This is a genomic window from Paracoccus sp. NIOT.M2S5SZ12 (assembly GCF_057748165.1).
In genome coordinates this window covers 1-56,483 of sequence record NZ_JBYLFR010000018.1, presented here as the reverse complement: position 1 = coordinate 56,483, position 56,483 = coordinate 1, and the positions used below count along the sequence as shown (strand labels likewise).

Sequence of the window (56,483 nt, the reverse complement as noted above, 5' to 3'; positions counted from 1 at the left end):
CTGCAGGATGGTGTCGCGACCCAGACCCGTGGCCTGTGCACCGGTCTTGGCCAGATCGACGCGCACAGCCCCGCCCCCTGCACGACCAGCCAGTTGATGCCCGCGCCACCGGCAATCCGGTCCGCCCCGGCATCCATCAGCAGCCGGTCCGCGCCCGCGCAGCCGAACAGGCGGTCGCTCCCCGCGCCTCCGCCCAGGGTATCGGCGCCCGCGTTGCCGAACAACGTTTCGTCGCCCGCCATCCCGGAGGCGCGATCCGCATCATCGCTGAGGGTCATCCGGTCATTCCCGGACAGAACGCGGGCGATCAATGCCCCGTCATCGCCACGCGCCAGCGTCTCGGACGCGCGCTGGATCTCGGCCAGCGACACCGCGACCTGCCCCAGCATCCAGGTCACGGTCTCGGCGCTGCTGACCTCGCCGATCAGGTTGACCGTTCCGCCGACGGCACGGCCGCCATCGAACCGGAAGTCGGGCCCGGCAAAGAGCGTCCCGACCATCCCAAATCGGCTTTGGTAGGCGATCACATATGAATCCGGGAGGACAGCATACCCATAGTCGATGAAGCTGTTCTCCCGGAACTGCGAAGCGAGGCGGCTGTAATACAATGCACTCAGATCGAAGCGGCCCTGATCGAACCCCTCGTATGCGTAGAGAAATGCCATTCCTGAAATGCCGCCAACGTCGCCCCCGCCATCTGGGGCCGAAGACACCGTTGCCGCGCGATGCTAGCCGAACGGCGGCGGCAGGAGAACGGGGATTTCGTCAGGTGCCGCAGGGTCGCGGGGCCGTCACAGCCCCGCATCCTCCGGCAGGCCCAGCATGATGTTCAGGTTCTGCACCGCCGCGCCGGACGCGCCCTTGCCCAGGTTGTCCAGCACCGCGACGACCGTGGCGCAGCCCGCATCGTCGCTGCCATGCACGCTGATGCGCAGCAGGTTGGTCCCGTTCAGCGCGGTCGGGTCGATCCGCGCGCCGACCTGGTCGGCCGGCACGACCTGCACGAAGCGCGCCGTCGCATAGTGGTCGGCCAGCGCCTGATGCAGGGCCGCGACGCTGCGGTCGTCGTCCAGATGCAGCGGCAGCTGCACCGCCATGCCCTGCGCGAAATGGCCGACCGACGGCGCGAAGACCGGCTGCAGCAGCAGCCCGCCATGGGTCATGATCTCGGGGATGTGCTTGTGGCGCTGATCCAGCCCATAGACGAAGTGGGCGGGCGCGGTGCCCGCGTCATATTCCGCGATCAGCGCCTTGCCGCCGCCGGTATAGCCGCTGACGGCGTTGATCGACAGGGCCTCGGTCTCGTCGATCAGGCCGGCCGCGACCAGGGGCGCGATCATCGCGATGGCGCCCGTGGAATAGCAGCCCGGATTGCTGACATGGCGCGCGGCGGCGATCAGTTCGCGCATCTCCGGGGCCAGTTCGGGAAAGCCGAAGGCCCAGTCCGGATCGGTCCGATAGGCGGTCGAGGCGTCGATCAACCGCACATCCATGCCCTGCGTCAGCGCCACCGCCTCGCGCGATGCGGCGTCGGGCAGGCACAGGATGGCCACGTCGGCCTGGGCAAAGCATTCGGCCCGCGCCTCCGGCTCCTTGCGGCGGGCGGGGTCCAGCTGCACCAGGCGGATGTCGTCACGACCCAGCAGGCGGTCGCGGATCTGCAATCCGGTCGTTCCGGCTTCGCCATCGATGAAGACGCTGTGGGTCATGGGGCCACCTTTTCTGTGCGGGTCGCGGCCGTGTCTAGCGGATCGCATCCCCCCCGACAACGCGCGATCACAGGCTGCACAGCTCCGATCGGGTCAGGAAGCGCTTCTCGCGGCCGTTGTCCAGGCTGAACATGCCGCCCCGGCCCGGGACCACGTCGATGATCAGGTCGGTATGCTTCCACGCCTCGTACTGGCTGGCCGAGATGTAGAAGGGCGCGCCGCCGATCTCACCCAGCCTGACGTCGCGCTCGCCCACGCGGAAATCGCCCTGCGGATAGCACATGGGGGACGATCCGTCGCAGCAGCCCCCCGACTGGTGGAACAGGACCGGGCCGTGATCGGCCACGATCTCGTCGATCAGCTTCAGCGCCTCGGGGGTCGCGGTCACGGTGCTCATGCCTTCAGCCTCCTCCTCAGGAATCGCAGGACCTGACGCTCCTCCGCGCTGAGGCCCTGCCGTTTCAGATCGTCGTCGATGCGCGCCCGCAGGTCCAGCGTCAGGCTGCCCGACAGATGCGCCTCGATCACCTGCGGATGCACATAGCACTGCCGGCAGATCGTGGGCGTATTGCCAAGCCGCGCGGCGACCTCCTCGATGACCTCGCGGAGCTGGCGTTTCGCGGCCGCCTCGCTGTCGGCCTTCTCGCATTCGGCCAGGGCCAGCGCGGCCAGCACCGTGCCGGTCCAGGTGCGGAAATCCTTGGCCGTCACCTCGCGCCCCGAGACGCGGCGCAGATAGTCGTTGACCTCGCCCGAGGTCACCCGCTGCCGCGTGCCGTCCTCGTCCAGATACTGGAACAGGTGCTGGCCGGGAATGTCCTGCAGCGCGCGCACCACCCGCGCGATGCGCCGGTCGGTCAGGCGCAGGTCCCATTCCTTGTTCGACTTGCCCTTGAACCGGAACCGCAGCTGGCTGCCCGACAGGTCCACATGGCGCGCGCGCAGCGTGGTCAGGCCGTGCGACTTGTTCTCCTTGGCATAGCGGTCGTTGCCGACGCGGATCATGCTGTGCTCCAGCAGATAGACGATGCTGGCCGCGACCTTGTCCAGGGGCAGGCCCCGCCTGCGCATGTCGCGGTCCACCCGGTTGCGGATGCGCGGCAGCGCGCGGGCGAACTCCAGCATGTGCTCGTATTTCGCGCTGTCCCGCAAGGCGCGGAACTCGGGGTGATAGCGGTACTGCTTGCGCCCCTTGGCATCGCGCCCGGTCGCCTGGATATGGCCGCGCGGGTCCGGGCAGATCCACACGTCGTCATAGGCGGGCGGCACCGCCAGCGCGGCCAGGCGCCGGCGTTCGGCGACATCGGTGATGGTGCGCCCCTCCGCGTCGCGATAGCTGAACCCCTTGCCCGCGCGCCGCCGTGTGATGCCCGGCATGTCGTCGGTCACATAGGTCAGGCCCGCGCTGAGCGCGGCGTCCTGGGGGTCGATGACGGTGCTGTCCTTGGCCATGATCGCGGAACGCGCCCCGGGGCCTTGCGGTTGCGGGCGACCCCGTGGGGCCGCCCGCAATCCCTGTCAGAAGAAGCCCAGCTTCTTGGGGCTGTAGCTGACCAGCATGTTCTTGGTCTGCTGATAGTGGTCCAGCATCATGCGGTGGTTCTCGCGCCCGATGCCCGACTGCTTGTAGCCGCCGAAGGCCGCATGGGCCGGATAGGCATGATAGCAGTTGGTCCAGACCCGGCCCGCCTGGATGGCGCGGCCGAAGCGGTAGCAGGTGTTGGCGTCGCGCGACCACAGCCCCGCGCCCAGACCATAGAGCGTGTCATTGGCGATCGACAGCGCCTCGTCATGGTCCTTGAAGGTGGTCACGGACACGACCGGCCCGAAGATCTCCTCCTGAAACACGCGCATCTTGTTGGTGCCCTTGAAAACCGTGGGCTTGATGTAGAAGCCGCCCGACAGCTCTCCGCCGTGATCCGCGGCCTCGCCGCCGATCAGCACCTCGGCCCCTTCCTTGCGGCCGATGTCGAAGTAGCTAAGGATCTTCTCCTTCTGCTCACTGCTGGCCTGCGCCCCGATCATCGTCGCGCTGTCGCGCGGGTCGCCCTGCACGATGGCCTCGACGCGCTTCAGCGCCTTCTCCATGAACCGGTCGTAGATCTTCTCATGGATCAGCGCGCGCGACGGGCAGGTGCAGACCTCGCCCTGGTTCAGCGCGAACATCACGAAACCCTCGATCGCCTTGTCGAAGAAGTCGTCATCCTCGCGGCAGACATCCTCCATGAAGATGTTGGGCGACTTGCCGCCCAGCTCCAGCGTGACCGGGATCAGGTTCTCGGACGCGTATTGCATGATCAGGCGGCCGGTGGTCGTCTCGCCGGTGAAGGCGATCTTGGCGATGCGCGGATTGCTGGCCAGCGGCTTGCCCGCCTCCAGGCCGAAGCCGTTGACGATGTTCAGCACGCCCGGCGGCAGCAGGTCCGCGATCAGACCGGCAAAGACCATGATCGTGGCCGGGGTCTGTTCCGCGGGCTTCAGCACCACGCAGTTGCCGGCCGCCAGCGCCGGCGCCAGCTTCCAGCAGGCCATCAGCAGCGGAAAGTTCCACGGGATGATCTGGCCCACGACGCCCAGGGGCTCGTGGAAGTGATAAGCGATCGTGTCGTTGTCGATCTCGGAGATGCCGCCCTCCTGCGCGCGCAGCACGCCCGCGAAATAGCGGAAATGGTCGATGGCCAGCGGCAGGTCGGCGGCCATGGTCTCGCGGATGGGCTTGCCGTTGTCCCAGGTCTCAGCCGTGGCCAGCAGCTCCAGGTTCTGCTCCATCCGGTCGGCGATCTTCAGCAGGATGTTCGAGCGCTCCGTGGTCGAGGTCCGGCCCCAGGCCCCCTTGGCCTTGTGGGCGGCATCCAGCGCGGCCTCGATGTCGTCGGCGTTCGACCGGGCGATCTCGCCGATCTCGGCGCCGGTGATGGGCGTGGTGTTGGTGAAGTACTTGCCCGACTTGGGCGCCGCCCATTCGCCGCCGATGAAGTTGTCATAGCGGCGGGCAAAGGGCATCACGCCCACGCCCTTGAATTCGTGCGTCTGGTCGTTCGGCATCGGTTCCTCCTCCTCAGGATGACAGCCCCCGGATCTCCCGGTCCGGGTATGAGGCCAGCGTCGGACGCAAGGTGATTCGGAGCAACCGCCGATCCACGCCGCAGCGCAGAAGCTGTCTCACGATCGAGACAGTCCCCCGTGATTTTCGCCCAGACCCAACCGCGCCATGCGCCGATAGAGCGTCGCGCGACCGACCCCCAGGGCGCGTGCGGCGGCCGAGACGTTGCCCTCGGCCCGCGCCAAAGCCCGCATCACCGCGGCCCGTTCGGCCCGGTCGAAGCCGGTCAGCTCGTCCTGGCGGCCCAGCAGGTCAACGGCCGGGCGCGGCCGGATCGCACCCTCGCGCTCCAGCCCCAGGGCGCGGCGGGCGGCGCGGGTCGCGCCGATGACCAGGTCGTCCTTGTCCACCGCCAGCAGCACCGCCTGGTCGCTCTGGTCGTCCGAGGCCATGACGATGCGCGCATCCGGAAAGCTCTGCCGGAAGAAGGTCGCCTCGATGGCGCGCGCGGTCTGCGCCACCTGCGCCGAGATCAGCCTGTTGTAGCGCTCGGTCTGGTCGGCCCGCGCGCTGCTGACGTCCAGCGCCGCCAGCAGCCGCCCGTCCGGCCCCCAGATCGGCGCGTCCATGCAGGACATGGCGGTGTTGCGGGTGTGGAAATGCTCGTCGCGATGGATGGTCAGGGCGCGCCCCTCGACCAGGCAGGTGCCGATGCCGTTGGTGCCCTGCGCGGCCTCGGACCAGTCGGCGCCCTGCCACAAGCCCCAGTCCCGGAACTGCGCCGCATCCGCATCCGACACGCGCTGGTCCAGCACGATCCCCTGCGCATCGGTCAGAAGCACGTTGCAGCCCGACAGGCCGACGAGGTTGTAAAGCTGATCCAGCTGCGGCCCCGCGACCGTCAGGAAGCCCCGCATTGCCTCCAGCCGGTCGGCCAGCTCGGCATCGGACAGGCGGTCGGGGCGGCGGCGGTCGGCCGGGTCCAGCCCGTGCTTCAGCATCGACCGCCGCCAGGATGCCGCCAGCGCCGAGGTCGCGCTGCGCGACTGCGACTGCGCGGCCACAAGCTCCGCATGGTTGCGTTCGGTCATGATCTCCCCCTCAGGATGGGGGGACTATAGCACGGTTTGCGGGCCGCGGCCTGCGACTTTGGTCGCAGCCCGCGGGTCTCAGCGGACCGGGCCCTCGGGGATCACGACCCCGTCGACCGCGCGGTCGCGCCCCTGGTCCGGATGCGCGGGCGTGCCGCCCATGCTGCCCGAAGGCGCGGCGATGCGCGGCTGATAGGGCGGCAGGCGGTCGGCGCCGTCGCGATAGAGCAGCGACTGCCCCTTGTGGAACAGGTGCAGCGCATGGGGATCGGCGGTCAGGCGGACGCGCCGGCCCTTCAGGTCCGGGTGGATGCCCGGCAGCTTGGCGGTAATCGGCGCGGTCTCGGCCCCGGTGCCGAAATAGAGCAGCGTCACCTCGCCCAAGGCCTCGGTCAGATCGACCGTCCCCTCGAAGACCGGGGTACCCTCGGTCTCGCGCATGTCCTCGGGGCGCACGCCCAGGTTGACGGCCATGCCCTCGTCGCCGGCACGGGTCGGGATGGCGACCTGCGCCTCCAGCCCGCCGTCCAGCGCGACCGTGGTCATCGCGCCTACGGTCTTGACCCGGCCGGGCAGCAGGTTCATCGCCGGGCTGCCGATGAACTGGGCCACGAACTCGGTCATCGGCCGCTCGTACAGCTCCAGCGGCGCACCGACCTGGGCGATGCCGCCGCCGGCCAGCACCACGATGCGGTCGGCCAGGGTCATCGCCTCGGTCTGGTCGTGGGTCACATAGATCATCGTGCGGTCCGGCATCGAGGCCTTCAGCTGCGCGATCTCGATGCGCGTCGCGACCCGCAGGGCGGCGTCCAGGTTCGACAGGGGTTCGTCGAACAGATAGACCTGCGGGTCGCGCACGATGGCGCGGCCGATGGCCACGCGCTGACGCTGGCCGCCCGACAGCGCCTTGGGCAGGCGGTCCAGATAGGGCGTCAGCTGCAGCATCCGCCCCGCCCGGTCGGTCGCGGCCTGGATCTGGTCCTTCGACTGCCCCGCGATCTTCAGGGCAAAGGCCATGTTGTCGCGCACCGTCATGTGCGGATAGAGGGCATAGGACTGGAACACCATCGCGATGCCGCGCTGGCTGGGCGGGATGTCGTTCATCACCCGCCCGCCGATCTCCAGCGTGCCGCCGCTGATCTGCTCCAGCCCCGCGATCATCCGCAGAAGCGTCGACTTTCCGCAGCCCGACGGGCCCACGAACACGATGAATTCGCCCGACCTGATGTCCAGGTTGATGTCGCGCAGCACCTGCACGTCGCCATAGGACTTGGCGACATCGGTCAGTTTCAGATCGGCCATTGCGGTTCCCCCTACCCTTCGATGATCTGGACCTGCCAGGGCGTCAGCCCCTCCGCGTCCTGGTCGGACAGGTTCGCGCGGATCTGCAGGGTCTGCTGGGCGTCGGCGCGGCGGAAGGACAGCACCGGTCCCTGCGCGCGGATGTCGGTCATCGTGCCGCCGCGCAGCGCGCTGTGCTTGCGCCGCAGCCCGATCGCCCACCGGTAATGGTGCAGCATGGACTGGGCATCGGCCTCCTGGCCCACGACGGTGCGCTGCAGATGGGCATGCGGCACCGGCAGCCAGGGCTGGCTGGTCGAGAAGCCGCCGTTCACGCCCATGTCCCAGACCATCGGCGTCCGGCAGCCGTCGCGGCCCTTGAACTCGGGCCAGAACTCGATGCCGTAGGGGTCGCGCAGGTCCTCGAAGCGCAGCTCGGCCTCGGGCAGGCCCAGCTCCTCGCCCTGATAGAGGCAGACCGACCCGCGCAGGCAGACCAACACCGTCGCATAGGCCTTGGCGGCCTGCTCGCTCAGGTTCCAGCGGCTGATATGGCGGACCACGTCATGGTTCGACATGGCCCAGCACGGCCAGGCATTGGGCGCGATGGCCTGCAGACGTTCGAACACCTCGACCACGCGCGCGGCGGGCAGGTCGTCCCCCGACAGGAAGTCGAAGACATAGGACATCTGCACCCGGCCCGGCACGCCGGTATAGTCCTCCAGCAGCTCCAGCCCGCGCTCGCTGTCGCCGATCTCGCCCACGACCGACGCACCATAGGGCGTCAGCGCCTGGTTGAACTTCTCCAGGAAGGCCAGGTTCTCGGGCTGGGACTTGCTGTAGCGGTGGCTCTGGTGGTTGTAGGGGTTCACGGCGGGGGCGGTGTCGGCCTTGCGCAGCTCCGGCGGCAGGGCCGGGTTGTCGCGCAGCTGCGCGTCGTGGAAATAGAAGTTGATCGTGTCCAGCCGGAAGCCGTCCACGCCCTTGTCCAGCCAGAACCGCGCCATCTCGATCAGGGCATCCTGGACGGCGGGATTGTGGAAGTTCAGGTCCGGCTGCGAGGTCAGGAAGTTGTGCAGGTAGTACTGCTCGCGCCTCGCATCCCACTGCCAGGCGCTGCCGCCGAAGATCGACAGCCAGTTGTTGGGCGGGGTCCCGTCCGGCTTGGGGTCCGACCAGACATACCAGTCGGCGCGCGGGTTGTCGCGGCTGGCGCGGCTCTCCTTGAACCAGGGGTGCTGGTCCGAGGTGTGCGACATCACCAGGTCGATCATCACCTTCAAGCCCAGCTCATGGGCGCGTTCGACCAGCCAGTCGAAATCCTCCATCCGGCCGAAGATCGGGTCGATGCCGCAATAGTCGCTGACATCATAGCCGAAATCCTTCATCGGCGAGGTGAAGAAGGGCGAGATCCAGACCGCATCCACGCCAAGCGAGGCGACATAGGGCAGGCGCTGCGCGATGCCGGCCAGATCGCCGACCCCGTCGCCCGTCGTGTCCTGAAAGCTGCGCGGGTAGATCTGATAGATGATCCCGCCCTTCCACCAATCCGTCGTCTGTTCAGTCAAGTTCATCCACCTTTCACGGAACCGGCCAGCAATCCGCGGACCAGGTATTTCTGCATGGCGAAGAACACCAGCAGGGGTACCGCTATCGAGATGAAGGCGGAGGTTGCAAGGATCTCCCATTCACCTCCGCGCGATCCCATCAACTCGCGCAGGAGGCCGGTCATGACCAGCTGCTCACGCGTGTTGCCCAGAAACACCGTCGCGACCAGCAGGTCGTTCCAGACCCACAGGAACTGGAAGATCGCGAAGCTGGCCAGGGCCGGGAAGGACAGCGGCAGGATGATCCGGCGGAAGATCTGGAACTCGGTCGCGCCGTCCACGCGCGCGCTCTCGATCACCTCGCGCGGCAGGCCGACCATGTAGTTGCGCAACAGATAGACCGCCAGCGGAAGGCCGAAGCCGGTATGGGCCAGCCAGATGCCCAGATAGCCCTTGCCGATGCCCAGATCGTTGTGCAGCCGCAGAAGCGGGATCAGCGCCACCTGCAGCGGCACGACCAGCAGCCCCACGACCGCCGCCGTCAGCAGCGCGCGGCCCGGAAACTCCATCCAGGCCAGCGCATAGGCCGCGAAGGCCGCGATTAGGATCGGGATGACGGTCGCGGGGATGGTCACCGTCATGGTGTTCATGAAGGCCCGCCCCAGCCCGCCCGCGGTCAGCACGCGGTTGTAGTTCTCGGTCGTGAAGGAGGGCGGAGAGACGGTGGTGGTGAAAATCCGCTCGCCCCGGCGCATCTCGAAGGGCTGGGCCGAGGTCATGCGATAGCTGCCGTCCTCGGTCACGGTCAGCTCGATCCCGTCTTCCAGCGGCACGGTGGCGCCGGGCTCGAACTCGGCGGGGCGGCGGGCATTGGTGCCCCAGGCCGTCAGCTCCTGCGTGCCCTCCAGCGCGCTGCCCTCGATGACGTAGAGGTCGCCCTCCTGCACCTGGTCGTCGCCCGTCCCGGAGCGCACGAAGCCGGTCTGCACCGAGCCCGAGAAGGACTGCCACCACCCGGAGGTGGAGATCTGGTCGCGGTCGCGGAACGACGACACGAACAGGCCCAGGGTCGGGATCGTCCACAGCAGCACCAGCAGGAAGGCCGCGATGTTGACCGCCCATGCCAGCGACGATTTCTGTCCGGCCATCCCTTCCATCAGCGGACCTCCTTGCGGGCGTTGTAGATGTTCCAGACCATGATGGGCGTCACCAGGATCATCAGCACGATGGCGATGGCCGATCCGCGCCCGTAATCGGGCGTGCCGCGGAACATCCAGTCATACATCAGGTTGGCCAGCACCTGCGTGCCCCATTGCCCGTTGGTCATGACGAAGACGATGTCGAAGACCTTCAGCACCACGATGGTGATGGTGGTCCAGACCACCGCGATGGTGCCCATGATCTGCGGCACCTTGATCTTGAAGAACACCTGCAGGGGGGACGCGCCGTCCAGGATGGCGGCCTCGATCGTCTCCTCGGGGATGCCGCGCAGGGCGGCCGACAGAATGACCATCGCGAAGCCTGTCTGGATCCAGACCAGCACGACCATCAGCAGCAGGTTGTTCCACACCGGCAGCGTCAGCCAGATCTGCGGCTCTCCGCCCAAGCGGGTCACGATCCAGTTCAGGAGGCCGATCTGCGTCTCGCCCGAGGCGCGGTATTCATAGATGAACTTCCAGATGACGCCCGCGCCGACGAAGCTGATGGCCATGGGCATGAAGATCAGCGACTTGCCGATGTTGCCCCATTTCAGCCGGTCGGTCAGCTGCGCCGCGATCAGGCCGAACACCGTGGACAGGGCCGGCACGACCAGCAGCCACATCATGTTGTTGACCATCGATTCGCGGAACTTGGCGTCGTTCACCAGCCAGACATAGTTGTCGGCGCCGACGAACCGCGTGCCGTTCGCGTTGAACAGCGACCGCCAGAAGCTGTCCAGCACCGGATAGATCAGATAGGTCGTCAGGAACAGGATGGCCGGTCCCAGAAACAGCCAGGGGCGGATCTGGTTCGCCCGGCGGATGTTGTCGCCCGCCTGCGGCCCGCGCGGCGGAAAGATGCGGTCCAGAAGCCAGTTCGACCCCCAGAACCAGGCCACGCAGCCAAAGACGCCGATCGCGATCGTGCTGACCGCCAACCACAGCAGTTCCATTGCCATCTCCCGCCTGAAGAAAGGGCGCGGCGATCTTGCGCCGCCGCGCCGGTCGGTGGTCGGTCGTCAGTTCAGCGACGCCCAGGTCTCCTGGATGCGGTCAGCCACGTCCTGCGCCGAAGCGCCGCCGACAAAGTCGATCATCCCGGTCCAGAAGGCGCCCGCGCCGATCGCGCCGGGCATCAGGTCCGACCCGTCGAAACGGAACACCGTCGCGTCCAGCAGGATCTGTCCCATGCGGCGCACGGTCGGGTCGTCATAGGCCTCGATATTGGCGCCGGTATAGGGCGTGACGAAGCCCTGCTGCGCCATCCAGATCTCATGCGCGACGGGGGTCTTCAGGAACTCGACGAAGGCCATGGCGGCGGGGTTGTCCGACAGGACCGCGAACATGGTGCCGCCGCCCAGGACGGGCTGGCCCAGATCACCCGATGCGGGGGCGGGCATGTAGAAGAAATCGGCATCCTCGCCCACGACCGTGCCCTCAGGGAAGAAGGTCGTGATGAAGCTGGCCTGGCGGTGCAGATAGCAGGCCGGGGGGCTGGCGAACAGGCCCGCGGGGCTCTCGCGGAAATCGGTCGCGCTGACCGACCCCACGCCGCCCGCGACGAAGTCGGGGTTCTTGGCGAACCAGCCGAATTCCTCGATCGCGGCCACGACCTTGGGGTCGTTGAAGGGCATCGCGTTGGTCGTCCAGGCGTCGTAATCCTCGGGCGTGGCGGTGCGGAGCATCAGATCCTCGACCCAGTCGGTCGCGGGCCAGCCGGTGGCGCCGCCCGATCCGAGGCCGATGCACCAGGGCGTCTCACCATCGGCGGCGATCTGTTCGGTCAGCGCCTTCAGGTCCTCATAGGTTTCGGGGACGGAATAGCCAGCATCCTCCAGGTTCTCGGGGACATACCAGACCAGCGACTTGACGTCGGCCTTGTAGGGGAAGGCGAACAGCTGCTCGGTCCCGTCCTGGCCCGCATAGGTGCCAAGCGCGGCCCAGCTTGCCCCGGCGGCGTAATTCTCCACCAGCCAGTCGGAGGTCTCCTGGCCCAGGGGCCGCAGGAAGCCGCGCGCCGCCAGGTCCGAGGCCAAGCCCGGCTGCGGGAAGACCGCCATGTCGGGGGGCGATCCGGCCTCGCTGTCGATCACGATCTGCTGCTCGAAGCTGTCGGAGCCGGAATAGTTCGCCTGCGCGCCGGTCGCCTCGTTGAAATAGGCGATGACCGATTGGAACAGCTCTTGGTCGCCGCCCAGCCACGGGCCCAGGATGTTGAAGCTCTGGCCCTCCAGATCGGGATGGGCGGCCTTGAACTCCTCCAGGCTGGCCCAGTTGATGCGGTCGTCGCTGCCCGGCTCGATCACCAGTTGCGCCTGCGCCATCCCGGCGCCCAGGGCGATGATCGCCGCGGTCGTGTAGAAGGTCTTTTTCACGTCTTCCTCCCAGAAGCCTGCCCGGTCGCTGATCGCCGGGCTGTTAACGCCAACATCTGCCAGATTTCACGAATCTGTCAAACGCTTCTCATTCCCATTCCAGTTCCTTGTAGGCGGCGGTCGCATCGCGCGCGACCGTGACGTCATAGTCATTCCACGGATCACGCAATCCTTGCAAGGCCTTGACGATGTCGGGAACGGCCTCGGACAGCGGCAGGCCGCGGTCGATCGCGGCGCGGGTGCGGTCGGCAAGCGCTTTCAAAAACGCGGTCTGCGGACCCGCGACCTCGACCCATGATTCGCCGACCGGTCCGTGGCCGGGCACGATCCAGCGTGCCCCGGCGGCCGGGTCGCTGTCCAGCCATTCCAGCCAGCCCCGCAGCGACCCGTCCACTACCGGGGTCAGGTCGCGGAACAGCAGGTCGCCCGCGAACAGCGTCGCGCTGCGGCGATCCGTCACCGTCAGGTCGTTGTCTGTATGGGCGGCAGGCCAGGCGCGCAAGTCCAGCTCCCTGTCGCCCAGATCCAGCGTGGCGCGATCCTCGACCAGCCGGTCGGGCATGGCGACGGCGGTGCCGATCCAGTCCCGCGCGGGATAGAGGTCCCGGACCAGCCGCAGATAGCCGTCGGCCCGCGCCTGCAGCGCGGCGGGCATGGCGTGATGGGCCACGACCTGCGCCCCGGCCTCGGCCAGCACCGCCGCGCCCAGCACATGGTCGGGATGCATATGGGTCAGCACGACATGCCGGATCGGCAGATCGGTCCGCCGCCGGATCGCGACGTAGAGCGCCTGCCCCTGCGCCCGCGTGGTGCCCGCGTCGATCACCGCGACCGCGTCGCGCCCGATGACCACGCCGAGATTGGCGATATGCCCGTCGGCGCTGTCCTCCATCGCGACGGGCCGGCCGGGATGGACCAGGACGCCGGGCGACAGCGCCTCCAGCGGCAGGGCGGGCAGGTCGGCATTGGCGATGCAGGCGGGCGTCCCCGCCACCAGGTCCTCCCGCCCCGCCATCCAGTCCGACACGACGGGACCCGCCGCCGCCAGACAGGTCGCGGGGTCGGACGAATCGCCGCGGGGCAGAAGGATGTCGGCACATTGATCGGTGGCCAGGGCCAGGCAGACCGGCAGAATCAGGTGAAACATCGGTGATCGAACCCTCCCTGCCGCCCCGAAAGGCACCGCCATCACGAAATGGTCACGCGGTTACGACCTTTGTCGTGTTGATTCATCCTGCCTCTGGACTAAATTTAAATCCAGTCGCCTTCCGAGCGGCACATGGCATGTAGGAGGAGCACAACATGGCTTGGACCAAACCCACCCTGACCGAGATCGCCTGCGGCATGGAGATCAACATGTACGCCCCGGCCGAGGACGAACCCGTCCTGTTCTGAGCCTGACCGGACAGGCAGGATTGCGGCCCCGTCCGAGTTGCTCGGGCGGGGCCCTGTCATGAGGCGGAACCGATGCGGATCATCATCCTCGGCGCGGCGGCGGGCGGCGGCCTGCCGCAATGGAACTGCGGCTGCGGGCATTGCGATGCCGCGCGCGCGGGACGCATCCCGTCGATGACACAAAGCTCGGTCGCGGTCAGCGCGGACGGGCGGGACTGGGCGATTCTGAACGCCTCGCCCGACATCCGCGCGCAGCTGGCCGCGACGCCGGCGCTGCACCCGACCGGGCCGCGGACCGTGCCGCTGCGATCCGTGCTGGTAACGAACGGCGACATCGACCATGTGGCGGGGCTGCTGACCCTGCGCGAGAGCCAGCCCTTCGATCTGTTCGCGACGCAGGCCATCCATGACGCGCTGGCGGCGAACCCGATGATGGCGGCGGTGAACCCCGATCACGTCCCGCGCCGCACCGTCGCGCTGGACCGGACCATCCCGCTGGCCCCCGGCCTGTCCGCGACCCTGTTCGCCGTGCCGGGCAAGGTGCCGCTCTATCAGGAGGGCGCGGTGGTCGAGACCGGCCTGATCGGAGAGACCACGGTGGGGGTTGAACTGCGCGCGGGCGACCGGCGCGCGCTGTACATCCCCGGCTGTGCCGCGATGCCCGACTGGCTGCGCGACCGCATCGCGGGGGCGGATGCGCTGTTCTTCGATGGCACGCTGTGGGGTGATGACGAGATGATCCGAATGGGCTTGGGCCACAAGACCGGCCGTCGCATGGGTCACATGCCGGTGACCGAGACCATCGCCGCGCTGGACGGCACGCCCCTGGGCCGGCGCATCCTGGTCCACATGAACAATTCGAACCCGCTCTGCGACCCGTCCAGCCCGCAATCGGCCGAGGCCGAGGCCCGGGGCTGGCGGATCGCCCGCGACGGCATGGAGATCGCGCTGTGAAGGACGTCCAGACCACCCCCCAGTCCCGCGAGGATTTCGAGGCCCGGCTGCGCGCCATCGGCGCCGCGCGCTATCACGACCGCCATCCGTTCCACGCCCGGCTGCATGGCGGCCATTGCACCCCGGACGAGGTGCGGGCCTGGGTCATCAACCGCTGGATGTACCAGTCGCGCATCCCGATGAAGGACGCCGCCTTCATGAGCCGGGTCGAGGACCCCGACCTGCGCCGCGCCTGGCGCAAGCGGATCGAGGATCACGACGGCGGCGCGACCGAGGGCGGCGGCATCCGCCGCTGGCTGGCCTTGGCACAGGCGGTGGGGCTGGACCCCGACTATGTCGCGTCGGGCGTGGGCATCATGCCGGCGACCCGCTTCGCGGTCGAGGCCTATGTCCGCTTCGTGCGCGACATGCCCCTGCTGGACGCGGTGGCGGCCAGCCTGACCGAACTCTTCGCGCCGCGCATCCATGCGCAGCGGATCGAGGGACTGCTCGCGCATTACGATTTCGCCGATGACAGCAGCCTGTCCTATTTCCGGAAACGCCTGACCGAGGCGCCCGAGGACGTGGCCTTCGGCCTCGACTATGTGCTGACCCATGCCGACACGGCGGAGAAGCAGGACGCCGCCGCCGCCGCCCTGACCTTCAAGACCGACGTCCTCTGGGCGCAGCTGGACGCGCTGTGGCACGGCTATGTCGAGGGCCACATCCCCCCCGGCGCCTGGCGCCCCGGAGAGGGGATGCGCGCATGACCCCGCTGATCGAGGCGCAGGACGTCCCCTACCTGCCGCGCGGCGTGCGGCTGCAGGGGGACCGCGTGCGCGGCATCCGCGTACTGCAGGCCCCCGAACGCGCCCTGCAGCTGGACCAGATCGGAGAGGCGATCCTGTCGGAACTGGACGGCACCCGCAGCTTGGAGCAGATCGTGGCGGGGCTGGCCGCGCGCTACAACGCGCCCGCCGATCAGATTGCGGGCGATGTGCGCGATTTCCTGACCGGGCTGGTCGAACGGCGCATGGTCTTCCTGAAGGACGCGTCATGAAGGACCAGCAGGACCAGCCGCGCGATCTGGACGGCAACCCCGTCACCCCCGGCCTGCCCATGGCTATGCTGGCCGAGGTCACACATCGCTGCCCGCTGGCCTGCCCCTATTGCTCGAACCCCGTCGATCTTGTCCGCGCCGCCAAGGAGATCGGCGCCGATGACTGGGGCCGGGTGTTCCGGCAGGCCGCCGATCTGGGGGTGCTGCAGGTCCATATCTCGGGCGGAGAGCCCGGCGCGCGCCGCGATCTGGCGCAGATCGTGGGGCATGCGCGCGATGCGGGCCTTTACGTGAACCTTATCACCTCGGGCATCGGAATCACCCGCGACCGGCTGATCGAGCTGGACCGCGCGGGCGTCGATCATGTCCAGCTGTCCCTGCAGGGCATCCGCCCCGACATGGCCGACCGCATCAGTGGCCATCCAGGGTCTTGGGACAAGAAGATGGCGTTCAGCGATTGGGTCACCGAGATCGGCTTTCCGCTGACCATCAACGCGGTCGTCCACCGCCAGAACATAGAGCGCCTGCCCGACATGATCGACCTGGCCGAACGCCTCGGCGCGCGGCGGATCGAGGTGGCGACGGTGCAGTTCCACGGATGGGCCGACCGCAACCGCGGCGCGCTGATGCCCACCCGCGAACAGGCCGAATTCGCGCGCCAAGTGGTGAACGCGGCCCGCATCCGGCTGCGCGGGCGGATGGTCATAGACTATGTCCCGGCTGACCACCACGCGATCTATCCCAAGGCCTGCATGGGGGGCTGGGGCTCGACCGGCCTGAATGTCGGCCCGGACGGCACCGTCCTGCCCTGCCACGCCGCCCAGACCATCGGCTGGATGCGCTTCGAGACCGTGCAGGAGCGGTCGCTGTCCGACATCTGGCACCTGTCCGACAGCTTCAACGCGTTCCGCGGCACCGCCTGGATGCCCCAGCCCTGCCGCGGCTGCGAGCGCAGGACCGTGGATTTCGGCGGCTGCCGCTGTCAGGCCATGGCGCTGGCGGGCGATGCGCGCGCGACCGATCCGGTCTGTTCGAAATCTCCGCTGCATGCCGGGGTCGTGGCGCGCGCCGAAGGGGACGCCGCCGCCACGACCACCGACTTCGTCTATCGGAGGATGTCCAAGGGAGGATAGGACAATGGGACGATGGCTGATCCTGGCGGCGGCGCTGATGGCGACGCCCGCCACCGCGCAGGAGAACGCGCTGCAACCCTCGCCGACATGGGAAGATCTGCGCGGCGCGGTGCTGGACATGGATGCCGACCCGCCCATCGACGCGGGCGTGCTGGACCTGGAGGCCCCTGCCCGCGCCCATGACGCGGCCATCGTGCCGGTCCGCCTGACCCAGCCCGCAGGCGCCCCCGCCATCGAATCGCTGACCCTTGTCATCGACGAGAATCCCGCCCCCGTCGCTGCGGAATACGGCTTCGGCGCGGCGCTGATGCCCCTGGATTTCGAGGTCCGCGTCCGCGTGGACAGCTATTCCGACGTGCGCGCCATCGCCACGGGCGCGGACGGGGCGCCGGTGATGGCGGGGCGCTTCGTCAAGGCGGCGGGCGGCTGTTCGGCACCCGCCGGCAAGGACATGGCCGCGGTCGAGGCGACGATGGGCCAGATGCGCTGGCGCAGCGAGCCGCAGCAGGACGCCGCCATCGGCACGCTGATGATCCGGCATCCGAACTTTTCCGGGCTGCAGCGCGACCAGGTCAGCCTGCTGACCATCCCCGCCCATTTCATCGACCGGCTGGAGGTGCGTCAGGGCGCGGATCTGCTGTTCACCATGTCGGCCGGAATCTCGGTCAGCGAGGACCCGGTCTTCCGCTTCCGCTATGTCCCGAACGGCCAGGACATCCATGTGGAGGTGGAGGATACCGAGGGCGGGCGCTGGAGCGAAACCTTCCCCGCCGGGGACAGAGAAGGCATCAAAAGCTAATCGCGCATCCGACTTTCGTCGCAGCACGACGCTTGCTTTATGTGCATCCTACCCTAGACTGAGCAGGCGTCGGCGCCTTCCGGGGAGGAGGGGCGCCGCCACAATTCAGGGAGGAAGGCCATGACAGCAGCCGCCGCACGCGTGCGGGCCGCGCCGTCACCGCGACCCACCGCAGACCAGGTCCGCGAGATCCTGATCGTGGACGATCATCCGCTGATGTGCGACGCGCTGGCGCTGACGCTGAAGATCAGCTTCGGCCTCAAGAACGTCCGCACCGCCCGCAGCCTGGCCACCGCGGTCGAGCAGATCCGGCAGCAGGGCGCGCCCGATGCCGTGATCCTGGACCTGAACCTGCCCGACGCGCGCGGCGCCGAGGGCATCGTGACGCTGCGCCGGCAGCTGCCGGGCGTGCCGATCACCATGATCTCGGCCGATCTGGAGGGGGCGATGATCACCACGGCCATGGCCGCCGGGGCGCAGGGCTATATCAGCAAATCGCTGTCGCGAGAGGCTCTGGTCGACAGCCTGCGCCGCATGTGGGACGGGGAGCGGGTGACCCCGGACGGCTATGAGCCCGCGCAGGACGGCGACGACGACGAGGCCAGGGCCGACCTGGCGCGGCGCTTCGCCTCGCTGACACCGCAGCAGATGAAGATCCTGCGGCTGATCTGCCAGGGCAAGGCCAACAAGGAGATCAGCTACGAGCTCTCCATCGCCGAGGCCACGGTCAAGACCCACATCACCGCCATCATGTCCAAGATCAACGCCCGCCGCCGCACGCAGGCGGTGCTTCTGGCCAATTCCATCCGGCTGTTCGAGGCCGGGTGATGGACACCGGCCCGGCTGCGAAGGAGGGCGCAACCGGGCCGGTCGCTGTGCAGGCCGACCACGGCGCGACCGACAGGGCCGCGACCTTGCTGGACGGCCTGCGCGGCACCCATCCGTCTCTGGTTCTGATCTTCGGCGCGCAGGGCGACGATCTGGCCGGGCTGCAGGCGCAGCTTGCACCCGGCCTGCCCGACGACTGCGTCTTTGCGGGCTGTTCCTCGGCCGGAGAGATCGGGCCGTCGGGCTATGCCAGCGACAGCGTCGTGGCGATCGGCTTTCCGCGCCGGCATTTCCGCACGGCCTGCCTGCTGCTGGCGGACCTGCCCTCGCTGCCGGTCTCGGACTGGCTGCGGCGACTGCGGCGGATGGCGCATGACTTCGCCCCCGCCCCCGACCGGCGGCTGTTCGGCCTGCTGCTGAGCGACGGGCTGACCGGGCAGGAGGACGTGGTCGTCGCCACGCTGGACGCCGCGCTGCCGGGGGTGCCGGTGCTGGGCGGATCGGCGGGCGACGGGCTGCGCTTCCGGCGGACCCATCTGCTGTCGCACGGGCAGGTCCTGTCCGACGTGGCGGTCTTCCTGCTGATCGAGACGGACCTGGCGATCCACGAGGTCACCTTCGCGCATTTCAGCCCCACGCCGGTGCGCGCCGTCGTCACCGCCGCGCAGCCCGAACGCCGCCGCATCCTGGAGCTGAACGCCGAGCCCGCCGCGCTGGAATATGCCCGCCTGACGGGACTTGATCCCGCCGACCTGACGCCCACCGAGTTCGCGCGCCATCCGCTGCTGCTGCGCATGGGCGGGCGCCACCATGTGCGCGCGATCAGCGCCATCACCGAGGATGACGGCCTGTCGCTGATGGCCTCGGTCGATACCGGCACGGTGCTGACGCTCGGCCGGGCCGAGGACCTGATCCAGGGCTTCTCGGACATGCTGGACGCCCTGCCCGGCCCGCCGCTGATGGTGCTGGCCTTCGACTGCATCCTGCGTCGTTTGGCATTGGAGCGGGCGGGGCTGACGCAGCGCATGTCGCAGCTCTATCGCCACCACCGCGTGGCCGGGTTCAACACCTATGGCGAGCAGCACAGCGGCATGCATGTGAACCAGACCTTCGTGGGCCTGGCCTTCCTGGAGCCGCCGGATGCTGCGTGAGGACGACCCGCCCGCGCGCCAGATCGAGAAACTGAAGCGCATCAACGCCGTGCTGATCGACCGGATCGAGCGGCTGGAGGAATCGCGCGGTTCGGCTTGGTCGATGTTCCAGGCCGCCGTCGCGCTGGAGCAGGAGGTTAGGGCCCGCACCCGCGACTTGGAGCAGGCCCTGACCGACCTGTCGCAACGCAACCGCGAGCTGGCCGTCGCCCGCGCCCTGGCCGAGGAGGCGAACCGGTCCAAGACGCGATTCCTGCGCGCGGCCAGCCATGACCTGCTGCAGCCGCTGTCGGCGGCGCGGCTGTTCCTGTCGGCCTTTGCCGACACCCCCCTGGATGCGACGCAGACCCAGCTGACCGAGCGTCTCGGCAGCGCCTTCGAATCCGTCGAACAGCTGATGCACGCCGTCCTGGACATCTCGCGGCTGGACAGCCAGCGGATCGAGTTCAACCGCCAGCCGGTGCCGCTGGACGACCTGTTCCGGCGCCTAGCGGCGGAATACGCGCCGCTGGCGCAGGCCAAGGGGCTGCGGCTGCGCTTCGTGCCGACGACGGCGGTGGTGGACAGCGATCCGATCTTTCTGCGCCGCATCGCGCAGAACCTGGTCTCGAACGCGATCAAGTACACCCAGCAGGGCGGGGTCGTCGTGGGCGTGCGCCGCAAGGGGGCGCTGTGCTGGCTGGCGGTGCATGACACCGGCATCGGCATCCCGGCCGTGGACCGCAACCGCATCTTCGACGAGTTTCAGCGCCTGGCCCATGACGGGGCGACGCCGGGCATGGGGCTGGGCCTGTCCATCGTGCGCCGCGCCTGCGCCAAGCTGGGCCATCCGCTGAGCCTGACATCGGAGGCGATGCGCGGCACGACCTTCCGGGTCGGGCTGCCGCTGGTGGGGGGCATCGCGGACAGCGCGCCGCTGCCCGACGTCGCGCCGCGCGCGCTGCGCGGCCGGGTGGCCCTGGTGATTGAGAACGACCCGGCGATGCGCCACGGCTATCAGGTGATCCTGGGCGACAGGCTGGGCATGGTGCCGCGCATCGCGGGCGGCACGGCCGAGGCCCTGGCCACCATGGGCGACGAGCCGCCGGACGTGATCCTGGCCGATTACCATCTGGAGAACGGCGACACGGGCTTTGCCGCCATCGAGGCGTTGCGTGCCGCGTCGGACCGCCCCGTGGCCGCCGTGATGGTCACCGCGCATCGCGACCCGTCCATCGCGCGGGGCTGCGCGGCGATGGGGGTGCATCTTTTGGAGAAGCCCGTCCGCCCGCCCGAGCTGGCAGAGATCCTGGGCCGCCTGCTGGCCTAAGACCAAGGGAGGATGCCGCCCGCGCCGGGGCTTGCGCAGGCGCGCGCCCCGCGCCCATCATGACCGCGGATTGTTTGGGAGGACAGACCATGACCCGTGCCATCGCCCTGGCCCTGATGCTGGGGCTGACCGCCCTTGCCCCGCGCGCGGCCGACGCGGCCGAGGCGGGCGATGCCGTCTTTGCCGAACGCGGCCCCTGGGATCTGGGCGACCGGGTGCTGGAATGGGCGCTGACGGTCGAGGGTCCCGCCGCCGAGGGTTTTCGCCCCGTCCCGGAGGGGCGCATCGCCCTGTCGCAGGGGATCGATCCGTCCGACCGGCAGCCGGTGCTGGAGCTGACCCAGGAGGCCGGGCCGGTGGACCGCAGGATCGGCCCCTTCCCGATCTCGTCCGGGGACCCGGTCCTGACCTTCTTTCTGGAGCAGACCACCCGCGACATGGCGGCGCTGACCGGGGGCAGCCCCTTCTACATCCGCAACCGCATGAAGGAGGCGCTGTTCCGCGGCGGCGACCTGGCCCGGACCGAGGACGGCGTCACGGCCAGCTTCCGCCCCTTCGCGGAAGACCCGAATGCCGCGCGCATGAACGGGTTCCAGACCCTGACACTGACCTTCGTGATGGCCGACCCCGAGGCCCCGATCCGCGAATTGCGCGCCGAGACCGCCGAGGGCGCGACCTATCGCAACCGGATGGTGCTGCAATGAGGGGGGCGGCAGCGGTGGCGGTGATCCTGTCGGCCCTGCCCGCGGGCGCGCAGGGTGTGAACGACTATCCGACCAATGCGCGGGTGGAATATGCCTTTGCCTGCATGGCGACCAACGGACAGACGCGCGAGATGCTGGACCGCTGCTCCTGCGCGATCGACCGCATCGCGGAGATCCTGCCCTACAAGGACTATGTCGGCGCCGAGACGGTCCTGCGCATGCGCCAGACCAGCGGCGAACGCTCGGGGATGTTCCGCGGCATGGCGGCCCTGACCGAGACCGTGGCCACCCTGCGCCGCGCCGAGGCCGAGGCCGAGATCATCTGCTTCTGACCGCCGCGCGTCACAGCGACAGGCCGATCCCCGCGCCTGCCGCCAGCGCCAGCAGCGCGACCAGCCACAGCGGCACCGGCGGGCGGGCCTGGATCAGCGTCAGCCGCGTCTCCTCGGGATGGGCGCGTTCCCACAGGGCGCGCTCGATCATGCGCGGCAGCAGCGGGCCATAGCGGCCCACGGTCTGCGCGATCTGGGTCAGGTCGCTGATCGCGGCCTTGGGACCGACGCTGGCCTTGATGTAATCCGACACGACCGGCTTGGCCGCATCCCAGATATTCAGGTTCGGGTCCAGCGACCGGGCCACGCCCTCGACCACGACCATGGTGCGCTGCAGCAGGATCAGCTCTGTCCGGGTCGGCATGCCGAAGCGTTCGGTCACCTCGAACAGATAGGACAGCAGGTTGCCCATGCTGATGCGGCTGGCATCGGCACCGAAGATCGGCTCGCCCACGGCGCGCAGCGCGCGGGCGAAGGCGGCCTCGTCGCGGTCACGGGGGACGTATCCGGCCTCGAAATGCACGCGGGCGACCAAGCGGTAATCGCGCTGGATGAACCCGTACAGGATCTGGGCATAGACCCGGCGGGTGTATTCGTCGATCTCTCCCATGATGCCGAAGTCATAGGCGATGATGTCGCCGTTCGCCGCGACCTTGAGGTTGCCGTGATGCATGTCGGCATGGAAGAACCCGTCGCGCAGCGCATGCGACAGGAACAGCTGGATCACCCGGCGCGCCAGGTCGGTCGTGTCGTGACCGGCGGCGATCAGCGCCTCGCGGTCGCCCATCGGCAGCCCCTCGGCCCAGTCCGCGGTCAGCACGCGGCGCGAGGACAGCGCCCAATGCGGCCGCGGGATCTGAAAGCCCGCATCGCCGGCCGTGTTCTCGGCGAATTCCGATGCGGCGGCGGCCTCCAGCCGCAGGTCCTGTTCGCCGGAGACGGTCTTCTCGAAATGGCTGACCACGTCGCGGGGGCGCAGGCGGCGCGTGCCGGGCGAGACCAGCTCGATCAGGCGCGCGCCGAAATGGAACGCGTCGATGTCGCGCTTGAAGGCCGCGCCGATGCCGGGACGCACGACCTTGACGGCGACCTCGCGCCCCGTCTCGCGCACGCGGGCGCGGTGGACCTGCGCGATGGAGGCCGCGGCGACGGGTTCGGAGAATTCGCTGAACAGCTGATCGATGGGGGCGCGCAGCTCCGCCTCGATGGCAGTCTTGGCGACCTCGGTCGGAAAGGGCGGCAGGCGGTCCTGCAGCATGCGCAGCTGTCCGGCCATCTCGGGGCCCACGACATCGGCGCGCGTCGACAGGATCTGGCCGAACTTGATATAGGCCGGTCCCAGGGCGGTGATCGCGCGGGTGATGGGCGGCAGGGTCGGATCGCCCTTGTATCCCAGCCAGCGGAAGGGCCAGCCCAGGACCCGCGCGGCCAGCCGCAGGCGCATAGGCGCATCGACCGCGTCCAGCACCGCGGCCATGGCGCCAGTGCGTTCGAACGTGGCGCCTGTGCGGATCAGGCGCAGGATGTTGTGGGGTCCGCGCATCGCCCTACAATTTCCAGCCGGAATGCAGGGCGGCGATGCCCATCGACAGGTTGCGCCACTGCACCCGGCCGAAGCCCGCATCGCGGATCATCGCGGCAAAGCTGTCCTGATCGGGGAACTTGCGGATCGATTCGACCAGATACTGATAGCTGTCGCGATCGCCCGTCACCGCCTGCCCCATGGCCGGGATCACGTTGAAGCTGTAGCGGTCATAGGCCCATTGCATCGCGGGCACCGGGATCTGGCTGAACTCCAGCACCACCAGGCGGCCGCCGGGCTTCAGGACGCGGTACGCCTCGCGCAGCGCGTCGGGGATGCGCGTCACGTTGCGGATGCCGAAGCTGATCGTGTAGCGGTCGAAGCTGTTGTCGGCGAAGGGCAGCGCCATCGCGTCGCCCGTGACCCAGGCCAGCCGGTCGGCACGGTCCACGGCCTCGGCGCGCTTGCGCCCCTCGACCAGCATGGATTCGGTCATGTCGCAGACCGTGACCCGCGCCCCCGGCGCCCGGTCCAGGAAGCGGAAGGCCACGTCGCCCGTGCCGCCCGCCACGTCCAGCAGGTGCTGCCCGTCGCGCGGCGCCAGCCAGTCCATCAGCGCGGTCTTCCAGATGCGGTGGATGCCGACGCTCATCAGGTCGTTCATCACGTCGTATTTCGAGGCGACCGAGGAAAAGACCTGATGGACCATGCCGGCCTTCTGATCCTCGTCCACGGTCCGAAAGCCGAAATGGGTCGTCTTGCTGTCCGTCATGCGCTTGCCGTTTGCCTGTTCCATTGCCAGATAGGTCCGGCGTGCCGCGCGCACAATGCGACGAAAGGAACCCGATTGCCAGAACTGCCGGAAGTCGAGACCGTCCGCCGCGGCCTGCTGCCCCATCTGGAGGGCGCGCGCATCGCCCGCGCCCAGATCAACCGCCCCGACCTGCGCTGGCCGCTGCCAGTGGACCTGATGCAAGTGCTGACCGGGGCGCGCGTCACCGCGCTGCGGCGGCGGTCGAAATACCTGCTGGCCGACCTGGAGGGGCGCGGCACGGTCCTGTGGCATCTGGGCATGTCGGGCCGCATGCTGGTCCAGGGCGCGGGCCTGGGCGAGTTCCACCGCGATCCGGGCGTCCATGCGCGCCACGACCATGTCGTGCTGACCACCGATGCGGGAACGACCGTGACCTTCAACGACGCGCGCCGCTTCGGCATGGTGGACCTGATCCGCGAAGGTGCGTCCCATCCGCTGCTGGACCATCTGGGGCCCGAGCCCTTCGATGCGGTCTTCGACGCGGATTACCTGCGCGCGGCCTTCGCGGGGCGGCGCGTGCCGGTGAAACAGGCGCTGCTGGACCAGCGGATCGTGGCGGGGCTGGGCAACATCTATGTCAGCGAATCGCTGTGGCGCGCCGGCATCGATCCGCGCCGGGCGGCGGGGCGGATCGGCGCGCCGCGCATCGCGGCCCTGGTCGGCCATATCCGCGACGTGCTGACCGATGCGATCGCGGCGGGCGGATCGTCCCTGCGCGACCATCGCCAGGCCAGCGGAGAGCTGGGCTATTTCCAGCACAGCTTCCGCGTCTATGACCGCGCGGGCCAGCCTTGCCTGCGCGACGGATGCCCTGGCACCATCGCGCGGATCGTGCAGTCGGGGCGGTCGTCCTTCTGGTGCCCGACCTGCCAGCGGTGAACCGTTGGACGGCTGCGCGGGCCTCTGCTAGGACGGAGGCCACGCAATCTGCCAACGAGGTCCAAGCCCCATGGCCTACGAAACCATCATCGTGGAGATCGAGGACGAGGTCGCCCTGATCCGGCTGAACCGTCCCGAGGCGCTGAACGCGCTGAACGGCGCCCTGCTGGACGAGCTGTCGACCGCGCTGTCGGAGGCCGACCGCAACGACAAGGTCCGCTGCATCGTCCTGACCGGCAGCGAGAAGGCCTTCGCCGCCGGCGCCGACATCAAGGAGATGTCCACGAAGACCTATGTCGAGGTCTATGAGGAGGACCTGTTCGGCGCCCAGATCGAGGCGATCACCCGCGTGCGCAAGCCGATCATTGCCGCCGTCAGCGGATACGCCCTGGGCGGCGGCTGCGAGCTGGCCATGGTCTGCGACTTCATCATCTGCGCCGAGAACGCCAAGTTCGGCCAGCCCGAGATCAACCTGGGCGTCGTCGCGGGCATCGGCGGCACGCAGCGCCTGACCCGATTCGTGGGCAAGTCCAAGGCGATGGACATGAACCTGACCGGCCGCTTCATGGACGCGGCCGAGGCCGAGCGCTCGGGGCTGGTCAGCCGCGTCGTGCCCACCGCCAAGCTGATTCCCGAGGCGATGGCCGCCGCGCGCAAGATCGCCGAGAAGTCCCAGATCGCCACCAAGACCGTCAAGGAGGCCGTCAACCGCGCCTATGAGACGACCCTGCGCGAGGGGCTGCTGTTCGAGCGGCGGTCCTTCCACGCGCTGTTCGGCACCGAGGACCAGAAAGAGGGCATGGCCGCCTTTCTGGAAAAGCGCGAGGCGCAGTTCCGCGACCGGTAGGGGGTTTCCTTTTCCCCGGCCTTGGCCTATAGGCCCGGGCTTACATGCGTGTGGGCCCGCTTTGGCAAGAATCATGTCCGTCCCGGATCAGGGACGGCGCCATGGGGCTTTTGCACGTTCGAGATTCAGACATGCAACAGACCCGATAGGAAGACCCCCATGGCCAACACGCCCCAGTCCAAGAAACGCGCCCGCCAGATCGAACGTCGCACCGACGTCAACAAGGCCCGCCGCTCGCGCATCCGCACCTTCATCCGCAAGGTCGAAGAAGCCATCGCCTCGGGCAATGCCGAGGCCGCGGCCCTGGCGCTGAAGACCGCCCAGCCCGAACTGATGCGCGGCGTGACCAAGGGCGTGGTCCACAAGAACACCGCCTCGCGCAAGGTGTCGCGCCTGGCGGCCCGCGTGAAGGCCCTCTCGGCCAACTGATCCACAGGGGTCGCGAACCCGCGATTCCCCCGGCACGACCCCGATCGGGCGCAGGCGAAAGCCTTGCGCCCGATTTTCTTTTCCGCACGCCATGTTCGGGAAAGATGAACGAATTCAGCGCCTTATTAAAATTGTCAATCGAGTCAAGGGCATCGCAGATTCGCCCCGACCAAGTTTGTGTCAAGCGCATAGTTCGGTTGCGGCTATCCACAAGCTGGGGCTAGTTTCCTCCATGCGATTCACGTCGCTTGGGGACGGGCCAGGCCCTGTGGACAGATCGGTTGATCTGTCCGGGACGATGGCCGGGCCGCGAAGATCATCTCTTGCGCCTTCGGGTTCACGGCATCCGGCTGCCACCGGGTGGTGGGAATCCCTGTCCAGATCGAGACCGGGCCGACGCCCGAAAGCGGATGCGCGGCATCCGCCGGGCGTCCTGTTTTCCTGTCCGACCCAAGCGTCGTGGCGGCTGTCCCGTCGGGAAAACCCGGCGGGGATTGGGGACAGGCACGGGAAACGGGACGATGATGGACAGGATCTGGGGACAGGCATGCACCGAGCTGGAGCAGGCCGTGGGGCCGAACAATTTCAACCACTGGATCAAGCCGCTCCGCCTGGCCGCCATCGATGACGGGGCCGCGCGCTTCGTCAGCCCCACGCGGTTCATCTCGGACTGGGTGGGACGGCATTTCGCCAAGGACATCCTGTCGATCCTGAACCGCAACGGCGCCGCGGTCGAGCGGCTGCGATTCGACGTGGGCACCGCCGCCCGCCCGGCCGCGCCCGCAGCCGCCGCCCCCGCCGAGACCCCCGCCGCGCGCGCCCCCCGCGCCGATCTGGGCGCGCCGCTGGACAACCGCTTCACCTTCGGGAACTTCATCGTCGGCAAGCCGAACGAGCTGGCCCATGCCGCCGCCCGCCGCGTGGCCGAGGGCGGTCCCGTGGGTTTCAACCCGCTGTTCCTCTATGGCGGCGTGGGCTTGGGCAAGACGCACCTGATGCACGCCATCGCGCATGACTATCAGGCGCGCCACCCGTCGGCGCAGGTCCTCTACCTGTCGGCGGAGCAGTTCATGTACCGCTTCGTGCAGGCGCTGCGCGAAAGCTCGATCATGGATTTCAAGAGCATGTTCCGCAACGTGAACATGCTGATGGTCGACGACGTGCAGTTCATTGCCGGCAAGGACAGCACCCAGGAGGAGTTCTTCCACACGTTCAACGCGCTGGTCGATCAGGGCAAGCAGATCGTGATCTCCGCCGACCGCGCGCCCGCCGAGATCAAGGGCCTTGAGGAGCGCATCAAGTCGCGCCTGTCCTGCGGGCTGATCGTGGACCTGCACCCGACCACCTACGAGCTGCGCTTGGGCATCCTGCAGTCCAAGACCCAGGCCTTCCGCGCGCAGCAGCCCGACCTGGAGATCGGCGCGGGCGTGCTGGAGTTCCTGGCGCATCGCATCACCACCAACGTCCGCGTGCTGGAGGGCGCGCTGCAGCGCCTCTTCGCGCATGCGAGCCTGTTGCGCCGCGAGATCACGCTGGAAGTGGCGCAGGAATGCCTGGCGGACATCCTGCGGACCAACGACCGCAAGATCAACATCGATGACATCCAGCGCAAGGTGGCCGAGCATTACAACATCCGCCTGGCCGACATGATGGGTCCGAAACGCGCCCGCAACGTCGCCCGGCCCCGCCAGATCGCCATGTATCTGTCCAAGCAGCTGACCAGCCGGTCCCTGCCCGAGATCGGCCGTCGCTTCGGCGGGCGCGACCACACCACGATCATGCACGGCGTGCGCAAGATCGAGGAACTGCTGGTCGAGGACAGCGCCATGGTCGAGGACATCGCCGTGCTGAAGCGGATGCTGGAGGCCTGATCCACGAAAATCTTGTGACTGCCTGCGCGGGCGGCTATGCATCAGGTCCGGCACGGGCCGGGAAGGTCACGGGACAGGGGAAACAGATGAAATTCTCGATCGAGCGCGCCGTTCTGGTCAAGGCCGTGTCGCAGGCCCAATCGGTCGTGGAACGCCGCAACACCATCCCGATCCTGGCCAACGTGCTGATCGAGGCCACGCCGGACGGGGTCAGCTTCCGCGCCACCGATCTGGACACCGAGGTCGTCGACCGCGCCATGGCCCAGGTCGAACGCCCCGGCGCCACCACCGTCAGCGCCGTGATGCTGAACGAGATCGCCCGCAAGCTGCCCGACGGCGCGCTGGTCCAGCTGGCCAGCGACGACGCCGCGGGGCGGCTGTCGGTGCAGGCCGGACGGTCCTCCTTCAGCCTGGCCACGCTGCCGCGCGACGATTTCCCGGTCATGGCCAACAGCGAATACAGCGCGAACTTCAAGGCGCCCGCCGCCGTGCTGCGCCGCCTGTTCGACAAGTCGAAATTCGCGATCTCGACCGAGGAGACGCGCTATTACCTGAACGGCGTCTACATGCATGTGGCGCAATCCGAGGACGGCCCGGTGCTGCGCTGCGTGGCGACCGACGGTCACCGCCTGGCGCGCATCGACGCGCCGCTGCCGGTCCATGCGGACGCGATGCCCGGCGTGATCGTGCCGCGCAAGACCGTCGGAGAGCTGCGCAAGCTCTTGGACGACGACGAGGCCGAGATCGCGGTTTCGGTCAGCGAGACCAAGGTGCGCTTCGCCACGCCCACGATCACGCTGACCTCCAAGGTCATCGACGGGACCTTCCCCGATTACAGCCGGGTGATCCCGCAGGGCAACCGCCGCAAGCTGGAGGTGGATGCCACCGATTTCGCCCGCGCCGTGGATCGCGTTGCCACCGTCAGCAGCGAACGGTCGCGCGCGGTCAAGCTGTCGCTGGACGGCGACCGGCTGGTCCTGTCGGTCAACGCCCCCGATGCGGGCGCCGCCGAGGAGGAGCTGATCGTCGCCTATGCCGACGAGCCGCTGGAGATCGGCTTCAACGCGAAATACCTGCAGGAGATCGCGGGCCAGGTCGATCGCGACAATGCGGTGTTCCTGTTCAACGGCTCGGGCGACGCCGCCCTGATCCGCGAGGGCAGCGATGTCAGCGCCGTCTATGTCGTCATGCCGATGCGCGTGTGACGCTGACGGCGCTGCGGCTGGCCCAGTTCCGGTCCTGGCCGCGGCTGGACCTGGCCCTGGACGCCCGGCCCCTGGCCATCCACGGACCGAACGGGTCCGGCAAGACCAACATCCTGGAGGCCCTGTCCATGCTGGCGCCGGGCCGCGGCCTGCGCGGCGCGGCGGCGGTCGACCAGGCGCGCCAGGGTCCCGATGCGGGCTGGCGCATCCGCGCGGATCTGACCGACCGGGCGGTCGAGACCGCGGCCCCGCCCGGACAGACGCGCACCGTCCTGCTGGATGACAAGCCGGTGCCCCAGACCGCGCTGGCGCGGATGCTGCGGGTCATCTGGCTGGTGCCGGCGATGGACCGGCTGTGGTCGGACGCGCCCGAGGGGCGGCGGCGCTTTCTGGACCGCGTGACTTTGTCGCTGTGCCCCGACCATGCGGACCTGTCGCTGAGCTATGACAAGGCGCTGCGCGAGCGCAACCGCCTGCTGCGCGACCAGATCGGCGATCCGGGCTGGTATCGCGCGCTGGAGGCGCAGATGGCCGAGGCCGGGGCGGCGGTGACGCGCAACCGGCTGGCCGCGCTGACCGCGATCATGGCCGCGCAGGACGACGGCGCGGACTTTCCCGCGGCGCGGCTGTCGCTGCTGCCGCAGGACGGGCATGCCGATGACGCGGACGCGGCCGGCATCGCAGAACGGCTGGCCTCCATGCGCGGCCGCGACCTGGCCGCCGGACGCACGCTGAGCGGGCCGCACCGCGTCGATCTGGGCGCCAGCTGGGGGCCGCAGGACATGCCCGCCGCGCTGTCCTCGACCGGAGAGCAGAAGGCGCTGCTGCTGTCGCTGATCCTGGCCAATGCGCGCGCGCTGTCCGACCAGCCGGTCCTGCTGCTGCTGGACGAGGTCGCGGCCCATCTGGACGCCGACCGGCGCGCCGCCCTCTACGACCGCGTGGCGGGCCTGCCCGCGCAGAGCGTGCTGACCGGCACCGGGCCGGAGCTGTTCGCCGCCTTCGGGTCCCGCGCCCGCCATCTGTCCGTCACCAAGACCCACGGCGCATCCGCCGCAAGCGAGGATCCATGACCCTGACCGCCCATGCCCTGTGGCTCTATTGCGGCGCGATGGTCGCCGTCTGGCTGACGCCCGGCCCGGTCTGGGTCGCGATCATGGCGCGCGGCCTGTCGGGGGGCTGGGCCGGGGTCTGGCCGCTGGCGATCGGCGTGGCCATCGGCGACACGCTGTGGCCGCTGATCGCGATCTTCGGGCTGACGCTGCTGGTGGGCGACCAGGCCGCCCTGCTGGAGGGGCTGCGCTGGATCGCGGTGGTGGTCTTCGTGGTGATGGGGGTGTCGCTGCTGCGCCATGCCGGGCGGCCGGTGGCGCGCGACGGGCGGCTGGCCGTGCGCGGCGGATGGGCGGCCTTCGGCGCGGGGCTTCTGGCCATCGCCGGGAACCCCAAGGCCGCGCTGTTCTATGTCGGCGTGCTGCCCGGCTTCTTCGACATGGGCCGCCTGACCGGCGCGGACATCGCGGTCATCGCGGCCCTGTCCGGCGGCATCCCGTTCCTGCTGAACCTGGGGATGGGGGCGGCGCTGTCGGGGCTGCGCCAGCGGATCGGCACGCCCGCGGGGCTGAGGCGGATGAACATCGCCTCGGGCTGGCTGCTGATCGGGGTTGGGGTCGCGCTGGCCGCCGCGCAGCTGGCCGCGGGGCACTGAGCGGGGCGCGGATAAATCCCGCCGAAGGACGCGAAAAACCCTGCGAAAGCCGTGACTTTGCCCGCGCCAGGGCCTATACCGGGGCATGACGAACAGGAAGCCCGACGCATGACCGAGACCGCCCCCCAACCCGCCTTGTACGACGCCGATTCCATCAAGGTTCTCAAGGGCCTGGATGCCGTGCGCAAGCGGCCCGGCATGTATATCGGCGACACCGATGACGGGTCGGGTCTGCACCACATGGTCTATGAGGTCGTGGACAACGGCATCGACGAGGTCCTGGCGGGGCACGCCGACTTCGTGCAGGTGAAGATCCACGCCGACAGCAGCGTCAGCGTGCGCGACAACGGCCGCGGCATTCCCGTCGACATGCATGCCGGAGAGGGCGTCAGCGCGGCCGAGGTCATCATGACCCAGCTGCATGCGGGCGGAAAGTTCGACCAGAACAGCTACAAGGTGTCGGGCGGTCTGCACGGCGTGGGCGTGTCGGTCGTGAACGCCCTGTCGGACTGGCTAGAGCTGCGCATCTGGCGCAATGGCAAGGAGCATTACGTCCGCTTCGAGCGCGGCGACACGGTCGAGCCGCTGGTCGTGGTGGGCGACGCGCCCGGCGAGAGCGGGACCGAGGTGCGCTTCATGGCCTCGGCCAAGACCACCCATCCCGACGGGACGTTCAGCAACTTGGACTACAGCTTCAAGACGCTGGAGAACCGCCTGCGCGAGCTGGCCTTCCTGAACAGCGGCGTGCGCATCATCCTGGAGGATGAGCGCCATGCCGAGGTGCTGCGCACCGAGCTGTTCTACGAGGGCGGCGTGCGCGAGTTCGTGAAGTATCTGGACCGCTCCAAGACCGCCGTGATGCCGCAGCCGATCTTCATCACCGGAGAGCGCGGCGGCATCGGCGTCGAGGTCGCGCTGTGGTGGAACGACAGCTATCACGAGACCGTGCTGCCCTTCACCAATAACATCCCGCAGCGCGACGGCGGCACGCACATGGCCGGTTTCCGCGGCGCCCTGACCCGGGTCATCACGAAATACGCCCAGGACAGCGGCATCGCCAAGAAGGAGAAGGTCGACTTCACCGGCGACGACGCGCGCGAGGGCCTGACCTGCGTGCTGTCCGTCAAGGTGCCCGACCCGAAATTCTCCAGCCAGACCAAGGACAAGCTGGTCTCCTCCGAGGTCCGCCCGGCGGTCGAGGGTCTGGTCGGCGAGAAGCTGTCCGAGTGGTTCGAGGAGAACCCGGCCGAGGCCCGCCAGATCGTCGGCAAGATCATCGAGGCCGCGCTGGCCCGCGAGGCCGCCCGCAAGGCGCGCGAGCTGACGCGGCGCAAGACGGCGATGGACGTGGCCTCCCTGCCCGGCAAGCTGGCCGATTGCCAAGAGAAGGACCCGGCGCTGAGCGAGCTGTTCATCGTCGAGGGCGACAGCGCCGGCGGATCGGCCAAGCAGGGCCGCTCGCGCCAGAACCAGGCCGTGCTGCCGCTGCGCGGCAAGATCCTGAACGTGGAGCGCGCGCGCTTTGATCGGATGCTGTCCAGCGACCAGATCGGCACGCTGATCACCGCGCTCGGCACCGGGATCGGGCGCGACGAGTTCAGCCTGAAGAAGCTGCGCTACCACAAGATCGTCATCATGACGGATGCCGACGTGGACGGCGCGCATATCCGCACGCTGCTCCTGACCTTCTTCTTCCGGCAGATGCCGGAGTTGATCGAGGGCGGGCATCTCTATATCGCGCAGCCGCCGCTCTACAAGGTCGGGCGCGGCCGCTCCGAGGTCTATCTGAAGAACGAGGCGGCGCTGGAGGAGTATCTGGTCCAGCAGGGCGTGGACGGCGCGACGCTGCGCCTGGCCTCGGGCGAGGAGATCACCGGCAACGACCTGACCCGCGTGGTCGAGGAGGCCCGCCAGGCGCGCCGCCTGCTGCGCGCCTATCCGACCCATTATCCGCCCCATATCACCGAACAGGCGGCCATCGCCGGGGCGCTGGTGCCGGGACGGATCGACCAGGACGCGCAGGGCACCGCCGATGCCGTCGCCGCCCGTCTGGACCTGATCGCCGAGGAATACGAGCGCGGCTGGCAGGGGCGCCCGACCCAGGATGCGGGCATCCGCCTGTCGCGCACCCTGCGCGGCGTCGAGGAGAACCGCAGCCTGGACGGCCAGATGCTGCGCAGCGGCGAGAGCCGTCGTCTGGCCGAGATGACCCAGGCCCTGCAGGACGTCTATGACCGCCCCGCGCGCCTGATCCGCAAGGACCGCGACCAGCCGATCTTCGGTCCTCTGGGCCTCCTGCAGGCGGTGTTCCTGGAGGGCGAGAAGGGCCTGTCGCTGCAGCGCTACAAGGGTCTGGGAGAGATGAACCCCGAACAGCTGTGGGAGACCACGCTGGACCCGGTCGCGCGCACCATGCTTCAGGTGCGAATCGAGGACGTGGCCGAGGCCGAGGACCTGTTCACCAAGCTGATGGGCGACGTGGTCGAGCCGCGCCGCGAATTCATCCAGCAGAACGCACTGAACGTGGAGAATCTGGACACCTGACGCGGCCTTGTTGCCCAAAGGTCACTGTTCGCGCGGCCACGGTCCCCGATGGGTGGTCGTTCACGCGCGTTTCAATTGATCTGGCGCGCATTTTCTGCGCTTGCTGGCGGTAATGTTATCTGCGTTGACGGGTGCCGCGCCGCGATGCCCACGAGTTTCAGGAGTTCCCCTATGCGTATCTCGGTCTTTCTTTCCATCTGTTCCTCGGCCCTGGCCCTCGGTTCCGGTGCGGCGCTGGCCGGCGGCGTGATCGCCCCCATCGTCGAGACCGCCCCGATCGAGGTCGTCTCGGCCCCCGTGGCCGGCGCGTGGGCCGGCACCTATGCGGGCGGCTCGCTCGGCTACATCACGGGCACCGATGACGAGGTCGGCCTGGCGCTGATCGAGGGCGGCGTTCAGACCGACCGTGCGACCGATCTGGGCGATGCCGGTATCTCGGGCGTCACCGCGGGCGCGCATATCGGCTATCGCTGGCAGCGCGACCGTTGGGTCTTCGGCCCCGAGCTGGGCGTCGAGTTCGGCAGCGCGGACGAATCGGTCGACTTCACCCTCGGCGGCGTCGATGCGGGCATCGACAGCGAGATGAACAACATCGTCACGCTGGTCATGAAGACCGGCTACGAGGTGGCGCCGGCCACCTTGGTCTACGGCACCTTCGGCGTCGCGCGCGGTGACTTCGACTACACCCTGCGCTCGGGCGACGACTCGCTGACCGAAGGCTTCAGCGCCACGGGCGTCGCGGCCGGTCTGGGCGTCGAGCGCATGATCAACCCGCGCACCTCGGTCTTCGCTGAGTACCAGTATCGCGACTTCGGCAACGAGACCGTCGACTTTGACGCCGGCGGCGGCGATGTCCTGTCGACCCGCGCCAGCATGTCGATGAGCAGCATCAAGATCGGCGCGAACTTCAAGTTCTGATCCTCCGCGCATGACGGATGACGGGGCCGGTGCCGCAGCACCGGCCCCTTTCCATGCGATCACGCCCTGCGGCGCATGCCGACCGGCACGGCCAAGGCGCGCGCCCCGCAGGCGATCGCAAGCCCCTGAGGCACCAGCCGCGCCAGCGCCGGGTCGGTGATCGCCAACCCGCCGGTATAGGCTCCGAAGGCCGGCAGGATCAGGTGATCGCGACCGACCAGAAAGCAGCGCCGCCGCTGACCCGCCAGCCGCAGGCAGGGGTGGTAATGGCCCGACACGTCCGGCCCCTGCCCCGCCTCGTGGCGCAGCATCAGTCCGTCGCGCAGATCGGCCAGGCTCTCGCCCGGCAGGCGCGGGCAGACGGCGGAGGGGTCGTGATTGCCCCCGACCCAGATCCAGCGGCGCCCCTGCGCCATGCCGCGCAGCCGGTCGCAAATGTCGTCGGGCAGCGCGCGCCCCGCCGCATCGTCGTCGAAACCGTCGCCCAGGCTGACCACCGCCACGGGGTCCGTGGCGGCGATCTCGGCCTCCAGCCGGTCCAGCGTCGCCTGCGTCTCATAGGGAGGCAGCAGCGCGCCGCCGCGCCGCGCCATGCGTTCGGATTTGCCCAGATGCAGGTCGGCCACGATCAGCCAGCGGCGCGCGGGCCAGAACAGCGCGCCCGAGGCCCGCGCCTGCAGCGCCTGTCCGTCGAATTCGAAAGGATGGAACGTCACGAAAGCCCTGCCTCTGCCATCAATGCCGCCGCCTCCGCCTCGGCCATGCGCTCGCGGCCCTGTCCCGCGATGGGCACGCGGCCCAGCTCCAGCATCAGCGGCGCGGCCAAGGGCGACACGCGCTCCAGCATGCGGTGGTCCAGGCGGTCGGTGCGGTCCAGCATTTCCTCGATCCGGCCGAAATCCACAAGCCCCCGGCTGGCCTCGGCCGCGGTGATGCGCAGCATCAGGTGGTCGGGTTCGTATTTCCGCAGCGTGTCATAGAGGATGTCGCTGGAAAACGTCGCCTGCCGCCCCGACTTGCGCGCGCCGGGCAGGTTGCGCTGGATCAGCCCCGCGATGGTCGCGACGTTGCGAAAGCTGCGCTTCATCACGGCATTGCTGGCCAGCCAGTCGCCCAGCCCCTCGCGCAGCCCGTCGCGGTCCAGCAGGGGCGCGGGGTCGGTCACCGGGTCCAGCGACCAGATGAGCAGCGCGTAGTCGGTTGCCAGGAAGCCCAAGGGGGCCAGCCCCGCCTCCTCCATCAGCCGCGTCATCAGCAGGCCCAGGGTCTGCAGCGCGTTGCGGCCCGCAAAGCCATAGACCGCCAGATGCCAACGCCCCTGATGGGGGAACGTCTCGGTCAGGAGCGTGCCGGGACGCGGCAGCGCGCTGACGCGGGCCTGCAGCGCCAGCCAGTCGCGGGTGTCAGCTGGCAGGCCTGCATGGGCCGCCGGATCGCCGATCAGCGCCAGCACCCGGTGCGACAGCTGCGTCGATGTGGCAAGCTTCATGCCTGAGAAGGTGGCGATGCGGGGCTCCTTGGAGGGCTGTTTCGTGACCTCGACCACCATCTCGCGCAGGGTGTCATAGCGCACCGTCTGCCCGCCGATCAGGAAGGTGTCGCCCGGCGCCAGGGTCGCGGCGAAGCCTTCCTCGACCTCGCCCAAGGGCGCGCCGCCGCGTCCGCGGAAGCGGACCTTCAGCATCTCGGCCTCGACGATGGTGCCGATGTTCATGCGCAGGTTTCGCGCCGCGCGCGGGTCGCGCAGGCGCCACAGCCCGTCGCGTTCCATCAGCCGCTGCCAGCGGTCATAGGCCCGCAGCGCATAGCCCCCCGTCGCCGCGAACTCCAGGCAGGCGTCGAAATCGGCGCGGGTCAGATCGCGATAGGGGCCGGCGGTCCGCACCTCCGCGAACAGGGTATCGGCCGCGAACGGCCCCGCGCAGGCGGTCAGCAGGATATGCTGGCACAGCACGTCCAGCGGCCCCGGCCCCCGGTCGTCGCCATCCAGATCGCGTTCGCGCACGGCCTGCAGGGCGGCGACGCATTCGATCACCTCGAACCGGTTGGCGGGCACGATCCGCGCCCGCGACGGCGCGTTATAGCGATGGTTGGCCCGGCCGATCCGCTGGACCAGCCGCTTGACGTTGCGCGGCGCGCCGACCTGGATCACCAGATCGACCGCGCCCCAGTCGATGCCCAGATCCAGGCTGCCGGTCGCCACCACGGCGCGCAATTCGCCTGCGGCCATCGCGGCCTCGGTCCGGGCGCGGGCCTCGCGCGACAGGCTGCCGTGATGCAGGCCGATGGGCAGGTTCGCGTCATTGGCGGCCCAGAGCGCCTGAAAGAACAGCTCGGCCTGGGCGCGGGTGTTGATGAAGATGATCGTGGTGGTGGCCTGCGCCACGGCCTCCAGCACGTCGGGCACCGCGTAATGACCGCCCGCGCCCGCCCAGGGCGGGGCCTTGGCGGTGGGCAGCATGGCGATGTCGGGTTCGGGGCCGGGATCGGCGTGGATGACCGTGGCGCCGCCCATGAAGCGGGCCAGGCGCGACGGGTCCTCGACCGTGGCGGACAGGCCCGTGACCTGCAGGTCGGGCGCCAGCGCGCGCAGCCGCGACAGGGCCAGCATCAGCTGATCGCCGCGCTTGTTCTCGGCCAGGGCATGCAGTTCGTCCAGCACCACCCGGCGCAGGCCCCCGAAGATCGCGGGCGCCTGTTCATAGGACAACATCAAGGCCAGCGATTCTGGCGTGGTCAGCAGGATGTCGGGCGGGTCCATGCGCTGGCGGGCGCGCTGGCTGGCGCGGGTGTCGCCGGTGCGGTCCTCGATGCGGATGTCGAGGCCCAGATCGGCGACCGGGCGCGACAGGTTGCGCGCGATATCCGCCGTCAGCGCCTTCAAGGGCGAGACGTACAGGGTGTGCATCCCCCGATGCGGCGCGGTCAGTTCGACCAGCGACGGCAGGAACCCCGCCAGCGTCTTGCCGCCCCCGGTCGGGGCGATCAGCAGGCTGTCGCCCGTGGCCTCCAGCAGGGCCAGCTGATGCGGATGCGGCTGCCAGCCCTGCCGGGAGAACCAGTCCTGGAACGCGGGGGGCAGGGTCACGGGATCATGTCCTTCAGCGTCTGCAACCGGTCGGCCTCGGCGGCGGGCTTGTCCCATCGGATGCGGCTGATGCGGGGAAAGCGCATGGCGACCCCGGATTTGTGGCGCGGCGAGGCGTTCAGCCCCTCGAACGCGACCTCCAGAACCAGCTTGGGCGCGACGGAGCGCACGGGGCCAAAGCGTTCGGTGGTGTTGTTCCGGACGAACCGGTCCAGCTCGCGCAGCTCTTCGTCGGTGAAGCCGAAATAGGCCTTGCCGACGGGCACCAGCGCGTCCCCGTCCCACAGGCCGAAGGTGAAGTCGCTGTAAAATCCCGACCGCTTGCCATGCCCGCGCTGCGCATAGAGCATCACCGCATCCACCACCATCGGGTCGCGCTTCCACTTGAACCAGGGGCCGCGCGGGCGGCCGCCGACGTAAGGACTGTCGCGGCGCTTGATCATCACGCCTTCGATCACGATCGAGGGCGGATCGGCGCGCAGGTCGGCCAGATCGTCCCAAGTCCGGAAGGGCAGCAGCGGCGACAGGTCGATCCGGTCGCTGCCGAAATCGGCGCCCTCCAGCACCGCGCGCCGCTCGTGATGCGGCAGGTCGCGCAGGTCGCGCCCCTGCCAGATCATCGCGTCATAGACCCTGAGGCCCGCGGGATGGCTGTCCAGCATCGCGCGGCCCACCACCTTGCGGCCCAACCGCTTCTGCAGATCGCCGAAAGGCGCCACGTCGGCGCCGCGCCGCACCAGCAGCTCGCCATCCAGCGCGCCGTCGAAGTTCAGCGCATCCAGCAGGTCGGGAAAGGCCGCGCCCACATCCTCTCCGGTCCGGGAATAGAGGCGCCGCGTGCCGCCGTCGTTGATGGCTTGGACGCGGATGCCGTCCCATTTCCATTCCGCCGTGTAATCGGCCGGATCAAAGGCGCGCAGCTGATCCAGATCGACGGGCGTGGAGAGCATCACGGGCCGGAAGGGCGCGCGGGCCGCGTGTTCGGGACGCGTGCCCCCCGCGATCCAGTCGAAGAGCGGCTGATAGGGGGGCGTCAGGCCGTGCCAGATCTCCTCGATGTCCTTGACCTCGGGGTCGCCCATCTCAGCCAGGGCCATGCGGGCCATGCGGGCGGAGAGGCCCACGCGCATGTTGCCGGTGGCCAGCTTCAGGAAGGCCAGCCGCTGCGACGGGCCCAGCCGGTCCAGCATCGCGGTGATCGCCGCAGGCAGCCCCGCGCGGCCCGTGTCGCGCAGGAGCGCCACCGCATCCCGCAGGGGCACGTCCTGATCCTGGTCGGTGTCCCACAAGAGCGCGATGGTCTCGGCCAGATCGCCCACGAAATCATAGGACATGGCGAAGAGCTGTTCGTCCACCCGCCCCGCCATCAGCCCGCGCAAGAGGCCCGGCGTCACCGCCCTGAGCTTCAGATCGCCGGTCAGCGCGGCCAGCGCATAGCCGCGGTCGGGGTCGGGCGTGGCCTCCAGGTAATGGCGCAGCAGGCGCAGCTTGGCGTTGCGCGCGGCGGTGAAGGCCAGCCGTTCCAAGAGATGCGCGAAGGCCTTCATTCCGGCTCGTCCTCGTATCCGATCAGGCGCAGGGGGCGCGATGCGATGCCCTGCAGTTCGCACCAGCGCATCAGCCCGTCCTCGGTCCCGTGGGTGATCCAGACCTCCTGGGGGGCCAGCTCCAGGATGGTCTGCGTGACCTGCGGCCAGTCGACATGGTCGCTGATGACCAGGGGCAGCTCCACCCCGCGCTGGCGCGCCCGCGCGCGCACCGTCATCCAGCCCGAGGCAAAGCCGATCACCGGATCGCGGAACCGCTGGACCCAGGCACTGGCAAAGGCGGATGGCGGCGCGATGACCAGTTGGGCATCGACCTGCTTGGCGGTGGCCGGGACCAGCGGGCCCAGCTCGATCCCTTGTTCCACGTGAAAATCGCACAGGCGCTGCAGCGCGCCATGGATGGCGATCGGGCCGTCGATCCCGGCCTCGCGGGCCAGCGCGATGACCCGCTGCGCCTTGCCCAGGGCATAGGCACCGATCAGGTGGGGGCGTTCGGGAAACTCGGCCATGCTGGCGATCAGCTTGGTCATCTCGGTCAGCGGGTCGGGGTGGCGGAAGACCGGCAGGCCGAAGGTCGCCTCGGTCACGAAGATGTCGCAGGGCACCGGCTCATAGGGAGCGCAGACCGGGTTCGGGGCGCGGCAGTAATCGCCCGAGACGACGATCTTGGGGCCGCGGTCGGGCATCACCGCGATCTGGGCCGAGCCCAGGATATGGCCCGCAGGGTGAAAGCTGACCCGCACGTCGCCGGTGCGGATGACCCCGTCGGCCACCTGCCGGGTGCCGGTGAAATCCTCGCCATAGCGGATCGCCATGATGTCCAGCGTCTGCTGCGTCGCCATGACGGCGCCGTGGCCCGCACGGGCATGGTCGCCATGCCCATGCGTGATCAGCGCGCGCGGCACCGGGCGGACCGGGTCGATGTGGAAGTCGCCGGGCGGGCAATAGAGCCCGGCCTCGGTCGGGTGCAGGATCTGGTCGGGACGCATGGCACCATCATCGCAGGGGTTCGCCCCGCCTCAACGCCGCCCATCGCCGCAGGGGTCCATCAGCTGGGCGGCGGACGCCGGACCGGGGGGGCCTTGGACAGCTGCACCGCCAGGATGCCCGCCATGATGATGCCGACGCCGATCACGTCGCCCAGGCCCAGATCCTCGCCCAGGAACAGCGCCGCCACGGCCACGCCGAAGAAGGGCGTCAGGAAATGGAACGTCGCCGCCCGCACCGCGCCGATGCGCCCGACCAGCAGGAACCAGACCCAGGTCGCCAGAAGCCCCGGCACGATCACCGTATAGAGGAAGGCCACGACCAGCTGCGGGCTCCAGGTGACGGACCAGTCCTCGACCAGCGGCGCCAGCAGGCCCAGGGTCAGGGCGCCCACCAGCATCTGCAGGCCCACGATCATCATCACGTTGCCCCCGCCGCTGGCCCCGCGCACGGTCAGCGTCGCGACCGCCAGCGCCAGGGCCGCGACGAAGCACATGAGGATGCCGGTCAGGTCGCTGCCGCCCTGCAGCCGCGCGCCCATGATGATGGCCACGCCGATCACCCCCAGCACCATGCCCGCCACGCCGAGTGGCCGCAGGCGCTCGCCCATCAGGGTCCAGCCCAGGGCCGCGACCATCAGCGGCATGGTCGCCGCGATGATCGAGGCCAGCCCCGCCTCGATCCACTGCATCGCGGTCCAGTTCAGCCCCAGATACAGCGCGTTCTGGCACAGGCCCAGCACGATCACCGCGCGCCACTGCGCCCGCTTCAGGGTGCGCCAGGTCTGTCCCATGGCCAGCGCGATCGCCACGCCCACCGCGCCCGACAGCGCAAAGCGCAGGGCCAGCGCCATCAGCGGCGGCGCCTCGGTCACGATCATCCGGGTCGAGGTGAAGGCCGAGGCCCACATCACCGCGAAGGACAGCCCCATCAGCAGCGCGCGCAGATCCATGAGGGGGCCCTTCTTGCATGAGATGCAAAAGGTCTAGCAGAGCGCCGCCGCCCTGCAAGCGGCAAAGAAAAGGGGCCGTGCCCGATGGCACGACCCCGATCCGTTATCGCAGGGTCTGCGGATCAGCTGTTGACGCTGTCCTTCAGGGCCTTGGCGATGGTGACCTTGACCTGCTTGTCGGCGGGCTTGGTCATCATTTCCTGGGTCTGCGGGTTGCGGACCTGACGCTCGGGACGGGCGCGGCAGGCGATCTTGCCGATGCCCGGCAGGGTGACCGCGCCGCCGCCGGCGACTTCGCGGGTCACGATCGCCACGATCGCGTCCAGAGCGGCCGAGGCGGATTTCTTGTCCGAGCCCATCTCTTCGGCGAGCGTCGCCACCAGCTGGGTCTTGGTCATCGGTTTGGCAGAAGCCGTAGCCATGGTCTGTCTCCTCTTGCCCTGTTCCACCGGGCCCACACATTGCGCCTTTCGCGGCATATGGCCTGCTACACACGGTTTTGCCGGGCAGATCAAGCCTTTTTCGCCGGACGCGCGAAAACCCGCGTTTGCTGGTGTTTCACCGCCGCGTCACAGGAAGGCCGTCTCGCTGAAGGATCGCAGCTTGCGCGAATGGATGCGTTCCAGCGGCGTGTCGCGCAGCTTCTCCATCGCGCGAATGCCGATCAGCAGATGGTTGGCGACCTGCGTGCGATAGAAGTCCGTGGCCATGCCGGGCAGCTTCAACTCTCCGTGCAGCGGCTTGTCGCTGACGCAGAGAAGCGTGCCGTAGGGCACCCGGAACCGGAACCCGTTCGCGGCGATCGTGGCACTTTCCATGTCCAGCGCCACCGCGCGCGACAGCGACAGGCGGTGGACGGGACCGGACTGGTCGCGCAGCTCCCAGTTGCGGTTGTCGATGGTGGCGACGGTGCCGGTGCGCATGATGCGCTTGAGCTCATAGCCCTCCAGCTGCGTGACCTCGGCCACGGCCTCCTGCAGGGCCACCTGCACCTCGGCCAGGGCCGGGATCGGCACCCAGACCGGCAGGTCGTCGTCCAGGACGTGATCCTCGCGCAGATAGGCATGGGCCAGGACGAAATCGCCTAGGGACTGACTGTTCCTGAGGCCCGCGCAATGTCCGACCATCAGCCAGGCATGCGGGCGCAGCACCGCGATGTGGTCGGTCGCGGTCTTGGCGTTCGATGGCCCCACGCCGATATTGACCAGGGTGATCCCCTGCCCGTTCGCGCGCTTGAGGTGATAGGTCGGCATCTGCGGCATCTTCGACAGCGCCGCGATGGGCGCGCGCCCGTCGGTGATCTGCTGGTTTCCCGGCGCCACGAAGGCGGTATAGCCGCCGTCCGGGTCCGACAGGACGCGGCGGGCGAAGGCCTCGAACTCGTCCACATAGAACTGATAGTTGGTGAACAGCACGAAGTTCTGGAAATGCTCGGGCGCGGTCGCGGTGTAATGCGCCAGACGCGCCAGCGAATAATCCACCCGCTGCGCGGTGAAGGCCGCCAGATGCTGGCTGCCGTCGGGCATCGGGCCTGCCACGCCGTTCACGATGTCGTCGTTCATGGTGTTCAGGTCCGGCACGTCGAAGACGTCGCGCAGGCTGAAATCCAGCACGCCCTCCTGCGGGACGGCCAGGTCGCTCTGGGCGGCGACGGCGAAATGGACGGGCATGGGCGTGTCCGACAGGCCGATGGTCACCGGGACGCCGTGATTCTTGATCAGCAGGGCCAGCTGCTCGGTCAGGTAATGCTGGAACAGGTCGGGCCGCGTGACGGTCGCGGCATAGATGCCGGGTGCGACCACATGGCCGAAGGACAGGCGGCTGTCGATCTTGCCATGCGTCGGCACGATCAGCCGCACCTCGGGGTAGAAGGCGCGATAGCGGGCCAAGGGGGCCGCGCCCTCTAGGATCGCGGTGAAATGCCCCAGCAGGAACCCGGTCGCCTGATCGTACAGCGCGCGCAGATGCGCCACGGCGGCGGCGGCATCGGTGAAGGCGCGGGGTGCGGCGGCATCGGGGGTCTGGACCGGCAGAAAGCGGGGGTCTGTCGTCATCGGGTCTGTCCTTCTGGTTGCACCGACCCTGCCAGCGCGCCGCGCGGACGGCAAGCGTCTGGCGCCCGCAGCAAGGCCCCGTTACGGTGCCGTCATGAAGATGCTCGTTTTCGGTCACGGCTACTCCGCCGGCGTCCTGACGCCCCTGCTGACCGCCCGCGGCTGGCAGGTCACCGGCACGACCCGCGACGACCCCGACCGGGTCGCGGCGGCGGGCGCGCGGCCCCTGCTGTGGCCGGGATCGGAGGATGCGCTGCGCAGCGCCATCCCGCAGGCCGACGCGATCCTGGTCAGCGCCGCGCCCGGCCCGGACGGGGACCCGGTGCTGGCCGCGTTCCGCGACGATCTGGCCCGCGCCCGGCCACGCTGGCTGGGCTATCTGTCCACCACCGGCGTCTATGGCGACCGCGACGGGGGCTGGGTCGACGAGGATTCGGTCCTGGACGGATCGGGTCCGCGCGGACAGGCCCGCATCGCCGCCGAAGGCGCGTGGCAGGATCTGGCCCGCGCCCACGACCTGCCGCTGCACATCTTCCGGCTGGCGGGGATCTATGGTCCCGGCCGCGGCCCGTTCCAGAAGGTCCGCGACGGCACCGCGCGGCGCATCATCAAGCCCGGCCAGGTCTTCTCGCGCATCCATGTCGAGGATATCGCCCAGGTCCTGCTGGCCTCGATCCAGGCACCCGACCCGATCGGCATCTACAATGTCTGCGATGACGACCCGGCCCCGCCCCAGGACGTGATCGCCCATGCGGCGACGCTGCTGGGCCTGCCTCTGCCGCCCGCGGTGCCCTTCGATCAGGCGCAGATGTCGCCCATGGCGCGGTCCTTCTACGGCGACAGCAAGCGGGTGCGGAACGACCGGATCAAGCGCGACCTGGGCGTCACGCTGCGCTATCCCGACTATCGCAGCGGGCTGGCCGCGCTGCTGGCCCGGGAGGGCGCGTGAGGCCCCGCGCCGCATTGCCTTTGCCCCGGCCCCGTGCAAGCTGCGGGGCATGACACAGGATTTCGACATCGTGGTGGCCGGGGGCGGGCTGAACGGCCCGACCCTGGCGCTGGCCCTGGCCCAGGCCGGGCTGCGCGTGGCCGTGGTCGATCCGCGCCCCGCGCGGGCGCGGTCGGGGGCGGGCTTTGACGGGCGGGCCTATTCGCTGGCCATCGCCTCGGTCCGCGTGCTGCGCGCGCTTGGCCTCTGGGACCGGCTGGCCCCCGACGCCCAACCCATCCATCAGATCAAGGCGACCCAAGGCCGGCCCGGAGAGGGCGCGGGCCATTTCCTGCTGCATTTCGACAGCGCCGAGCTGGGCGAAGGCCCCGTGGGCCACATGCTGGAGGACCGCTTCCTGCACGCCGCCCTGACCGATGCGATGGAGGGCAGCGTCACCACCCTGCCCGGCCTGTCCGTCACCGGCCAGGAGGTCGGCCCGGCGGGCGTCACCGCGATCCTGTCGGACGGGCGGCGGCTGACGGCGCGGCTGCTGGTCGGTGCCGACGGGCGCGGATCTGGCGTGGCCACGCGGGCGGGCATCCGGCGGCAGGGCTGGGGTTACGGGCAGACCGCGCTGGTCGCGGCCATCGACCATGCGCTGCCCCATCAGGGCATCGCGCATCAGTATTTCATGGCGACCGGGCCGCTGGCGATCCTGCCTTTGCCCGGCAACCGCAGCAACATCGTCTGGTCCGAGACCGAGGCCAACGCCGCCGCCATCGCGGCGCTGGACGACGCGGCCTTCATGGAGGTGCTGCGCCCGCGCTTCGGCGATTTCCTGGGCGAGCTGTCGCTGGCCGGTCCGCGCTTCAGCTATCCGCTGTCGCTGTCCCTGGCGGAACGCTATGCCGATGACCGCGTGGCGTTGGTGGGGGACGCGGCGCATGGGGTCCATCCCATCGCGGGCCAAGGCCTGAACCTGGGCCTGCGCGACGTGGCCGCCTTGGCCGAGGTGCTGGTCGATGCGGCGCGGCGTGGCGAGGATATCGGCAGCCCGCTGGTGCTGGAGCGGTATCAGGCTTGGCGCAGGCCGGATGCGACGGCGCTGGCCTTGGGCATGGACGGGGTCAACCGGCTGTTCGCGACCGACGCGCCGGTCATCGCGGGTCTGCGGGGCTTGGGCATGGGGCTGGTGCAGGCGCTGCCGGGCCTCCGGCGCGGCTTCATGCGGCAGGCGGCGGGCCTCTCGGTCGCGCCCATGCCGCGCCTTCTGGCGGGCCAGCCGCTTTAGCCTTTCCCGGCGCGCGGTTTCAGGCCATAGGCTGCGCGCAAAACGGGGACTGCCATGACGCTGAGCGATTTCCTGCACGATCTGGACCGCGACATCCGCGCCGCCGCCGATTGGGGCAAGGTCGCGGATTACATCCCCGAACTGGCCGCGATCGCCCCCGATCAGTTCGGCATCGCGGTGGCCCTGGCCGACGGGCAGGTGCTGTCCGCCGGCCAGGCCGATCAGGGCTTTTCCATCCAGTCGGTCAGCAAGGTGTTCGCCTTGGCCTGCGTGCTGGGCCGCATCGGCGAACAGCTGTGGCTGCGCGTGGGGCGAGAGCCGTCGGGCGACCGCTTCGATTCGATCCTGCTGCTGGAGCAGGAGAAGGGCCGCCCCCGCAACCCGTTCATCAACGCGGGCGCCATCGTCGTCACCGACGAGCTGCTGCGCGGCCGCAGCCCGCAGCAGACCCTGGCCGAGATCCTGGGCTTCATCCGCGCGGCGGCCGAGGATGACGACATCCATATCGACAAGGCCGTCGCCCGGTCCGAGGCGCGGACCGGATACCGCAACGCGGCGCTCGCGCATTACCTGCGCAGCTTCGGCAATCTGCGCAATCCGCCGGACCATGTCATCGGCACCTATGTCCACCAATGCGCGATCGAGATGTCCTGCATCCAGCTGGCCCGCGCGGGCCGGGTCATCGCCGGGCTGTCCTGCGCGCCCGCCCTGCTGGCCCCGGTGAAGCAGCGGCGCATCAACGCCCTCATGATGACCTGCGGGCAATATGACGGGTCGGGCAACTTCGCCTTCCGCGTGGGCATGCCGGCGAAATCGGGCGTGGGGGGCGGGCTTCTGGTGATCGCGCCTGGCAAGGCCTCCATCGCGATCTGGTCGCCGGGGCTGGACGGGTGGGGCAATTCGCTGGCCGGTACGCTGGCCGCCGAACGGCTGTCGGAATTCACCGGCTGGTCGGTCTTCGGCTGAGGCCTCAGGCCACCATCCGCGCGGCCTGGGCCAGATCGGCGCGCAGTTCGGCCAGCGCGTCGGGCGCGCGTTCGGGCGGCAGGCGCAGGATCAGGCTGGGATGCCAGGTGATCAGGACCGGCCCGCCGTCATGCGCCCGCTCGACCAGACCGCGCCGCGGGGTCAGCGGCTTGCGGTTGCCGGTCAGCGCAAAGGCCGCCGTCGCGCCCATCGCCACGGTCAGGCGCGGCGCGACCAGGCGGCGCTCCAGGTCCAGCCACCAGCGGCACTGATCGACATGGTCGCGGTCCGGCGTCTGGTGCAGGCGCCGCTTGCCGCGCGGGGTGAAGCGGAAATGCTTGACCGCATTGGTCATCCAGGCGCGGTCCCGGGTCAGCCCGGCCTCGGCCATGGTGCGGTGCAGCAGCTGGCCCGCGGGGCCGACGAAGGGCTGGCCCGCCAGATCCTCCTGATCGCCCGGCGCCTCGCCCACCAGCATCAGGCGCGCGGTCGGATCGCCCTGCCCCCAGACGGTCTGGGTCGCGGCGTGGCACAGTTCGCAGCGAGTGCAGCGGGCGGCCTGGGCGGCGGCCTGGTCCAGCGTTTTGGGGATGCTGTCGTCGGGGGCCTGCCGGATGCGGGCGGTGACCTTGGGGGCAAAGGCCGGGGCCTCGGTCGCGCCCGCCTCGCGCATGGCCTGCACGCGGCGCGGCGCATCGGCCAGCATCTCGGGGATCAGCCGCGTCTCGGGCAGGTTCTTCCAGTATTTCTTGGGCATCTCCGAGCGCATGGCTTGGGTCTTGATGCGCGCGGGGTTGAAGATGTTGGCGAAATAGGTCTGCCACAACCCGTGGCTGGCATCGTCGGGCAGGTCGGGCCGCGGGGCCGGGTCGTCATAGGCGATGGCCCCGCCGGTGAAGCGCGCCGTGCCCTCGGGCGTGGCGATCAGCCAGTCCATGTCCGCGAACCGCTTGGCAAAGAAGGGGGTGCCGGCCTCCAGAATCGGGTGTTCGGGTTCGAACCACGCGCCGAAGGCCCGGCGCGGCCCGTCCGAGGGCAATTCGTGGAACCGCACGAAGGCATGCATCTTGTGGATGTCGCGCCGCACCGATTTCGCCATGCGCGACAGCCGATCCAGAAGCGGATCGGCCGGGTTCGACAGGAACCGCCGGTCCGCCTGCGCCCGCATCAGCGCGGCATAGAGCAGCGACCAGCGTTCCGGGTCGGAATGGCTGGCGACCTGGCGGGCCAGCTGCAGGAACTCCTGCGTCGCGGTGACGGGGTGATCGCCCGGCGGCGGCGCGGGATCGGCGCCGAACAGGTCGGGCGGCGTGTCCGGGTCGGCCCAGGTGACCTCCTCGGGCGGGATGCGGGCGCTGGCCAGATCGCGGGCCGCCGCCCGCCATGCGTCGAAACGGCCGAAGCGGGGCAGCGTGACCCGGATCATCCGAACAGAGACAGCTGTTCCGGTGGCGGCGCAAAGCGGGCGCGCAGCCCCGCGCTGTCGGTCAGCGCGCCGGGGGTCCAGTCGGGCAGCGTCACGAAGGGCTGCGCCTTGGACATGATCGCCCCCATCCGCAGCAGGTCCTGATACCGCACCGGCCCGCTGCGCCGTGCCGCCAGAATGCGCCCGACCGTCTTGGTGCCGAAACCCGGCACGCGCAGCAGCATCTCGCGCGGGGCGCGGGCCACGTCGACCGGGAACTGCGCGCGATTGGCCAGCGCCCAGGCCAGCTTGGGGTCGATGGCCAGATCCAGATTGCCCGACGGATGCGCCGCCCCGATCTCCTCGGCGTCGAAACCGTAGAAGCGCATCAGCCAATCCGCCTGATACAGGCGATGTTCGCGCATCAGGGGCGGCTTGATCAGCGGCAGCGCGGCCGAACTGTCGGGAATGGGACTGAAGGCCGAATAATAGACCCGCTTCAGCTGATATCCCGAATAAAGATTGGCCGAAGTCCGCAGGATGTCGCGGTCGCTGGCCTGATCGGCCCCCACGATCATCTGGGTGGACTGACCCGCAGGCGCGAAGCGCGGCGCGCGCCTGCCGGTGAAGCTCCGCTCCTTCGCGGCCTCGCGGCCGAGGCGGACATCGGCCATGGCGGCGCGGATCGTCTCGGGGCGCTTCTCGGGGGCCAGCTGACGCAGGCTGGCATCCTGGGGCAGCTCGATATTGACCGACAGGCGGTCAGCATAAAGCCCGGCCTCGGCCACCAGCTCGGGGGCGGCGTCGGGGATGGTCTTGAGGTGGATGTAGCCCTTGAACCCGTGATCCGTGCGCAGAATCCGGGCGATGCGGACCATGTCGCCCATGGTCTGGTCCGGGCTGCGGATGATGCCCGAGGACAGGAACAGCCCCTCGATCATGTTGCGCCGATAGAATTCCAGCGTCAGCCGCACGACCTCCTCCGGGGAGAACCGCGCGCGTTCCACATTGCTGCTGACCCGGTTGATGCAATAGGCGCAGTCGAAGATGCAGAAATTTGTCATCAGGATCTTCAGCAGGCTGATGCAGCGCCCGTCCGGCGTATAAGCGTGACAGATACCGCTGCCCCCCGCCGATCCGATGCCGCCCGAACGCGAATCGCGCCGGGTCGTCCCGCTGGACGCACAGGAGGCGTCGTATTTCGCCGCGTCCGACAGGATCGCCAGCTTCTGCTGAAGGGTGCGCTGTGCCATGCAGCCAATCTATGTTCTTATTCCGTTCCGGACAAGTGCGACCGATTGAAACAATCGGCCCGGAACCGTCACGGGACCGCGACGGTTGCCCCCCGCCGCCATCCGCCAGTCGTGATGTGCAATGCCGCCGCGAAAGGATATGATCCGGTCATGAAGATACGCACCCTCGCCCTTGCGCCCGCCCTCCTTGTCGCCATGGCCTTTCCGGCCCTGGCAGAACGCATCCCGCTGAACGAGATCTCGCGCTATCTCAACAGCCTGACCACCGTGACGTCGCAGTTCACGCAGGTGAACCCGGACGGCACCGTCTCGACCGGCACGGTCTATATCCAGCGCCCCGGTCGGGTGCGCTTCGAATATGACAACGACCCGACGCTGGTCCTGGCCTCGGGCGGCAACGTCGCGGTCTTCGACGGCAAGTCGAACGGCGGCCCGCAGCAATATCCGCTGTCGCAGACGCCGCTGTCGATCATTCTGGACGCGAACGTGGACCTGTCGCGCGCCGGCATGGTCACCGGGCACAGCGAACAGGAGAACGCGACCGTCGTGACCGCCCAGGACCCGCAGCGTCCGCAGAACGGCAATCTGCAGATGGTCTTCACCGCGCCGACCGAGCTGCGCCAATGGGTGGTGACCGACGATACCGGCCAGAAGACGACCGTGATCCTGGGCGAGATGCAGAAGGGCGGCTCGATCCCCTCCTCGCGCTTCTCGATTCAGTCGGAGATGGGGCGCCGCTGACGCCCGCGCGGATTGCATCCGCCCAATTGCGCGATTGACGGACGCCTCGACCCGGGGCCACGCTGCGGCCGACCCTTTCCAAGGCCGCAGCCATGTCCCAATCCCGCATCCTGACCCCCGTCCTGATCGGCGGATCGCTGATCCTGCTGATCAACTTCGCCCTGCGCGCCAGCTTCGGAATGTTCCAGATTCCCGTGGCCGAGGATTTCGGCTGGCCGCGCGCCGAGTTCAGCCTGGCCATCGCGATCCAGAACCTGGCCTGGGGCATCGGACAGCCGATCTTCGGCGCGCTGGCGGAGCGGTGGGGCGACCGGTGGGCGATCATCCTGGGCGCGCTCTTCTACAGCGCGGGGCTGATCCTGACGGCCTTTGCCACGACCCCCCTGGGTGTCCAGCTGCTGGAGATCGTGGTGGGCTTCGGCATCGCCGGCACCGGCTTCGGCGTCATCCTGGCCGTCGTCGGCCGCGCCGCCAGCGACGAGAACCGCAGTCTGGCCCTGGGCATCGCCACCGCCGCCGGATCGGCGGGACAGGTCTTCGGCGCGCCCCTGGCCGAGGTGCTGCTGGCCTTCTACACCTGGCAGACGGTGTTCGTGATCTTCGGCGTGATCGTGCTGTCCACGCTGCTGTTCCTGCCCATGCTGGGCGACGGCAGGCCCGCCAGCCGGTCGCAGCTGGAAGACAGCATGGGCACGGTGCTGAAGCGCGCCTTCCGTGACCCGTCCTATCTGATGATCTTTGCGGGCTTCTTCTCCTGCGGCTATCAGCTGGGCTTCATCACCGCGCATTTCCCCGCGATGATCACCGAGATGTGCGGCCCCATCGACCCGGCGGGTATGCTGGCGGGGCTGGGCATCACCACGACCTCGGCGCTCGGGGCGGTGGCGATCAGTCTGATCGGGCTGGCCAACATCGCGGGCGCCATCCTGGCGGGCTGGCTGGGCAAGCGCTACACGCGCAAGTACCTGCTGGCCGGCATCTACACGTTGCGCACCATCGCGGCGGCGGCCTTCATCCTGACGCCGATCACGCCGGGCACGGTCATCGCCTTCTCGCTGGTGATGGGCGGGCTGTGGCTGGCCACGGTGCCGCTGACCTCGGGGCTGGTGGCCTACATCTATGGGCTGCGCTACATGGCGACGCTTTACGGCTTCGTGTTCCTGTCGCACCAGATCGGCTCGTTCATGGGGGTCTGGCTGGGCGGCTGGCTCTATGACATGTCGGGGGACTATCTGCTGGTCTGGTGGATCGGGGTGGGCGTCGGCGCCTTCAGCGCGCTGATCCACCTGCCCGTGCGCGAGGCGCCCTGGCGCGCGCCCATTACCCCCGTGCCCGCCGTTTGACCTTGCAGGGTCCAGCGCCTAGCTAGGGGGTGTCCCGTCCGAAGGAGCCCCCGATGACCCGCACGCCGCATGACCACGCGATTGCCGTCCGCTATCAGCAGGCCTCGGCCGAGGTGCGGGCGCTGCAGCGGCAGTGCTATGTGCTGGCGACGCTGCGCCTGCGGGCGGCGGTGGCCGAGGCGGGGGGCGGCGCGGGCCTGGCCATCGTCAGCGACATCGACGAGACGATCCTGGACAACAGCGCCGTCATGGCGCTGGCCATGCATCACGACGGCATGTTCCAGAGCCTGGAGACCTGGAAGCGGTGGGAGCGCGAGGGCGACCCGCACCTGATCCCCGGCGCGGCGGATTTCTTTGCGCTGGCCGACAGGCTGGGCGTCACGATCTTCTACCTGTCCGACAGGTTCGAGGAGAACAAGCTGGCGACCATCGCCACGCTGTCGCGCCTCGGCCTGCCGCAGGTCCGCGCCGAACAGGTGCTGCTGTTCGGCCCGCCCAAGGCCGAACGCCGCGCCGCGGTGGAACGCGATCACCGGATCATCCTGCAGCTGGGCGACACGATGCATGATTTCGACGGCGCCTTCGCCGGGGCCGCGCTGGAGGACCAGCACCGCGTTGCCGCGGATCACGCCGACCGGTTCGGCCAGGACTGGATCGTCTTTCCGAACGCCGCGCACGGCACCTGGATGCAGGCCGACCTGCGCCCCTGGCAGCCTAGCGGCGCAGCCCCCGCACCCCGCTCGACGGCAGCCGCAACGGCGCCGTGACGCGCCACGAGGTGCTGGCCAGCAGCTCGGCCTCGCGCAGCCGCCCGCGCTCCTCGGCATTGCGCCGGGCCGCCTCGGCGTCGCGCAGCGCGGTCTCGGCGGTGGCAAGGCGCTGACGCAGCGCCTCTTCCTCGGCGGCGCGGCGGTCCGATTCGGCGTGCATCCTCTGCTCCTCGGCACGCAGGGCGGCGGTCGCACGCTCGACCCGCGCGGTCAGTGCGGACAGGCGGTCCGACATCGCCTCCGGGTCCTCCAGCGCGATGGCCAAGGCCAGACGGTCCTGCATCTCGCGGGCGCGCTGCTCGCTCAGCTGGCGCAGCTGGACCTGGGCCACGTGCAGACGGCCGTCCAGCGCCTGGACCCGGCCCGACAGCTCGGCGATGGTCGCCTGCTGCTGCGCCCCGTCGCGGCCCGCCCGCGTCAGAAGCGCCTGCTGATCGGCGATCCGCGCCGTCAGGACCTGACGATCAGCGGCAGCCTGCGCCGCGGCCTCGACGTGGTCGGCCTGCATCCGCGCGATTCGGGCCTTGGCCGCGCGGACCTCGCGCGCGCGATGCACCGAACGCAGCGCCAGCGGATCGAACAGCGGGCCGGTCGCATCCATCGCCGCGCGCAGGCGGTCCAGCACGTCCTGACCGGCGGCGGGATCGCCCCCCTCGGTCCAGGCCTGCAGGATCGCCTCGATCCGCGCCAGCATGGGCGGCAGGACCTGCCCGTCGGGGCCGGTCGGGCTGGCGGCGCGGAAATGCTGAAGGTCGCGCGACAGAAAGTCGTCGATATCGGCCGCAGCCTCGGCGGGTGCGCGCGGCCAGTCCAGCGCCAGGTCGGCGGCGATGCCCTCGACCACCGCGCGCCAGTCGGCCATCAGCGCATCATAGCAGGTGAAGCTGCGGGGCAGGCCGCGGCTGTCGGCCTCGGCGTCCAGGACGTGGCGCGCCCAGAGGATCAGGCCGAACTCGGTCTCGTAATCGGCCCACCGGGTCAGCGAGGCCGCCACGTCCCAGGGGCCGCGATGGGTATGCACGATGCGGACGCGGGCGCCGAACCGCTCCAGCGCGCGCAGCCAGAAGGGCATCAGGCGGCAGATCCTCGGGTCCTTGATGACGAACAGGGGCGCGTCGGCGTAATCGTCCCGCAACGCCTCCACGGCCTCGTCCAGCAGGGCCTCGGCGTCGGGCCCGTCGAACCAGTCGGCCGGAAAGCGGCGCGGGTCCCACCAGGTGAAGCCCGCCTTGGCCAGCAGCCGTTCGTTCAGGCCGGTGATGCGGTTCGATTCGAAGAAGCCCTTGGCGTTCATCTCGGCCGCGTCCATCAGGTCGGCCGGCAGGGTGACGCCCAGCTGTCCCAGAACCCCGGCCAGGGCCGATGTCCCTGAACGGTGCATGCCCAGCACGATCAGGGCGGTCTTTTCCGAAACGGTCGTCATGAACGGTTCACCTCAAACATGGTGCCCGCAGCCCGCTCCCTCCTCCCGAGGGGCCCGCGACACGCGCCGCGACCGTCTGCGTGACAGTGGAACAGGGATTGGCAGAACGCCCTGCGTCGTCAAGGGGAAGTTGCGGAGCCGTCTGCCGCGCGGCCCTCGAGCACCGCGATGCGCCGGCGCAGATCCTCGATGTCGCGCGCCTGGCCTGCGATGACTTCGATGGCGCGCCCCAACACGCCGTCGATGATCGCTTCCCTGTCCGGGAGATGGGTCGAAACCCTCGCGTCGCCGGTAACGTCGAAACCGGCGGCCTCCGTCGCGGCGGTCAGAAGGGCGGCATTGCGCGCGATGACGCCCTCCATGGCGTCGCGACCCAGGATGGCGTCGGCGCGCCCCGACAGGCCGCGCCCAGCACCGGGCAGCGCGCGATGCCGACCCATGGCCGCATTGAAAGCATCCGGCAGGACCATCTCCGCGAACTGCGTGTTGAACGCCGCCCGGAGCAGCAGTTCCGACGGGTCGGGACGGGTCTGGTGGCGTGCCTGGCTCGAGGGCAGGTCGACCCCGATCAGCCGGGACAGGTCGGCGACGGGGTCGGTCCGGTCGTCGAACCGGCGCACGGTCACCCTGCTTCCGAAAAGCTTCAGCCACTTGGGAAGGTGCGCATACTGTCCGATCAGCCGGTCGGCCTGATCGGCGAAGGGCTGGACGTCCCCGCGGTTCGTCTTGTGGACGATTCCCCATTGGGCGCAGGCGGACGGAAGCCAGCTCTGCACCGGCCTGACCCAGATCAGGATCTTCAGCGGCATGGACTGCGCCAACCTGTCGAAAAACGGCGCCATCCTGTCCACATTCTCGAAGTACTGTTCGTTCGAGAAGATGAAGCGCGTCGTGGAGGACGCGCGGGCAATGTCCGTCAGACCTTGCGCCACCGTGTCGGCGGCGCGGACGAGATCCTCCGCGGGCAGGAGGCGGAACTTCTGGAAGCCCACCCAACCCACGTAATCTGACGACACCAAGGGCTGCCACATTCCCTGATAAGAGATCCCCGCCGCCGTCAGGGTGTCCGTGGCCGCGGCCAGCCCCTTCTGGATCGTCGTCGTTCCGGTCTTGCCCATCCCGACGTGGAAAATGACTTCATCCACCATCGCTCAGACCCTTTCCTCATCCATCTTGTGCAGGAAGACCGAATCCAGCCCGGATTGGGCGGCCATGGCGGGCCAGAGGCGCTCGATCAGGTGGAACTCGGTGCCGTCGGTGGGGATCGGCTCGTTGGGCCAAGAATAATCCGGGCCGAACAGGTTCAGCATCCGCCGCGCCACCTCGGCCCGCGTCCAGAACATGTTGCCGACCGGGAACAGCAGCGGGTTGCCGGGCATCGGCTCGTCGAAGCGGTCCGCGATGCCGGGCAGCCAGCGGCGCGAATCGTCCCATGGCACGAAATGCGGCTCGAACGGGGCGACGAGGCCGACCCCCTCCCGCCCGATCAGCCCCGGCGCCGAGGACAGCCCTTCGGCGTCGCCCAGCAGGACCCGGTGCAGGAAGCGCCGCCAGACGTCGCCATGGCTGGTGGTCTGGACCGACTTCTTCTGGTGCAGGTGGCACCAGAACCGCTCCTCTCCGGCCGCGCCGTCGGGGCCGAACAGCTGCAGGAAGGGCAGGATGTCGCGTCCCTGGTTCGGCACCAGCAGCGTCTCGATGGTCAGGCTCTGGGCCTCGCCCATGGCGCGGATGGCGTCGGCCTTCTCCGCGGTGTCGGTGGTCACGACGATGCGGCGCGCGCGCGCGAAGGCCGCGCGCTGCCGCAGGTCGTCGGGCAGGTCGTCGATGTAGAACGCGTGGACGTGGATCGCATAGTCCGGCACGGCCGGGTCGGCGGGGTTCAGCGTCGCATAGGGCTCCAGCCGGGTGCGGCGGTGGATCCAGTTGTCGGAGGCGGCCAGCGTGTCCTCTGCATCCTTGAGGTCGCGCCACAGCAGGCGGCGGCCATAGCGGAACAGCTTCTCGCGTTCCTTGACGCGCAGGGGGCGGTCGGCCTCGGACTTGCTGAACAGCAGCGGGATGTCGATCTGGGTCTCGCCCAGCAGGAAGTTGCGCTGCCGCGCCAGCCGGTCCTGCAGCGCGCCGCGCAGCCGGTCGAACAGCAGCGGGCCAGGCGCGGCGGGGGCGTCCGCGGCCTCGGCCGTGCCGGTCTTGGCCGGCAGCGCCCGCAGCGCGCGGACGGCGGCGGCGGGGTCGGCATAAGGCACGCGGATGATGCGGTCGGACCCGGCATAGCGGTCGTCGGCAAAGCCCGTGGCGCCGTCGAAGCAGACGATGCGCTGGCCCCGGCGGGCCGCGTCGAAGACGACGTTGGGCAGCGGGTCCAGCCGCGAGGACAGGAACATCGCGTCCGCCGCATCCATCACGTCGGGATAGAGCGGCCCGGCCGGCAGGAAGAACAGGTTGCCCCCCGCGCGGTCCGCCCCGGCCTGGCGCAGGTGATAGTCGAACCAGACGCCAAAGCCCATGTCCTCATGGTTGCGGCCGTCGCCGATCCAGACGAAGACAGCGTCGGGGTCCGCGTCGCGCGCGATCTGGGCGGCCTGCACGAAGATGTCGGTGCCCTTGCGCCACTGGACATGGCCCGCGCCGCAGATCAGCCGGGCGCCGTCCAGGTCGCGGCCCAGCACCCCCGACAGCTTGCGGCGGGCGGCCAGGCGGCGGTCCTCGGTCACCTCGCCCTCGACCAGGGGATGCTGGGGGACGATGGTGCTGTCGGCCTCCACGTCGAAGGTCACGTCGGCCAGCCGTCCGCGCCAGCTGTCGCGGACATGATCCGAGGAGAAGACCAGCAGGTCGGAGAAAGCCGCCATGTGGCGCGACTTCCAGGTGGGATAGGTATAGTCCGAATATTCGTGGATATAGGCCGCGAACGGGATGTCGCGCGCCACCAGCGGATGGATGAACAGCGAGCATTCGACCGAGTTCAGCAGCGCGAAGTCGATCCGCCGGAAGGGTTCGGCGTGGCGTTGTTGCAGAAAGGCGGCTTGAGGCGTGACTTCCCCTTTCCCCTTTAGGTTCAGGCGACGCGGGCGACCTCGGCTGTGCCGAGGGCGTTGAAGCG

Annotated in this window: 51 protein-coding genes and 2 pseudogenes (1 of these 53 running past the window's edge); 26 read left to right on the top strand and 27 right to left on the bottom strand. The window is 69.2% G+C overall.

Annotated features, from left to right (window positions below; genetic code table 11):
* The 13 genes and pseudogenes from AC2SGK_RS14975 to AC2SGK_RS14915 all read right to left on the bottom strand — a co-directional run.
* Positions 1-66: pseudogene (locus AC2SGK_RS14975) on the bottom strand (hypothetical protein) (its annotated part extends 126 nt beyond the left edge of the window); the annotation flags it as partial.
* Positions 67-98: 32 nt separating this feature from the next.
* A pseudogene (locus tag AC2SGK_RS14970) lies at positions 99-389 on the bottom strand (calcium-binding protein); the annotation flags it as partial.
* A gap of 402 nt (positions 390-791) precedes the next feature.
* The gene (gene argC, locus AC2SGK_RS14965; protein ID WP_488324303.1) at positions 792-1,709 is read right to left on the bottom strand and encodes an N-acetyl-gamma-glutamyl-phosphate reductase; all 918 of its coding nucleotides are present in this window, start codon (positions 1,707-1,709) and stop codon (positions 792-794) included.
* A 67-nt stretch (positions 1,710-1,776) separates the two neighbouring features.
* Entirely contained in the window at positions 1,777-2,106 is a 330-nt protein-coding gene (locus tag AC2SGK_RS14960; protein ID WP_411837953.1) for a DUF779 domain-containing protein, read from the bottom strand.
* Positions 2,103-3,161 (bottom strand): DNA topoisomerase IB, encoded by a 1,059-nt coding sequence (locus AC2SGK_RS14955; RefSeq protein WP_488324302.1) that lies wholly within the window; start codon positions 3,159-3,161, stop codon positions 2,103-2,105. Before AC2SGK_RS14955 ends, AC2SGK_RS14960 begins: the two co-directional genes overlap by 4 nt.
* Before the next feature lie 66 nt (positions 3,162-3,227).
* On the bottom strand, positions 3,228-4,754 hold the full coding sequence (gene adh, locus AC2SGK_RS14950) for an aldehyde dehydrogenase (RefSeq protein ID WP_488324301.1): 1,527 nt from the start codon (positions 4,752-4,754) through the stop codon (positions 3,228-3,230).
* Between the two features lie 117 nt (positions 4,755-4,871).
* Positions 4,872-5,843: a GAF domain-containing protein gene (locus tag AC2SGK_RS14945; RefSeq protein WP_488324300.1), complete on the bottom strand. Its 972-nt coding sequence runs from the start codon at positions 5,841-5,843 to the stop codon at positions 4,872-4,874.
* Positions 5,844-5,921: 78 nt separating this feature from the next.
* Positions 5,922-7,145, bottom strand: coding sequence for an ABC transporter ATP-binding protein (locus AC2SGK_RS14940; RefSeq protein WP_488324299.1), 1,224 nt, complete (start codon positions 7,143-7,145; stop codon positions 5,922-5,924).
* Positions 7,146-7,156: 11 nt separating this feature from the next.
* Complete coding sequence (locus AC2SGK_RS14935) at positions 7,157-8,698, bottom strand: alpha-amylase family glycosyl hydrolase (protein WP_488324298.1); 1,542 nt, start codon at positions 8,696-8,698, stop codon at positions 7,157-7,159.
* Entirely contained in the window at positions 8,695-9,828 is a 1,134-nt protein-coding gene (locus AC2SGK_RS14930) for a carbohydrate ABC transporter permease (RefSeq protein WP_488324297.1), read from the bottom strand. The genes AC2SGK_RS14935 and AC2SGK_RS14930 overlap by 4 nt, the downstream gene beginning before the upstream one ends.
* Positions 9,828-10,823, bottom strand: a complete 996-nt coding sequence (locus tag AC2SGK_RS14925; protein ID WP_488324296.1) for a carbohydrate ABC transporter permease — start codon at positions 10,821-10,823, stop codon at positions 9,828-9,830. The genes AC2SGK_RS14930 and AC2SGK_RS14925 overlap by 1 nt, the downstream gene beginning before the upstream one ends.
* A gap of 66 nt (positions 10,824-10,889) precedes the next feature.
* Positions 10,890-12,245, bottom strand: a complete 1,356-nt coding sequence (locus tag AC2SGK_RS14920; RefSeq protein WP_488324295.1) for an ABC transporter substrate-binding protein — start codon at positions 12,243-12,245, stop codon at positions 10,890-10,892.
* Between the two features lie 88 nt (positions 12,246-12,333).
* Positions 12,334-13,392 (bottom strand): quinoprotein relay system zinc metallohydrolase 2, encoded by a 1,059-nt coding sequence (locus AC2SGK_RS14915; protein WP_488324294.1) that lies wholly within the window; start codon positions 13,390-13,392, stop codon positions 12,334-12,336.
* 155 nt (positions 13,393-13,547) lie between these two features.
* Between AC2SGK_RS14915 and pqqA the strand changes: the two genes are divergently transcribed.
* The 11 genes from pqqA (at position 13,548) to AC2SGK_RS14860 (ending at position 21,889) form a co-directional block, all read left to right on the top strand.
* On the top strand, positions 13,548-13,640 hold the full coding sequence (pqqA, locus tag AC2SGK_RS14910; protein WP_111299049.1) for a pyrroloquinoline quinone precursor peptide PqqA: 93 nt from the start codon (positions 13,548-13,550) through the stop codon (positions 13,638-13,640).
* 72 nt (positions 13,641-13,712) lie between these two features.
* Positions 13,713-14,594 carry a pyrroloquinoline quinone biosynthesis protein PqqB gene (gene pqqB, locus AC2SGK_RS14905; RefSeq protein ID WP_488324293.1) on the top strand — a complete coding sequence of 294 codons (882 nt, stop codon included), beginning with the start codon at positions 13,713-13,715 and terminating at the stop codon, positions 14,592-14,594.
* Entirely contained in the window at positions 14,591-15,343 is a 753-nt protein-coding gene (gene pqqC, locus AC2SGK_RS14900) for a pyrroloquinoline-quinone synthase PqqC (RefSeq protein ID WP_488324292.1), read from the top strand. The genes pqqB and pqqC overlap by 4 nt, the downstream gene beginning before the upstream one ends.
* A complete protein-coding gene (gene pqqD / locus AC2SGK_RS14895; protein ID WP_488324291.1) occupies positions 15,340-15,633 on the top strand; it encodes a pyrroloquinoline quinone biosynthesis peptide chaperone PqqD in 294 nt (97 codons plus the stop codon). The genes pqqC and pqqD overlap by 4 nt, the downstream gene beginning before the upstream one ends.
* Positions 15,630-16,766, top strand: coding sequence for a pyrroloquinoline quinone biosynthesis protein PqqE (gene pqqE, locus AC2SGK_RS14890; RefSeq protein ID WP_488324290.1), 1,137 nt, complete (start codon positions 15,630-15,632; stop codon positions 16,764-16,766). The genes pqqD and pqqE overlap by 4 nt, the downstream gene beginning before the upstream one ends.
* 4 nt (positions 16,767-16,770) lie before the next feature.
* Positions 16,771-17,565 carry a quinoprotein dehydrogenase-associated SoxYZ-like carrier gene (locus tag AC2SGK_RS14885; RefSeq protein WP_488324289.1) on the top strand — a complete coding sequence of 265 codons (795 nt, stop codon included), beginning with the start codon at positions 16,771-16,773 and terminating at the stop codon, positions 17,563-17,565.
* Positions 17,566-17,685: 120 nt separating this feature from the next.
* Positions 17,686-18,393: a response regulator transcription factor gene (locus AC2SGK_RS14880; RefSeq protein WP_488324288.1), complete on the top strand. Its 708-nt coding sequence runs from the start codon at positions 17,686-17,688 to the stop codon at positions 18,391-18,393.
* Entirely contained in the window at positions 18,393-19,544 is a 1,152-nt protein-coding gene (locus tag AC2SGK_RS14875) for an FIST N-terminal domain-containing protein (RefSeq protein ID WP_488324287.1), read from the top strand. Before AC2SGK_RS14880 ends, AC2SGK_RS14875 begins: the two co-directional genes overlap by 1 nt.
* A complete protein-coding gene (locus AC2SGK_RS14870) occupies positions 19,534-20,853 on the top strand; it encodes an ATP-binding response regulator (protein ID WP_488324286.1) in 1,320 nt (439 codons plus the stop codon). The genes AC2SGK_RS14875 and AC2SGK_RS14870 overlap by 11 nt, the downstream gene beginning before the upstream one ends.
* Positions 20,854-20,942: 89 nt before the next feature.
* Positions 20,943-21,557, top strand: coding sequence for a hypothetical protein (locus AC2SGK_RS14865; protein ID WP_488324285.1), 615 nt, complete (start codon positions 20,943-20,945; stop codon positions 21,555-21,557).
* Entirely contained in the window at positions 21,554-21,889 is a 336-nt protein-coding gene (locus tag AC2SGK_RS14860; RefSeq protein ID WP_488324284.1) for a hypothetical protein, read from the top strand. The genes AC2SGK_RS14865 and AC2SGK_RS14860 overlap by 4 nt, the downstream gene beginning before the upstream one ends.
* Before the next feature lie 10 nt (positions 21,890-21,899).
* Here the strand turns inward: AC2SGK_RS14860 and ubiB are convergent, their stop codons facing one another.
* Both ubiB and ubiE read right to left on the bottom strand, forming a co-directional pair.
* The gene (gene ubiB / locus AC2SGK_RS14855; RefSeq protein ID WP_488324283.1) at positions 21,900-23,432 is read right to left on the bottom strand and encodes a 2-polyprenylphenol 6-hydroxylase; all 1,533 of its coding nucleotides are present in this window, start codon (positions 23,430-23,432) and stop codon (positions 21,900-21,902) included.
* Positions 23,433-23,436: 4 nt separating this feature from the next.
* Positions 23,437-24,183, bottom strand: coding sequence for a bifunctional demethylmenaquinone methyltransferase/2-methoxy-6-polyprenyl-1,4-benzoquinol methylase UbiE (gene ubiE, locus AC2SGK_RS14850; RefSeq protein ID WP_488324282.1), 747 nt, complete (start codon positions 24,181-24,183; stop codon positions 23,437-23,439).
* A 75-nt stretch (positions 24,184-24,258) separates the two neighbouring features.
* Between ubiE and mutM the strand changes: the two genes are divergently transcribed.
* The 9 genes from mutM (at position 24,259) to AC2SGK_RS14805 (ending at position 34,626) form a co-directional block, all read left to right on the top strand.
* Complete coding sequence (gene mutM / locus AC2SGK_RS14845; RefSeq protein ID WP_488324281.1) at positions 24,259-25,104, top strand: bifunctional DNA-formamidopyrimidine glycosylase/DNA-(apurinic or apyrimidinic site) lyase; 846 nt, start codon at positions 24,259-24,261, stop codon at positions 25,102-25,104.
* A gap of 70 nt (positions 25,105-25,174) precedes the next feature.
* Positions 25,175-25,951: an enoyl-CoA hydratase gene (locus AC2SGK_RS14840; protein ID WP_411837975.1), complete on the top strand. Its 777-nt coding sequence runs from the start codon at positions 25,175-25,177 to the stop codon at positions 25,949-25,951.
* 159 nt (positions 25,952-26,110) lie between these two features.
* Positions 26,111-26,380, top strand: a complete 270-nt coding sequence (rpsT, locus tag AC2SGK_RS14835; RefSeq protein ID WP_411837976.1) for a 30S ribosomal protein S20 — start codon at positions 26,111-26,113, stop codon at positions 26,378-26,380.
* A 521-nt stretch (positions 26,381-26,901) separates the two neighbouring features.
* Positions 26,902-28,251 (top strand): chromosomal replication initiator protein DnaA, encoded by a 1,350-nt coding sequence (dnaA, locus tag AC2SGK_RS14830; RefSeq protein WP_488324280.1) that lies wholly within the window; start codon positions 26,902-26,904, stop codon positions 28,249-28,251.
* An 86-nt stretch (positions 28,252-28,337) separates the two neighbouring features.
* Positions 28,338-29,456 carry a DNA polymerase III subunit beta gene (gene dnaN / locus AC2SGK_RS14825; RefSeq protein WP_488324279.1) on the top strand — a complete coding sequence of 373 codons (1,119 nt, stop codon included), beginning with the start codon at positions 28,338-28,340 and terminating at the stop codon, positions 29,454-29,456.
* Positions 29,453-30,529, top strand: a complete 1,077-nt coding sequence (recF, locus tag AC2SGK_RS14820; protein ID WP_488324278.1) for a DNA replication/repair protein RecF — start codon at positions 29,453-29,455, stop codon at positions 30,527-30,529. Before dnaN ends, recF begins: the two co-directional genes overlap by 4 nt.
* Entirely contained in the window at positions 30,526-31,164 is a 639-nt protein-coding gene (locus AC2SGK_RS14815; RefSeq protein ID WP_488324277.1) for a LysE family translocator, read from the top strand. The genes recF and AC2SGK_RS14815 overlap by 4 nt, the downstream gene beginning before the upstream one ends.
* A 108-nt stretch (positions 31,165-31,272) precedes the next feature.
* On the top strand, positions 31,273-33,708 hold the full coding sequence (gene gyrB / locus AC2SGK_RS14810; protein WP_488324276.1) for a DNA topoisomerase (ATP-hydrolyzing) subunit B: 2,436 nt from the start codon (positions 31,273-31,275) through the stop codon (positions 33,706-33,708).
* A 171-nt stretch (positions 33,709-33,879) separates the two neighbouring features.
* The gene (locus tag AC2SGK_RS14805; protein ID WP_488324275.1) at positions 33,880-34,626 is read left to right on the top strand and encodes an outer membrane protein; all 747 of its coding nucleotides are present in this window, start codon (positions 33,880-33,882) and stop codon (positions 34,624-34,626) included.
* A 59-nt stretch (positions 34,627-34,685) separates the two neighbouring features.
* Here AC2SGK_RS14805 and pdeM read toward each other — a convergent pair whose 3' ends face one another.
* The 7 genes from pdeM to AC2SGK_RS14770 all read right to left on the bottom strand — a co-directional run bounded on the left by pdeM (position 34,686) and on the right by AC2SGK_RS14770 (position 43,254).
* Positions 34,686-35,342, bottom strand: a complete 657-nt coding sequence (gene pdeM, locus AC2SGK_RS14800) for a ligase-associated DNA damage response endonuclease PdeM (RefSeq protein ID WP_488324274.1) — start codon at positions 35,340-35,342, stop codon at positions 34,686-34,688.
* Positions 35,339-37,714 (bottom strand): ligase-associated DNA damage response DEXH box helicase, encoded by a 2,376-nt coding sequence (locus tag AC2SGK_RS14795; RefSeq protein ID WP_488324273.1) that lies wholly within the window; start codon positions 37,712-37,714, stop codon positions 35,339-35,341. Before AC2SGK_RS14795 ends, pdeM begins: the two co-directional genes overlap by 4 nt.
* A complete protein-coding gene (locus AC2SGK_RS14790; RefSeq protein WP_488324272.1) occupies positions 37,711-39,261 on the bottom strand; it encodes a cisplatin damage response ATP-dependent DNA ligase in 1,551 nt (516 codons plus the stop codon). The genes AC2SGK_RS14795 and AC2SGK_RS14790 overlap by 4 nt, the downstream gene beginning before the upstream one ends.
* Positions 39,258-40,250, bottom strand: a complete 993-nt coding sequence (locus AC2SGK_RS14785) for a ligase-associated DNA damage response exonuclease (protein ID WP_488324271.1) — start codon at positions 40,248-40,250, stop codon at positions 39,258-39,260. The genes AC2SGK_RS14790 and AC2SGK_RS14785 overlap by 4 nt, the downstream gene beginning before the upstream one ends.
* Before the next feature lie 59 nt (positions 40,251-40,309).
* Positions 40,310-41,200: a DMT family transporter gene (locus AC2SGK_RS14780; protein WP_488324270.1), complete on the bottom strand. Its 891-nt coding sequence runs from the start codon at positions 41,198-41,200 to the stop codon at positions 40,310-40,312.
* Between the two features lie 122 nt (positions 41,201-41,322).
* The gene (locus AC2SGK_RS14775) at positions 41,323-41,622 is read right to left on the bottom strand and encodes an HU family DNA-binding protein (RefSeq protein WP_488324313.1); all 300 of its coding nucleotides are present in this window, start codon (positions 41,620-41,622) and stop codon (positions 41,323-41,325) included.
* A gap of 147 nt (positions 41,623-41,769) precedes the next feature.
* The gene (locus AC2SGK_RS14770; protein ID WP_488324269.1) at positions 41,770-43,254 is read right to left on the bottom strand and encodes an AMP nucleosidase; all 1,485 of its coding nucleotides are present in this window, start codon (positions 43,252-43,254) and stop codon (positions 41,770-41,772) included.
* Positions 43,255-43,348: 94 nt separating this feature from the next.
* On the opposite strand from AC2SGK_RS14770, the gene AC2SGK_RS14765 reads away from it, so the two are divergent.
* The 3 genes from AC2SGK_RS14765 to AC2SGK_RS14755 are packed head-to-tail and all read left to right on the top strand — an operon-like array spanning position 43,349 to position 46,442.
* Positions 43,349-44,203: an SDR family oxidoreductase gene (locus tag AC2SGK_RS14765; RefSeq protein ID WP_488324268.1), complete on the top strand. Its 855-nt coding sequence runs from the start codon at positions 43,349-43,351 to the stop codon at positions 44,201-44,203.
* Between the two features lie 49 nt (positions 44,204-44,252).
* Entirely contained in the window at positions 44,253-45,476 is a 1,224-nt protein-coding gene (locus AC2SGK_RS14760) for a UbiH/UbiF/VisC/COQ6 family ubiquinone biosynthesis hydroxylase (RefSeq protein ID WP_488324267.1), read from the top strand.
* A gap of 54 nt (positions 45,477-45,530) precedes the next feature.
* Entirely contained in the window at positions 45,531-46,442 is a 912-nt protein-coding gene (locus AC2SGK_RS14755; protein WP_488324266.1) for a glutaminase, read from the top strand.
* A gap of 4 nt (positions 46,443-46,446) precedes the next feature.
* Here the strand turns inward: AC2SGK_RS14755 and AC2SGK_RS14750 are convergent, their stop codons facing one another.
* Positions 46,447-47,868, bottom strand: a complete 1,422-nt coding sequence (locus AC2SGK_RS14750; protein ID WP_488324265.1) for a UdgX family uracil-DNA binding protein — start codon at positions 47,866-47,868, stop codon at positions 46,447-46,449.
* Positions 47,865-49,100, bottom strand: coding sequence for a putative DNA modification/repair radical SAM protein (locus tag AC2SGK_RS14745; RefSeq protein WP_488324264.1), 1,236 nt, complete (start codon positions 49,098-49,100; stop codon positions 47,865-47,867). Before AC2SGK_RS14745 ends, AC2SGK_RS14750 begins: the two co-directional genes overlap by 4 nt.
* Before the next feature lie 150 nt (positions 49,101-49,250).
* Between AC2SGK_RS14745 and AC2SGK_RS14740 the strand changes: the two genes are divergently transcribed.
* The 3 genes from AC2SGK_RS14740 (at position 49,251) to AC2SGK_RS14730 (ending at position 51,951) form a co-directional block, all read left to right on the top strand.
* Positions 49,251-49,841 carry a LolA family protein gene (locus AC2SGK_RS14740; RefSeq protein ID WP_488324263.1) on the top strand — a complete coding sequence of 197 codons (591 nt, stop codon included), beginning with the start codon at positions 49,251-49,253 and terminating at the stop codon, positions 49,839-49,841.
* 92 nt (positions 49,842-49,933) lie between these two features.
* Positions 49,934-51,184, top strand: coding sequence for an MFS transporter (locus AC2SGK_RS14735; protein WP_488324262.1), 1,251 nt, complete (start codon positions 49,934-49,936; stop codon positions 51,182-51,184).
* Positions 51,185-51,237: 53 nt separating this feature from the next.
* Entirely contained in the window at positions 51,238-51,951 is a 714-nt protein-coding gene (locus tag AC2SGK_RS14730; RefSeq protein ID WP_488324261.1) for a 5'-nucleotidase, lipoprotein e(P4) family, read from the top strand.
* On the opposite strand, the gene AC2SGK_RS14725 is transcribed toward AC2SGK_RS14730, so the two are convergent.
* The 3 genes from AC2SGK_RS14725 to AC2SGK_RS14715 all read right to left on the bottom strand — a co-directional run.
* The gene (locus AC2SGK_RS14725) at positions 51,899-53,377 is read right to left on the bottom strand and encodes a sulfotransferase family protein (protein ID WP_488324260.1); all 1,479 of its coding nucleotides are present in this window, start codon (positions 53,375-53,377) and stop codon (positions 51,899-51,901) included. The genes AC2SGK_RS14730 and AC2SGK_RS14725 overlap by 53 nt on opposite strands.
* 119 nt (positions 53,378-53,496) lie before the next feature.
* Complete coding sequence (locus tag AC2SGK_RS14720) at positions 53,497-54,525, bottom strand: hypothetical protein (RefSeq protein ID WP_488324259.1); 1,029 nt, start codon at positions 54,523-54,525, stop codon at positions 53,497-53,499.
* Between the two features lie 3 nt (positions 54,526-54,528).
* On the bottom strand, positions 54,529-56,483 hold a 1,955-nt coding region (locus tag AC2SGK_RS14715), incomplete at its 5' end, for a rhamnan synthesis F family protein (protein WP_488324258.1).

Coding starts and splice junctions, on each gene's coding strand:
- AC2SGK_RS14960 (WP_411837953.1), bottom strand. CDS start 2,106: ATGAGCACCGTGACCGCGACCCCCGAGGCGCTGAAGCTGATCGACGAG.
- pqqA (WP_111299049.1), top strand. CDS start 13,548: ATGGCTTGGACCAAACCCACCCTGACCGAGATCGCCTGCGGCATGGAG.
- pqqE (WP_488324290.1), top strand. CDS start 15,630: ATGAAGGACCAGCAGGACCAGCCGCGCGATCTGGACGGCAACCCCGTC.
- AC2SGK_RS14730 (WP_488324261.1), top strand. CDS start 51,238: ATGACCCGCACGCCGCATGACCACGCGATTGCCGTCCGCTATCAGCAG.
- AC2SGK_RS14935 (WP_488324298.1), bottom strand. CDS start 8,698: ATGAACTTGACTGAACAGACGACGGATTGGTGGAAGGGCGGGATCATC.
- gyrB (WP_488324276.1), top strand. CDS start 31,273: ATGACCGAGACCGCCCCCCAACCCGCCTTGTACGACGCCGATTCCATC.
- AC2SGK_RS14775 (WP_488324313.1), bottom strand. CDS start 41,622: ATGGCTACGGCTTCTGCCAAACCGATGACCAAGACCCAGCTGGTGGCG.
- AC2SGK_RS14790 (WP_488324272.1), bottom strand. CDS start 39,261: ATGAAGGCCTTCGCGCATCTCTTGGAACGGCTGGCCTTCACCGCCGCG.
- AC2SGK_RS14720 (WP_488324259.1), bottom strand. CDS start 54,525: ATGGTGGATGAAGTCATTTTCCACGTCGGGATGGGCAAGACCGGAACG.
- AC2SGK_RS14870 (WP_488324286.1), top strand. CDS start 19,534: ATGCTGCGTGAGGACGACCCGCCCGCGCGCCAGATCGAGAAACTGAAG.
- AC2SGK_RS14875 (WP_488324287.1), top strand. CDS start 18,393: ATGGACACCGGCCCGGCTGCGAAGGAGGGCGCAACCGGGCCGGTCGCT.
- argC (WP_488324303.1), bottom strand. CDS start 1,709: ATGACCCACAGCGTCTTCATCGATGGCGAAGCCGGAACGACCGGATTG.
- adh (WP_488324301.1), bottom strand. CDS start 4,754: ATGCCGAACGACCAGACGCACGAATTCAAGGGCGTGGGCGTGATGCCC.
- AC2SGK_RS14735 (WP_488324262.1), top strand. CDS start 49,934: ATGTCCCAATCCCGCATCCTGACCCCCGTCCTGATCGGCGGATCGCTG.
- AC2SGK_RS14930 (WP_488324297.1), bottom strand. CDS start 9,828: ATGGAAGGGATGGCCGGACAGAAATCGTCGCTGGCATGGGCGGTCAAC.
- AC2SGK_RS14725 (WP_488324260.1), bottom strand. CDS start 53,377: ATGACGACCGTTTCGGAAAAGACCGCCCTGATCGTGCTGGGCATGCAC.
- ubiB (WP_488324283.1), bottom strand. CDS start 23,432: ATGCGCGGACCCCACAACATCCTGCGCCTGATCCGCACAGGCGCCACG.
- AC2SGK_RS14765 (WP_488324268.1), top strand. CDS start 43,349: ATGAAGATGCTCGTTTTCGGTCACGGCTACTCCGCCGGCGTCCTGACG.
- AC2SGK_RS14955 (WP_488324302.1), bottom strand. CDS start 3,161: ATGGCCAAGGACAGCACCGTCATCGACCCCCAGGACGCCGCGCTCAGC.
- AC2SGK_RS14750 (WP_488324265.1), bottom strand. CDS start 47,868: ATGATCCGGGTCACGCTGCCCCGCTTCGGCCGTTTCGACGCATGGCGG.
- AC2SGK_RS14880 (WP_488324288.1), top strand. CDS start 17,686: ATGACAGCAGCCGCCGCACGCGTGCGGGCCGCGCCGTCACCGCGACCC.
- AC2SGK_RS14815 (WP_488324277.1), top strand. CDS start 30,526: ATGACCCTGACCGCCCATGCCCTGTGGCTCTATTGCGGCGCGATGGTC.
- AC2SGK_RS14925 (WP_488324296.1), bottom strand. CDS start 10,823: ATGGAACTGCTGTGGTTGGCGGTCAGCACGATCGCGATCGGCGTCTTT.
- AC2SGK_RS14865 (WP_488324285.1), top strand. CDS start 20,943: ATGACCCGTGCCATCGCCCTGGCCCTGATGCTGGGGCTGACCGCCCTT.
- AC2SGK_RS14740 (WP_488324263.1), top strand. CDS start 49,251: ATGAAGATACGCACCCTCGCCCTTGCGCCCGCCCTCCTTGTCGCCATG.
- AC2SGK_RS14885 (WP_488324289.1), top strand. CDS start 16,771: ATGGGACGATGGCTGATCCTGGCGGCGGCGCTGATGGCGACGCCCGCC.
- AC2SGK_RS14745 (WP_488324264.1), bottom strand. CDS start 49,100: ATGGCACAGCGCACCCTTCAGCAGAAGCTGGCGATCCTGTCGGACGCG.
- ubiE (WP_488324282.1), bottom strand. CDS start 24,183: ATGACGGACAGCAAGACGACCCATTTCGGCTTTCGGACCGTGGACGAG.
- AC2SGK_RS14780 (WP_488324270.1), bottom strand. CDS start 41,200: ATGGATCTGCGCGCGCTGCTGATGGGGCTGTCCTTCGCGGTGATGTGG.
- AC2SGK_RS14840 (WP_411837975.1), top strand. CDS start 25,175: ATGGCCTACGAAACCATCATCGTGGAGATCGAGGACGAGGTCGCCCTG.
- pqqD (WP_488324291.1), top strand. CDS start 15,340: ATGACCCCGCTGATCGAGGCGCAGGACGTCCCCTACCTGCCGCGCGGC.
- AC2SGK_RS14860 (WP_488324284.1), top strand. CDS start 21,554: ATGAGGGGGGCGGCAGCGGTGGCGGTGATCCTGTCGGCCCTGCCCGCG.
- AC2SGK_RS14785 (WP_488324271.1), bottom strand. CDS start 40,250: ATGCGTCCCGACCAGATCCTGCACCCGACCGAGGCCGGGCTCTATTGC.
- AC2SGK_RS14915 (WP_488324294.1), bottom strand. CDS start 13,392: ATGTTTCACCTGATTCTGCCGGTCTGCCTGGCCCTGGCCACCGATCAA.
- AC2SGK_RS14940 (WP_488324299.1), bottom strand. CDS start 7,145: ATGGCCGATCTGAAACTGACCGATGTCGCCAAGTCCTATGGCGACGTG.
- pqqB (WP_488324293.1), top strand. CDS start 13,713: ATGCGGATCATCATCCTCGGCGCGGCGGCGGGCGGCGGCCTGCCGCAA.
- AC2SGK_RS14945 (WP_488324300.1), bottom strand. CDS start 5,843: ATGACCGAACGCAACCATGCGGAGCTTGTGGCCGCGCAGTCGCAGTCG.
- AC2SGK_RS14805 (WP_488324275.1), top strand. CDS start 33,880: ATGCGTATCTCGGTCTTTCTTTCCATCTGTTCCTCGGCCCTGGCCCTC.
- rpsT (WP_411837976.1), top strand. CDS start 26,111: ATGGCCAACACGCCCCAGTCCAAGAAACGCGCCCGCCAGATCGAACGT.
- AC2SGK_RS14755 (WP_488324266.1), top strand. CDS start 45,531: ATGACGCTGAGCGATTTCCTGCACGATCTGGACCGCGACATCCGCGCC.
- AC2SGK_RS14770 (WP_488324269.1), bottom strand. CDS start 43,254: ATGACGACAGACCCCCGCTTTCTGCCGGTCCAGACCCCCGATGCCGCC.
- dnaA (WP_488324280.1), top strand. CDS start 26,902: ATGATGGACAGGATCTGGGGACAGGCATGCACCGAGCTGGAGCAGGCC.
- dnaN (WP_488324279.1), top strand. CDS start 28,338: ATGAAATTCTCGATCGAGCGCGCCGTTCTGGTCAAGGCCGTGTCGCAG.
- AC2SGK_RS14760 (WP_488324267.1), top strand. CDS start 44,253: ATGACACAGGATTTCGACATCGTGGTGGCCGGGGGCGGGCTGAACGGC.